Genomic DNA, 54,864 nt, shown 5'->3' on the forward strand with positions numbered 1-54,864 from the left:
ACAGTAACTTATGGTTTAGCGGAAGAAGGAGTTGGCCTTGCTGATTCTCGTGGAGCTATTCCAGAAGATGTTCTAGCAAAAGTTAAAGAGTTCTCTGATAAAATTGCTTCAGGTGAAATCGTAGTACCTGAAACAGTAGAATAATTTTGTAACGCACATCATAAAGGCCGAGTTATCGGTCTTTATGATTCTTTAATTAGTAGATGAAAGATTTTAAATATTTAAAGTCTTCATTAGATTTTTGAGTCTAATTTAATAGATAGACATTTCAGGTTATAAGGGTTATTGATTATGAAACTATTTCCAATAATCTATAAGATGAAAATTTAAAGTCTTTCTTGTATTAATTTTGTACTAGTATAGTAGGGAGTGAATTCATTGGATTATGTAATAGAGATGCTTGGCATTCGTAAAGAGTTTGGATCGTTTGTTGCAAATGATAACATTACCCTTCAATTAAAGAAGGGAGAAATTCATGCTCTGCTAGGGGAGAATGGTGCTGGAAAGTCCACTCTCATGAATGTTTTATTTGGTCTATATCAACCAGAAGCTGGTGAAATAAAAGTTAACGGGAAATCAGTTAAGATAACTGATCCAAACGTTGCCAACGATCTTGGAATAGGTATGGTACATCAGCATTTTATGCTTGTAGAAAATTTTACGGTAACTGAAAACATTATTTTAGGTAATGAGTTAACGAAAAATGGAACTATCAATATTAAAGATGCTTCAAAAAAAATACAGAAATTATCCGAGATGTATGGTTTAGATGTAGATCCAAACGCAAAAATTGAAGATATTTCTGTAGGTATGCAACAACGTGTTGAAATCTTGAAAACACTTTATCGTGGAGCAGAAATTTTAATTTTTGATGAACCTACTGCTTCTTTAACACCTCAAGAAATTCATGAACTAATTCAAATTATGAAAAGACTTATCCAAGAAGGAAAATCTATTATTTTAATTACGCACAAATTAAAAGAAATAATGGACGTTTCTGATCGTGTTACAGTCATTCGTAAAGGTGTAGGAATTGGAACAGTTATTACTGCCGAGACAAATCCAAATGAACTTGCTTCTCTAATGGTAGGAAGACAAGTCGACTTTAAAACAATTAAGGAAGAGGCCCATCCTACTGATGACTCGCTTATTATTAAAGATTTAACTGTTACGGATTACAGAGGAATTGAAAAAGTTAAGGGATTAAACTTAACAGTTCGTAAAGGAGAAATACTAGGGATAGCTGGTATTGATGGGAATGGACAATCCGAATTAATAGAAGCTATTACTGGCCTTCGTAAAGTTAAGAAAGGTACTATTTCTATCAATGGACAAGATGTTACGAACAAAAAGCCTCGTCAAGTGACAGAAGCAGGAGTTGGGCATATCCCACAAGATCGTCATAAACATGGTTTAGTATTAGACTTTTCAATAGGGCATAATATTGCGTTACAAACATACTATTTGTCACCTATTTCGAATAAAGGAATTATGGATTATGGGAAAGTATCGGAGCTAGCAAAAAAAGTAATTAGTGACTTTGATGTTCGTACTCAAGGTGAAGATACACTTGCGCGTTCCTTATCAGGAGGAAATCAACAAAAAGCAATTATTGGTCGTGAGATTATTCGAAATCCCGAACTTCTAATTGCTGCATTACCAACGAGAGGTCTTGATGTTGGTGCTATCGAGTTTATTCATCAACGCTTAATCGAACAACGTGATAATGGAAAAGCAGTACTACTTCTTTCATTTGAATTAGATGAAGTAATGAATGTTTCAGATCGTATCGCGGTTATTCATGATGGCCAAATTGTTGATACTGTGTATCCGAAAGATACAACTGAGCAAGAGCTTGGCTTGTTAATGGCAGGTCAAAGCATAAGAGAAGAAATTGAAGTGAACCAGGGGGATAAACAGCATGTCGAATAGAGTAGTAAATATTCTTGTCCCTGTTATATCGGTTATTTTAGGGTTGCTTGTCGGAGCTATCGTCATGCTAGTTAGTGGATATGATCCAGTACAAGGTTATATTGCATTATGGAATGGTATTTTTGGAGATTCATATGCAATCGGAGAGACAATCCGTCAAATAACACCATACCTTTTATCTGGTCTAGCAGTGGCTTTTGCGTTCCGAACAGGATTGTTTAATATTGGGGTAGAAGGACAACTTTTAGTTGGCTGGTTCGCAGCTGCATATGTTGGTGTAGCTTTCGATTTACCAATGTATATACATCTTCCATTTGCTATTATTGCTGCTGCATTAGCAGGTGCTATATGGGCATTTATTCCTGGATTATTAAAAGCGAAGTTGCAAGTTCATGAAGTAATTGTAACGATTATGATGAACTACATTGCACTTCATACAACAAATGCCCTTATCCGGATTATTTCGGATGGAGGAGATAACACAGGTACTATTAAAGAGACCGCTTCATTAAAGTCGGCATTTTTTGAAAGTATGACTGACTTTTCACGCTTACATTATGGTATTTTCATTGCTCTTGCGATGGTTTTATTAATGTGGTTTATCTTAGAAAAAACTACGACTGGTTACGAGCTAAAAGCAGTTGGTTTTAACAAAAATGCTTCTCAATATGCTGGTATGAATGTAAATAAAAATATTATTTTATCTATGGTTATTTCTGGGGCTTTTGCTGGTCTAGCTGGAGCTATGGAGGCACTTGGTACATTCCAATACGCGAATGTAAAAGGTGGATTTACTGGAATAGGTTTTGACGGTATCGCCGTAGCCCTTTTAGGTGCGAATACTCCACTTGGAGTGGTTTTCGGAGCAACTTTATTTGGGGCTTTAAAATATGGGGCTTTAAATATGCCGAACGCAGCAGGAATACCTGTTGAAATTGTATCGATTGTTATTGCAATCATTATTTTCTTTGTAGCTTGTGGTTACGTTATTCGCTATTTCCTTGAAAAAATGAACAAGAAAAAGGAGGCGAAATAATATGAGCTTTTTAGATGTTCTATATTTCATTATTCCATCGGCTATTTTCTATGCTGCTCCATTAATCTTTACTGCCATTGGTGGGGTGTTTTCTGAACGTTCAGGTGTTATTAATATTGGACTTGAAGGTTTGATGGTAATGGGAGCATTTATTGGTATATTATTTAACTTAATGTTCGTAGATACTTTTGGAGCCTTTACTCCTTGGGTTTCATTACTTGCAGCTATGGTTGTCTCAGCAATTTTTTCTTTAATGCATGCAGTTGCAGCAATATCTTTCCGTGCTGACCAGACCATTTCTGGGGTTGCGATCAATATGCTTGGTGTCGCAATTGCATTATTCTCAGTGAAAATGATTTATGGTAAAGGTCAAACAGATTATATTCAAGAACGTTTTATACGATTTGACATACCATTTTTAAGTGATATACCGGTGATAGGACCAATGTTCTTTAAGGATGTTTATTCAACGTCGATTTTAGCTGTAGCAATAGCGATTCTAGCTTGGTTTGTTATTTATAAAACTCCATTTGGATTGAGATTACGTGCTGTTGGTGAACATCCGATGGCAGCAGACACGATGGGTGTAAATGTTACAAAAATGCGCTATATAGCGGTTGTATTATCTGGAGCTCTAGCTGGTATAGGGGGAGCGGTTTATTCGCAATCTATCTCAGGAGAGTTTAGCCATACTACTATAAATGGACAAGGATTTATGGCACTTGCAGCAATGATTTTTGGTAAATGGCATCCACTTGGTGCTCTAGGAGCGGCTTTATTCTTTGGTTTTGCTCAAGCGCTAAGTATTGTGGGAGGGCAAATTCCTTACATTGACCAAATACCAAGTTATTTCTTACATGTACTACCTTATGTCTTGACGATCTTGGCGGTTGCTGGATTTATAGGTAAAGCATATGCACCGAAAGCAAGTGGAATTCCATATATAAAAGGTAAACGATAAGTTTTTAAACGTTTATTTTGATCGTCTTAAGAGACACGTTAGATGTATACTATTGTTAAATCTGTAGGGACCAAATTTATTTGGTCCCTTTTATTTGGCATAGTTTAAAAGGAAGATGTATAGTGAATAGAAGATAGAGTAAACTATATAGAAAAAGGGGGATAACAACATGTTTCAGAAGTATGAACTTGCACATGGTGTTAAGCTTTATGTTAGACCGACAGAACAATTTAAAACAATTAATATTTCATTTAAATGGAAACAGCCAATTAATGTTCAAGATGCCTCAATTCGTGCAGTACTTGCCAATATACTTCAATATAGTAATGAAATATATCCTACGAATTCCGAATTTCGTAAACGTGTAGATGAATTATATGGGGCAGTTATATATTTCGATACGATAAAAAAAGGTAATAATCATATCTTTTCGTTGAATGCTGAAACTGTAAATGATGCTTATTTGTCTAATGAAAAGGTAGTAGACGAAGTAATTTCCTTGCTTTCTACAGTAATTTATAAACCCCTTTTAGTAAATGGTAAATTTGTTGATTCCATCGTAAAACGTGAGAAGGAACAAGTTATCGAACGAATTCAATCCATGTATGATGATAAAACTAGATATGCTCAACAACGTTTGCTCGAAAACATTCGTCCAGATCACCCTGCTTCCATATCTTCAAATGGAACGGTACCTGCAGTTCAAGCAGTAACAAATGATCAATTAGTTGAAATGCACAGAAAAATAATAAACGATGATGAATTATCTATTTACATAGTTGGTGACGTAGATGTTAATGACATCAAAGGGAAAATAGAAAGTCACTTCCCATTTACAGCTCGCAAAGATAAAGTATCATCCAAACACGATACACAAAAAGTAGGTCATAAAAACGAATTTTTACATGAAATACAAGAGATGAAACAAGGTAAATTACATATTGCCTATCAAACACCAATTACTTTCTTCTCTGAAGAATTTCCAATTATGCAGATGACAAACGGGATTTTTGGTGGATTTGCTCATTCAAAAATATTTATGAATGTTCGGGAAAAAGAAAGTATGGCTTATTACGCATCTAGTAGTTATTCATCGATGTATGGTTTAATATTCGTGTTAGCTGGAATAGATTCGAACTTACAAGAAAAAGCAGTACAGCTGATTGATGAACAACTGAAGGTAATGCAAGCTGGTGAGATTTCTGATTTAGAAATAAATCAAACGAGATCGATGTTAAAGAACCAGCTAAAGGAAGCGTTAGATTCTGCTCGTGCACAAATTGAAATTTATGATCAATATAAAGAATTGAATGAAGAATTTACAGTAGAAGATTGGTTTGAAAAATGGTCTAATGTGACAAAAGACCAAATTCAACAAATGGCTTCTAAGATAGAGAAGGAATTCGTCTATTTCCTATCTGGTAAGGATGGTGCGGAGAATGAATAAAACTTATTTTCAACAATTAGATGAGACTTTATACAATGAACAACTACCGAATGGTTTAAATGTATATATTTTACCGAAAAAGGGTTTTTCCAAAACCTATGTAACATTTACAACTAATTATGGCTCAATTGATCGTGAGTTTATCCCTCTTGGCAAAGAGGAACCGGTTATCGTTCCAGACGGGATTGCTCATTTTTTAGAGCATAAAATGTTCGAAAAAGAAGAAGGCGATGTTTTTCAACAGTTTAGTGAAAAAGGTGCTTCGGCTAATGCTTTTACCTCGTTTACGAGAACTTCTTATTTATTTTCGTCCACAGATCATGTGTTAGATAATACAAAAACTTTGCTTGATTTTGTTCAACAACCTTACTTTACAGAACAAACAGTAGAAAAAGAAAAAGGTATTATTGCCCAGGAAATTACCATGTATGACGACCAACCAGATTGGCGATTGTATTTTGGTACGATTGAAAATATGTATAAAGAACATCCTGTGAAAATTGATATTGCAGGAACAATTGAATCTATCAATAAAATAACTGCAGATCATTTATATGAATGTTACAACACTTTTTATCATCCATCTAACATGATGGTATTTGTGGTCGGTGCAGTGGATCCAGAGATAATGATGAATTTTATAAAAGAGGATCAAGCGTCAAAATCATTTGAAAAACCGCAGGAAATAAAAAGATTTTTCCCAAATGAGCAATTATCTGTTGATATTCAAGAACGTACTCTTCAAATGGATGTACAAAAACCTAAAGTAATGTTCGGAATTAAATCAAATAATACAAATATCTTTGGAAATGAAATGTTGAATTATGAACTTTCCATGCAGGTGGCAGTCGAATTAATTTTTGGTAGAACTTCAGTCTTTTATCAAGATGTATACGAAAAAGGATATATTGATGAATCATACTCTGCGGATTTTTCAATGGAACATGGCTATGGATTTACTATGATTGGTTCAGATTCCACTAATCCTGAAGCACTTGTTGCTTCCATTAAACAAACAATCGCAGATACTCAGAATGAATGGAAATACACGGAAGATGACTTAAAGCGTGTTACACGTAAAAAGATTGGCTTTTTCTTACGTGCTTTAAATTCTATTGAATATATCGCGAATCAATTTACTCGATATTCGTTTAACAAGATGAATTTATTTGATGTAGTCCCTGCTTTGGAAAACTTAACGATGGAACAAGTAAAACATGCGTTTAAATCATTAACTAACAGTGAAATGCATACAGTATTTACCGTTCTTCCAAACGAGAAGAAGCAAAATGACTAACAAATTTGCTCTAGTTGTAGGTGCATCAGGTGAGATTGGTCATGCAATCAGTTATAAACTTGCTGAAGCTGGTTGGTCATTGTACTTACATTTTGCTAGTAATGAAGAACTTGTAAAAAGCTTGTTAGCAAAACTAGAGTCTTCTTATCCAGAACAAGATTTTTTGCTCGTTCAAGCGGATATGAGGAGTTCTGAGTCTGTAGAATCTTTAGTATCCTCGATATTTTCGCTTCAGTCCATTATATTTGCTCAAGGGCATAGTTTGTATAAAGGGTTAGAAGAGACGACATTAGTTGAAATACGAGATCTTTTCCAAGTGCATGTTGAACATCCAATTTATTTAGCTGGAAAACTTACACCCAAACTTCGAAAAAATGTGAATGCCTCCATTGTTTTTGTAGGTTCTATATGGGGAGACACCGGGGCTTCTTATGAGGTAGCATATTCCGCTGCAAAAGGTGCTCAGCATGCGTTTGTGAAAGCATATGCAAAAGAAGTGGCTTTGCAGAAAATTACAGTCAATGCTGTTGCACCAGGATTTATTGATACTAAAATGAATCATCATTTAGATATGGAAGCACGAGATCTGTTATTAGAAGAAATACCTGCTGGTGTATTTGGTACTACGGATGATGTGGCAAATGCTGTCGAATTTTTAGTAAGTGAGAAAGCAAATTATATAACTGGTCAAATTATCCGAGTAAATGGTGGATGGTATATTTGATGTAAAAAGAAAAGAGAGGGATCCTGTAGCTCTTTTCTTTTTTTCTTTTATTCATCTCAAAAATCATATATGATAGAACTTATAATGAAATGAAACGTCATCTAAATAGAGGGGACAGATAACTATGGCAAGTGAATGGTTTTTTGAATATGACATTCAAATAAATCGTCCTGGACTTTTGGGAGATATCGCTTCTTTACTTGGTATGCTACGAGTTAATATCGTCACAATTAATGGTGTTGACGAAGGCCGTCGAGGAATGTTGATTAAAGCCGAAAAAAAAGAAAATATTGAACGCTTTGAGCATATTGCTTCTACGATGGAAATGATTCAATTAACCAAATTTAGGGAACCTAAGTTGAGAGACCGTTTAGCTGTTAGACATGGAAGGTATATACAACGTGATGCAGATGATAAAAAGACCTTTCGATTTGTAAGAGATGAGCTAGGTTTGCTAGTTGATTTCATGGCAGAAATATTTAAGCAGGAAGGCCACAAACTAATTGGTATTAGAGGTATGCCACGTGTCGGTAAAACGGAATCAGTTGTTGCTGCTAGTGTCTGTGCTAACAAGAAGTGGATTTTTCTATCCTCTACAATGATTAAGCAAACAATCAGAAGTCAGCTTGCAGGGGACGAGTTTAGTGATCGTAACATTTTTATTTTAGATGGTATAGTAACAAGAAAGTCAAATGATGAGAAACATCAAATGTTAGTAAGAGAAATGATGCGGATGCCTACTATTAAAGTAGTAGAACACCCGGACATGTTTATCCAACATTCGGAGTACTCTATTGATGATTTCGACTATATTATTGAACTTCGTCATAACCCAGACGAGGAAATTACGTACGAAATGATGGAGAAAAACCACGGAATGTCCGACAAAGGGATGAGTGGGTTTGGCGGATTTGGTGGATTTAATTTTTAAACGGGCAGGTGTTTTAAGTGACAGAACTAGGTGCTCGCTTAAAAGAGGCGAGAATTGCAAAAGGATTTAGTATTGATGATTTACAAGAAATCACAAAAATACAAAAGAGATATTTGGCTGGAATAGAAGAAGGAAATTATGCGACTATGCCTGGTTCATTCTATGTGCGTGCTTTTATTAAGCAATATGCAGAAGCCGTTGGTTTAAACGGGGATGAACTATTAGATACTTATAAATCGGAGATTCCAACACCGATGAATGAAGAAGTATCAAAGAATATAACTACAACGCCTTCTCGAAGATCATTAGGCGGTCGTTCAACGGGCAAGTTTATGGAAGTTTTTCCGATGCTAGTAGTTGCACTTTTTGCTATCGCTATTATAGTGATTTTATGGTTTTTATTTCAAAATTCACCTAAGAATGATGAAACGGATCCAGCTGAAACTGATAACGCTTTAACTCTGGAAACAAAACCACCTACAGAGGAAAAGAATCCAGTTACACCAACTGAGGAAGAAAAACCAGACGAAGAAGTACAAGAAGAAGTTGTTGAAGAAACTAAGCCGGAACAACAGTTAACATTTGTAGAAACGCAAGGTGAAACAACAACATATGATTTAACTGGTGCAGAGTCTTATTTAGTTAAAATTGTTGCAACAAATAAAACCTGGCTGAATATTAGAGACCAGGACAACAAAATTTTAGTTGATCAAGCAGTTAATGCAGGTGAAACATTCGAGTATGATGCAAGTGCATTAACACGAGTGCGAATCCGTTTAGGTCATACACCTGGAAATACAGTATCTATAAACGATCAAGCAGTTGAATTTAAATCAGATAGTACTACTCAAAATTTAGTGATACAGTTCAACAAATAGCCATCTATTTAGATGGCTTTTTGGTCTTATAAGAAAGGAGTTTGTCGTAAATGAAAATGAATATTCCAAATCAAATTTCCATGTTTCGCATTTTTTTAATTCCAGTATTTATGTTTTTTATGCTTGTAGATTTTAACTGGGGGGATGTTAGCTTCCTCGGAGCTACAATTCCTTTAGGTCATTTAATTGGAGCGATTATTTTTATCATTGCATCCATTACGGATTTTATTGATGGTTATTACGCGAGAAAATATAATCTCGTAACTAATATGGGGAAATTTTTAGATCCATTAGCAGATAAATTATTAGTTTCTGCAGCTCTTATTATATTAGTTCAGTTTGGAATGGCTCCTGCTTGGGTAGTAATATTAATTATTAGTCGTGAATTTGCAGTAACAGGACTACGTTTAATACTTGCAAACGAAGGAGAAGTAGTTGCTGCGAACCAGTTAGGTAAAATTAAAATGTGGACACAAATCATTGCAATATCTTCATTGTTATTAGGGAATGTCTTTTTTGAAATGTTCTCTATCCCATTTGATATGATTATGTTGTATGTATGTCTCATTTTCACCTTATGGTCTGGGTTTGATTACTTCTATTTAAATCGTAGAGTGTTACTTGATTCTAAGTGATAGGAAGGAAGTATTGTTAGATGAAAGCAGAGATAATTGCTGTAGGCTCAGAGTTATTGTTAGGGCAGATTTCAAATACGAATGCCCGATTTATTTCTTCCCAACTTGCTGAATTAGGAATCGATGTTTATTTTCACACGGTAGTGGGAGATAATCCGAAACGCTTACTCGATTCGATTAAAATCGCGGAAGAACGTGCAGATTTAATTATTTTCACAGGTGGTTTAGGACCTACAAAAGACGACCTAACAAAAGAAACTATTTCCGCTCATTTAAACAAAAAATTGGTACTTGATCAACAAGCGTTACTTTATATCGAAGACTTTTTCAAAAGAATGAACCGTGAAATGACCGAAAATAATAAAAAACAAGCATTAGTACTTGAAGGCTGTACAGTATTGCCGAATAAGAATGGGATGGCTCCCGGGATGCTACTTACATCAGAGAATCTCTCGTATATCCTTTTACCTGGACCACCAAAAGAAATGGAGCCTATGTTCCAATTTGAAGCAAAACCATTACTGCTAAAATTACTCAATGAAGAAACGGTTATTTTGTCTCATGTAATGCGTTTTTATGGTATTGGTGAAGCAGAACTGGAAACGCGGGTACAGGACTTATTAGATAACCAAACAAACCCTACATTGGCTCCACTCGCTTCAGATGGGGAAGTTACGTTACGCTTGACAGCTAAAAGTGATTCAGAAGCTGCAGCATGGGAAAAGATTGAGGTTCTTCAAAAAGAGATTTTTGACCGTGTAGGTGAATATGTATATGGGTACAATGACGACTCTTTAGCCTCTAAGCTTCAAGAGATACTAGTTGAAAATCAATTAACTATTTCTGCCGCAGAAAGCATGACTGCAGGATTATTTCAATCCGAAATTGCTGCAGTTAAAGGAATGGGTGCAGTATTAGTTGGAGGTATGATTACATATACCGAGTCTATCAAAGTCGATCAACTTGGAGTAGATCAGCAAATAATAGACTCATTTGGGGTAGTATCTAGAGAATGTGCTGAGGCTATGGCTAATTGTATTAAAGAAAAATTTAATACAAATATTGGTGTTGGCATAACAGGGGCAGCTGGACCAGATGCTCATGGTGGCCAGCCGGCTGGCACTGTCTGGATAGGTATTGCTTTAAATGATATGGCACCAGTGTCGTATAAGTTAAGTCTTTCGGGTATGAGAAACACTAATAGACTGAGAGCTGTGAAATTTACTATTCATTACTTAATTCGATTACTTCGCGAACAAGGTTTTAAAACAATTTAATTTTATTTTCATTATGAAAAACGACCCAAAATTCAATTTTGAGTCGTTTTTAAGTCCAAAAATTAAATTGTTGTTAAAAATAAACGAATAAACGTTCGCTTTTTTCTTGAATATTTCTCAAACACCTAGTATAGTAGAGATAGAAATAAAAACAGACTTTCTTTTGAGGAGGAAAACAATTGGCTAATGATCGTAAAGCAGCTTTAGAAATGGCTTTAAAACAAATAGAGAAACAATTTGGTAAAGGTTCAATTATGAAACTTGGTGAAAAAACAGATAGAGAAATTTCAACATCCTCTAGTGGCTCTTTAGCACTTGATGCAGCTTTAGGAATAGGTGGATACCCAAGAGGTCGTATAATTGAGACATACGGTCCAGAAAGTTCTGGTAAAACTACAGTTGCACTACATGCAATTGCTGAAGTTCAAAAAACTGGAGGCCAAGCGGCTTTTATTGACGCAGAGCATGCGCTAGATCCTGTCTATGCTCAAAAACTAGGTGTAAATATCGATGAACTCCTTTTATCTCAACCGGATACGGGAGAACAAGCACTAGAAATAGCTGAGGCATTAGTACGTAGTGGAGCAGTTGAAATTTTAGTTATTGACTCTGTTGCTGCTCTAGTTCCTAAAGCTGAAATTGAGGGTGAAATGGGAGATTCTCATATTGGTCTTCAAGCTCGTTTAATGTCACAAGCATTACGTAAGCTTTCTGGAGCTATTAATAAATCAAATACTATTGCAATCTTCATCAACCAAGTTCGTGAAAAAGTAGGCGTGATGTTTGGTAATCCAGAAGTTACACCAGGTGGACGTGCACTTAAATTTTATAGCTCCGTACGTTTGGAAGTTAGACGTGCAGAAGCGATAAAACAAGGTACAGATATTGTAGGTAACAAAACGAAGATTAAAGTTGTAAAAAACAAAGTAGCTCCACCATTCAGAACAGCAGAAGTGGATATTATGTATGGGGAAGGAATTTCTCAAGAAGGAGAAATTGTGGACCTTGGTTCCGAAATGGACATTATTCAAAAAAGCGGTTCTTGGTATGCTTACAATGAAGAACGTATAGGACAGGGTAGAGAAAACGCAAAACAATTCCTTAAAGAAAATCCTGCTATTAAAAATGAAATTTCACAAAAAATCCGCGAATCTCTTGGAATGACTGCAGCTTCATATACTATTGCAGGACATGAGCCAGAAGAAGAAGAGGAAGAATTTGAATTATTATTAGATGAAGAATAAAAAAGAAGTCTCTCATTTTATGGGAGACTTTTTTCTTTTTTCAATTAATCAACAAACAAGAGTCATAGAATAACTTCAACGTAGAAAACTTATGAAGCGAACATAATGATTCCACTTCTCTAGTATCCAATTTACTAAAGTTAATGATTAGAGACTATATTTACAAAATTACTGATAAAAAAGAGGGGGATAGTGAGGTACCCCCCTCCTAATAATCTGCCGAATGAGAAAGCAACCATTATATCCAAAGAATTACGATAACGATTAATAACAGATATTCCTTCTAAGGGACGAGATTAGCGCTTTTCTTTCATAATTATCCTTCCGATTCCTTGACAGAGTATTTCTACATCTATACAATTAAAATTGTATAATTTCTTTACTAATACTATGATGAAATAGGCAATATGCATTTGCATATTTGTGCCGACTGAAACTTAAAAAGAATAGCAAATAGGGGGTGTTCGAATGCCATTATTATTGGAAATTATCATCTCCGCTTTGCTTGGTCTGTTCGTCGGTGCCGTTGTTGGTTATATTTATCTGAAAAAAGTGAACGATTCAAAAGTGACTGGTGCAAAACAATCTTCTGCACTCATCTTAGATGAAGCAAAGCGAGAAGCGGAAGCATTAAAAAAAGAAGCACTATTAGAAGCCAAAGATGAAACTCACCAATTACGAATTGAAGCAGAATCTGACATCCGTGAACGCCGAATGGAACTGCAAAAACAGGAAAATCGGTTATTACAAAGAGAAGAGAATCTTGATCGTAAGGATGATGCTCTAAACAAGAGAGAAGTAGGTCTTGAGCGTAAAGAAGATGCTCTAACCGAAAGACAACAGCATATCGAACAGAAAGAAAGTAAAGTGGACGAGCTAGTGAATAAGCAACAAAGCGAACTCGAAAGAATCTCTACTTTAACACGTGAAGAAGCGAAAGCGATAATTCTTCAAGAAGTAGAAAATGAGCTTGCTACGGATATTGCTGTAATGACGAAGGAATCTGAAACACGAGCAAAAGAAGAAGCAGATAAAAAATCTCGTGAAATTCTTTCTTTAGCATTACAACGTTTTGCAGCCGATCATGTTGCAGAAACAACCGTTTCTGTAGTTAATTTACCAAACGATGAAATGAAAGGTCGTATCATTGGTCGTGAAGGTAGAAACATTCGTACGCTCGAAACTTTAACTGGTATTGATTTGATTATTGATGATACGCCAGAAGCTGTTATTCTATCAGGATTTGATCCAATACGTAGAGAAACTGCCCGCTTGGCACTTGAAAAATTAGTACAAGATGGTCGTATTCATCCGGCACGTATTGAGGAAATGGTAGAAAAATCAAGAAGAGAAGTGGATGAACAAATCCGTGAAATCGGTGAGCAGACTACATTTGATGTAGGTGTTCATAATTTACATCCAGATTTAATGAAAATTTTAGGTCGACTTCGCTATCGTACAAGTTATGGGCAAAACGTATTAAAGCATTCAACCGAAGTAGCATTTTTAGCTGGTTTACTTGCAGCAGAACTTGGTGAAGATGTAACTCTAGCGAGACGAGCAGGCTTACTTCACGACATCGGAAAAGCTATTGACCATGAAGTTGAAGGAAGTCATGTTGAAATCGGTGTCGAACTTGCAACGAAATATAAAGAGCATCCAGTAGTTATTAATAGTATTGCTTCTCATCATGGAGATACGGAGGCAACATCTGTTATAGCGGTATTGGTTGCAGCTGCAGATGCATTATCCGCAGCACGACCTGGTGCTAGAAGCGAGACATTAGAAAACTATATTCGTCGTTTAGAAAAACTAGAAGAAATTTCAGAGTCTTACGATGGCGTTGAAAAATCATTTGCTATTCAAGCTGGAAGAGAGATTCGTATTATCGTTCGTCCAGATCAAATAGATGACATTTCTGCTCATCGTTTGGCAAGAGATATCCGTAAACGAATCGAAGAAGAACTAGATTACCCTGGACATATTAAAGTAACTGTCATCAGAGAAACTAGAGCAGTAGAATACGCAAAATAGTACAAATTGTTGACAAACGCTCTCATTCAGTTTGATAATAGAGTTTTACTACGAATACAAAAAGGCTTCTAAAAGAAGCCTTTTTTTCGTGAGAGAGGATGGAAGTAGAAGTTGAAAATATTATTTATTGGTGACATTGTTGGATCTATAGGAAGAGATACATTAGAAAGTTATTTACCAAGACTTAAAAGAAAATATAATCCCGACGTAGTAATTGCAAACGGTGAAAATGCTGCAGCGGGTCGAGGGATCACAAGAAATATATTCCAAGGCTTATTGCACATGGGTGTTGATGTCGTAACAATGGGTAATCATACATGGGATCAGAAAGAAATCATGGACTTTATCGATGATACTGACTATTTAATTCGACCTGCAAACTTTTCAGAGGAAGCACCAGGTAAAGGGATGACATCTATCACTAAAAATGGGCAAACTATTTCAGTTATAAATATACATGGTAGAACTTTCTTACCTCCTCATGATGATCCATTTAAAAAAGCGACGGAGTTAGTAGAAGAAGCAAAAAAATTATCTCCGATTATCTTCGTGGATTTCCACGCGGAGGCAACTAGTGAAAAAATTGCATTTGGTTGGCATTTAGATGGAAAAGCATCAGTTGTCGTAGGCACACATACACATGTGCAAACCGCTGATTCGCGTATTCTGCCTGGAGGTACTGCTTATATTACAGATGTAGGTATGACTGGACCATACGATGAAGTACTAGGTATGAAAAAAGAAGATGTATTGTATCGATTTCAAACGAATATGCCAACTCGTTTTGAAGTTCCAAAAAGTGGGCGTTCTGTATTAAGTGGCTTTTTTGTAGAGGTAGATAGTGCTACAGGGAAAGCAATTTATCAAGAGCGTGTTTATATAAACGATGACTATCCGTTTAAAGGCTAAAGCGTCTAAAAAAATACTCCGATGCATACGTTAGATTATGGACGAAAGCAAGTTCATAATCTAGCGATAAAAGGAGAAATGATAGTGGATTCTTTAAAAGTATCTTCTCGTTCAAACCCAAATTCCGTTGCAGGTGCTTTAGTAGCAGTAATAAGAGAACAAGGGTATGCAGAAATGCAAGCAGTAGGAGCTGGTGCATTAAATCAGGCAATTAAAGCTATTGCCATAGCAAGAGGATTTGTCGCACCGAGTGGTACTGATTTAACTTGTTCGCCTGCTTTCACGGATATTATTATTTCAGGTGAAGATCGAACTGCTTTGAAGTTATTGGTAGAAAAAAAGACAAAATAAATTCAAAGTGTTGATTAACTGATAAGCGTTCATAATTTGCTTGAGGTGCTTTCTTTGAATATAGATATTGTCAAATACCACAAAGTCGCTACATAATTTGTAGCGGCTTTACTTATGAGCAAATGTTATACATAAGTGATTTTCTGAATAAATTGTGACGGTGAAATTCCGTCAAAGGTCTGAATTTCACTAAAAATACACTGAATACATAGTGAATATGACTACTTCATGATAAACTAATGAAGGAAAAAAGCATTCAACCAGATAGTAAGGAGATGTTTATATGTTGCAACAACTTTCTTGGAAAGTAGGCGGGCAGCAAGGAGAGGGTATTGAAAGTACTGGTGAAATTTTCTCAATGGCGATGAATCGCCTTGGATATTACCTTTACGGATATCGTCATTTCTCTTCTCGTATTAAAGGTGGACATACGAATAATAAAATCTGTGTACGTCCTAAGCAAGTTCGTACAATACCAGATGATTTAGATATACTAGTAGCATTCGATCAAGAAACAATTGATGTTAATTACAAAGAACTTACAGAGAAAAGTATTATTTTAGCAGATTCTAAGTTTTCTCCAGTATCTCCTGAAGATTGTTTGGCACCTATGTATATAGTTCCATTTACAGAGATTGCAGCTGAACTTGGTACTTCCCTGATGAAAAACATGGTGGCAATTGGGGCAACATCCGCTCTATTAAATTTAGATAAAGCAGTGTTCCAAGGGGTAGTAGATGAGATTTTCGGTAAAAAAGGAACAGAAGTAGTAGAAAAAAATATGCAAGCTATTCAACAAGGCTTTGATATAATGGCAGAGCAATTAGGGGACCGATTAGGGGAATGGGAACTAGTTGCAGCTGATGGGAAACATCGTATGTTTATGATTGGAAATGATGCTATTGCACTTGGAGCATTAGCAGCAGGAGTACGCTTCATGGCGGCTTATCCAATTACACCAGCTTCTGAAATTATGGAATATATGATTAAAAAGCTACCACTATTTGGTGGAGCAGTTATTCAAACAGAAGACGAAATTGCCGCAGCAACAATGGCTATAGGTTCTAACTATGGAGGTGTACGTGCATTTACCGCATCAGCAGGACCAGGGCTATCTTTAATGATGGAGGCAATCGGGCTATCTGGTATGACAGAGCAACCACTTGTTATTGTAGATACTCAGCGTGGAGGACCTTCTACAGGACTTCCAACAAAACAAGAACAGTCTGACTTAATGCAAATGATTTATGGTACACATGGGGAAATACCAAAAGTGGTTATAGCACCAAGTACAGGGGAAGAAGCATTTTTTGATACAATTCAAGCGTTTAATATTGCAGAAGAACTTCAATGCCCTGTCATAATCTTATCCGATTTACAACTTTCACTTGGTAAACAAACTGTTGAGCCATTTGATTATTCTAAAATTGAGATCCGTCGTGGTAAATTAGTTCAAAATGAAGAAATTCCTGTGGCGGAGGATAAAGCTTACTTCAAACGTTTTGAAGTTACAGAGGATGGTATTTCACCACGAGTTCTACCAGGTACAGAACATGCTATTCACCATGTAACAGGCGTAGAACATGATGAAACAGGAAAACCTTCCGAAGCTGCTACAAATCGTAAAGCACAAATGGACAAACGTCTTGGAAAGTTAAAAAATATTAACTTTAATGAACCTGTCTATGTAAGTGCTCCTTATGAAGAGGCAGATATTTTATTTGTTGGATTTAACTCAACAAGAGGTGTGCTAGAAGAATTACAGCAAACATTTATTGCGCAAGGGTTAAAAGTGAATCATGCCCATATTCGGTTAATTCACCCGTTCCCAGTTGATGAAGTACAGCCACTTGTTGCGAATGCAAAGAAAGTAATTGTAGTTGAAAATAATGCTACCGGCCAATTAGCAAACATCTTAAAAATGAATGTTGGTGGGCATGATAAAGTCATCCCTGTAACGAAGTATGATGGAACACCTTTCTTACCTCTACAGCTTGAAAAACAAGTAAAGGAGTTGCTTAACTGATGGTGACATTTAAAGATTTTCGTAATAATGTAAAACCAAACTGGTGCCCAGGATGTGGTGACTTTTCTGTTCAAGCAGCTATTCAACGTGCAGCAGCAAATGTAGGCATTCAACCCCATGATTTAGCCGTAATATCAGGTATTGGCTGTTCTGGACGAATTTCAGGATATATACACTCTTATGGTTTTCATGGTATTCATGGGAGAGCACTTCCTATTGCTCAAGGTTTAAAAATGGCGAACAAGGATCTTCACGTCATTGCTTCTGGTGGAGACGGTGATGGTTTTGCTATCGGAATCGGCCATACTATTCACTCGATTCGACGTAATATTGATTTAACATATGTAGTAATGGATAACCAAATTTACGGTCTCACAAAAGGGCAAACTTCTCCACGTTCTGCGGAAGGATTTAAAACTAAGTCAACACCTGGTGGAGCAATTGAACCTTCACTAAAACCGCTTGAATTAGCTTTAACTTCTGGGGCTACATTTGTTGCTCAAGGTTTTTCGTCAGATATTAAAGAGTTAACTGCAATCATTGAAGCTGGTATTAACCATAAAGGTTTCTCTTTTATTAACGTATTTAGCCCTTGTGTAACATACAATAAAGTAAATACGTATGATTGGTTCAAAGAACATTTAACAAAGCTTTCTAACGTTGAAGGTTATGATCATACTAGTAGAGAAGATGCACTAAAAGTCGTAATGGAAACGGAAGGGCTAGTCACAGGAATCATTTATCAAAATGAGAATGCTCCATCTTATCAAGAGCAAGCACCTGGATACGCACAAACTCCACTTGTTGATCAAAACTTGAAAATGAGTGAACAAGAATTTAACGCATTGTTACAAGATTTTATGTGATATGGAAGACTGCCGATATAAATCGGTAGTCTTTTTATCTGTTTTCATCAGATTATACTGGATTTCGTGAAACCGAACCGATACCGGTCAAGTATAACTAAGACGTATGTGCTATTGGTGTGTCTAATTTACAACTTTTAAGCTTTATACCTTGTAGCAATGGAGTGCTATTAAGTATAATAATAGGATGGATATTCGTGCTATTTACGAATGAAAGAAAGGAGCGTTCTCATGAACGAAGAATCACGATTACTAAGTAGTCAAGTCAAAGAACCTAATTCTCCGGACAAAAAATCCGAGAAGGATTATAGTAAATATTTTCAAACTGTATATACACCACCTTCCTTAAAAGAAGCAAAAAAAAGAGGTAAGGAAGAAGTTGCTTACCATAACGATTTTGCCATAGCTGAAGAATTTAGAGGGATGGGTCAAAATCGCAAATTTTATATTCGCACTTATGGTTGTCAAATGAACGAACATGATACTGAAGTAATGGCTGGTATATTCCTGCAATTAGGCTATGAACCAACTGATTCTGTGGACGATGCAAATGTAATCTTACTTAATACATGTGCGATTCGTGAAAATGCAGAAAATAAAGTATTTGGTGAACTAGGTCACTTAAAACATTTGAAGCAGAACAATCCTGATGTATTGATCGGTGTCTGTGGATGTATGTCTCAAGAAGAATCAGTAGTCAACAAAATATTGAAAACCTACCATCAAGTAGATATGATTTTCGGTACACATAATATTCATCGTTTACCTAACATTTTAAACGAGGCTTATCTATCAAAGGAAATGGTAGTAGAAGTTTGGTCAAAAGAAGGCGATGTAATTGAAAACCTGCCAAGAGTAAGAAAAGGTTCTATTAAAGCGTGGGTAAATATTATGTATGGCTGTGATAAATTCTGTACATATTGTATCGTGCCTTATACACGAGGAAAAGAGCGTAGTCGACGTCCAGAAGATATTATTCAAGAAATTAGACACCTTGCAGCACAAGGATATAAAGAAGTAACATTATTAGGTCAAAACGTAAATGCCTATGGAAAGGACTTTGAAGATTTAGATTACCGTTTTGGTGATTTAATGGATGATCTGCGTAAAATCGATGTAGCGCGTATTCGATTCATGACGAGCCATCCAAGAGATTTTGATGACCATTTAATAGAAGTACTTGCTAAAGGCGGAAACTTAGTAGAACATATTCATTTACCAGTTCAATCTGGTTCTTCTGATATATTAAAAATTATGGCTCGTAAATATTCAAGAGAGCATTATTTAGAACTTGTTCAAAAAATTAAAGCTGCGATTCCAAATGCATCTTTATCAACAGATATTATTGTAGGGTTCCCGAATGAGACAGATGAGCAATTTGAAGAGACCATGTCTTTATATAAAGAAGTAGGATTTGAAATTGCTTATACGTATATTTATTCTCCTCGAGAAGGAACTCCAGCTGCAAAAATGGTTGATAATGTACCGATGGAAGTGAAAAAAGAACGATTGCAGCGTTTAAATAAACTAGTAAATGACATGTCTGCGGAAGCTATGAAAAAGCATGAAGGACAAATTGTAGAAGTGTTAGTAGAAGGAGAAAGTAAAAACAATCCTGATGTACTAGCAGGTTATACAAGAAAAAGTAAACTCGTTAACTTTAAAGGACCAAAAGAAATTATTGGTAAGTTAGTACAAGTTAAAATTACGGAAGCAAAAACATGGTCACTTACTGGAGAATTAGTTGAAGTACCAAATGAACTAAAGGTGGGAATTTAATGACTACAAAGTATTCAAGAGACGAAATCATTGAAAAAGCAAAAGAAATAGCTAACATGATTGCCAACACAGAAGAAGTAGATTTCTTCAAAAGAGCGGAAGCACAAATCAATGAAAACCAGCAAGTTCGTGAAAAAATTGCCAGTCTTAAAAGTTTACAAAAACAAGCAGTAAACTTTCAACATTTAGGAAAAGAAAAGGCTCTAAAAATGATTGAAGGAAAAATTGAAGCAATTGAAGCTGAAATTGATGAAATTCCTATTGTTCAAGAGTTTAAGCAATCACAAGGAGATGTTAACAGTCTTCTTCAGTTAGTAGCTAACTCAATCTCTAACAATGTTACAAATCAAATTATTGAAGCAACCGAAGGCGACTTACTAAGAGGGGAAACGGGATCTCAAGTAAGAAACTCAACACCAGGTAGCTGCTCATAAAATATACTATAAAAGGACATACATGAATCTTTATAAGATTTATGTATGTTTTTTTTGTGGAAAAATGAATATATATTAATATATTTGGCTGGAATTTCTATAAAAAAACAAAAAAANTTTTTATAGAATTTAACATAACTTAGTATTTATATTAGGGTGATAATAGTGAATAAATATAATAGGTTGGCAATTCGAATAATTATGGTAAAATTATAATGTACTTGGGGAATAATATATAGAAAAGGGAGGAATTGAATTGATGAAAAAGCAATTCAAATGGGTAGCAATCTTAAGTATTATAGCATTATTTATATTATCAGCTTGTGGCTCAACTGAAAATGGTTCTGAAAGCGGGTCTGGAGAAGAATCTGGTAAAACAAAAGAAGATGTTAAATTTTTGAGTCTATTAACTGGCGGAACACAAGGGACGTATTATCCTCTTGGTGGTACATTTGCTGAGTTAATTTCTACAGAAACAGATATTAAAACAACGGCAGAAGTTTCTCAAGCATCCGCTGCAAACATGACAGCGTTACAAAATGGTGAAGGTGATATTGCTTTTGTTCAAACGGACATTGCATTCTACGGAACCGAAGGTACATTAATGTTTGAAGGTAAAAAAACAGATAGTGTTTCTGCACTAGGTGCACTTTACCCTGAAACAATTCAACTAGTAACTTTGGCTGATTCAGGTATTACTTCATACGATGACTTAAAAGGTAAAAAAGTTTCTGTTGGTGCTCCAGGTTCTGGTACTTATGCAAACGCAGAACAATTGTTAGAAATTCATGGTTTAACAATGGATGACATCGAAGCACAAAACTTAGATTTCGGTGAGTCAACAGATGGTATTCAATCTGGACAAATTGACGCTGCATTTATTACAGCAGGTTATCCAACTGGTGCTGTTGAAGCGTTAAACGCAACTAATAAAGTAACAATCATTCCAGTAAGTGAAGAAAAGGCCGATGCATTGATCAAGAAATATCCATATTATGCAAAAGATAAGATTCCAGCGGGAACTTATGGATTAGAAGCAGAAGTTCCAGCAGTTTCTGTACTTGCGATGCTAGCTGTTAAAAAAGAACTTCCAGAAGATTTAGTATATGAAATTACAAAAGCAATTTACGATAACACAGAAAAAATAAGTCATGCAAAAGGGGAATTTATAAAAGCTGAAACTGGCTTAGATGGTATTGGTATTGAAATTCACCCAGGCGCGCAAAAATATTTTGATGAAGTAAACAAGTAATAATCAGGAGAAAGAGGCTCTGTTGCGAATAGCTTCGTGCCTCTTTACTCATTAAATGGGGTTCGCTTCATGAAAAAAATAATAGCAACTTGTTTAATCATAATGCTTATAAGTTTATTATTTATTCCAATGTGGACCGTGTTTGTCTTTACGGAAACAAGAAACGAGAACCCTGTTCTCCATTACATACCAATAAGTGAAGAGAAAGACTTTCAAATTATTTTTACTCATTCTATTCATCTGACTGATGTTATTGAGAGTTATAGAGTAGAAGATACAAACAAAATTCGTTTAATGTCAATGAAATATAGTGACGTTGCGATTGGTATGCCCAGTTATGCAGAGGAAGGCCAAAAGTTAAACTATCAGGATGGAATTTATACGCTTCAATATGATGATGCAGACTTACAAAACTTCACCTTATATATTGGTGATGTTGACTACCCATTAAGTTTTAAATATGAAAATAAGATGTTTGATTTAAAAACGAATCTCGTTAGAGGAAAGTCATATTTATTTGAAGTGAAAAAAATATCATTAGTTGAAAAAATGAAAGGAGTCAGACTGAATGGACGATAAGAAGAACCCAAAATCTCCAAACAACCAGTTTGAAGAGTTGTCTGTCGAAGATCAGCAGGCCATTTTAGAAAAATACGATTTAGAATCTAATACCCGTACTTTAAGTGGAATATTAAAATATGTCATTTATTTTGGTTTAATGGCATTTTCTTTATTTCAGCTATACACGGCTATTTTCGGTCAGTTCCCAGCACAAATTCAACGAACAGTCCATTTAGGATTTGGTTTATTATTTGTATTCTTACTGTTTCCTGCACGTCGTAAATTATCGAAAACTAAAATTCCATTTTACGATTTTATACTTGGAGCAGGTGCTATTTTAGTAGGAAGTTACTGGACGATTCATTATAACCGCCTCGTTCAGAGTTTAGGACAATTTGAAGGGATTGACTTTTACGTTGGACTTCTTGCAATAGTCCTAGTATTAGAAGCAGCAAGACGTGCAGTAGGTTTACCTATCACAATTATCGCAGGATTGTTTCTAGTGTATGCATATTTAGGTCCTTATTTCCCTGCATTTATGGCACATCGTGGGCAAAGTATTGAGAACATTGTAAATTTAATGTTCTTTACGACGGATGGGATATTAGGTACGCCACTAGCAGTTTCTTCTACCTATATTTTCGCATTCTTATTATTTGGTGCGTTTTTAGTGAAAACTGGAGTAGGACAATACTTTAATGATTTATCCGTTGCTGTAGCCGGAAAGTTAATCGGTGGTCCAGCAAAAGTAGCAATTTTCTCTTCTGCTTTGCAAGGAATGATATCTGGTAGCTCTGTAGCAAACGTAGTTACTTCAGGAGCTTATACAATTCCAATGATGAAATCGCTTGGTTATAAAAAGGATTTTGCAGGGGCAGTAGAAGCATCCTCTTCAACTGGTGGACAGCTAATGCCTCCAATTATGGGTGCTGCCGCGTTCTTGATGGTTGAATTTATCGGACGTGGTATAACATATTGGGATATTGCAAAAGCTGCTGCTATTCCTGCAATACTGTATTTTACTGGAATTTGGATAATGACACATTTTGAAGCAAAAAGATTAGGTCTTAAAGGTTTAACAGATGAACAAATGCCGGATCGGAAAGAGATATTAAAAAAGATCTATTTAATTTCACCGATTTTCCTAATCATTATTCTTATGATGGTAGGAGTTCCAGTTATCCACTCTGCTTTATATGGAATTTTGGCCTGCATCATAGTTGGTTTAATCAACAAGGATACTCGTCTTGGACCGCTTGAAATCTTGGATGCTTTAGTAGATGGAGCACGAACTGCTCTAGGTGTAGTTGCTGCAACTGCATGTGCAGGAATTATAGTAGGAGTTGTAGTGAAGACTGGTTTAGGTTTAAGCTTAGCAACGAGCCTAGTTAAACTTGCAGGCGGAAGTATTATGTTAACTTTGTTCTTTGTAATGATCGCTTCCCTTATTCTGGGAATGGGTGCTCCTACAACGGCAAACTATGTCATTACATCAACTATTGCTGCACCAGCAATAATCGCATTATTAGCACCAGACGTACCACAGAGTGCAGTACCAATTGTTGTCTTATTATCAGCACATTTTTTCGTTTTCTATTTCGGAATTATCGCGGATATAACCCCTCCAGTAGCGCTTGCCGCCTTTGCTGCCTCAGGTATTTCGGGTGGAGATCCTATTAAAACGGGTGTGCAGGCCTCAAAACTTGCTATAGCTGCTTTTATTATTCCGTATATGATTGTATTTTCACCAACCTTATTAATGATTGATACAACATTTTGGGAAATAATTTGGGTATTCTTTACCGCAATAATTGGAATGATTGCAATTGGAGCAGGGATGATTGGTTATTGGTATCGAAAAGTGACTTGGATTGAGAGAATATTTGCAGTAGGCTCAGGTTTATTGTTAATATATCCAGAAAGTATTTCTGATATCGTAGGATTAGTTGTATTTGGGATTTTACTAGCAATACAATTAGTTACGCGTGAGAAAAATAAGGATAAACAAGCAATTGCATTATAAATATAAAACACGAACCTCTGAGGTTCGTGTTTTATTTTTAAATATTATAAAATACTTTTACTGGTATAATAAGAAAAAGATTCATAGAATAGAGGTTTTACAATGTCCCTTAACTTTTTACAAGCCGAGAAACAGATATATGATTCTGTTGTCTTTCCTGCATTTGATTTAACGACAGTTCCAGGTGAGGTTGTTGCATTATGTACGAGTGTGAACGTTCGTGAACAGCTTATTGATATTCTATTAAGAAAGACATTGTTATCTAATGGAGAAATTCAACATAATCCAAATGAAGCATTAGGATTTTTCTTTCTTATTGATGGAGTATACGAACGTCTAACTGTTAAAGAGTCATTAAAATTTTACAGACAGTTATACAAATCAGAAGTGATTATAGAAGATATAGTTCGTTTAGTTCAACTTGATTCGAAAATAAATAAAAAATTAAAACAACTTACATACTCTGAAAAAAAACGTGTGCAGTTAGCAAACCTACTTATTCAGGATCCTGAAATTTACATAATGGAAGAACTCGATCAAAATTTAGATGTGGAATCTAAGCGTATATTTACTAACGTTCTAAAACAACTAAGAACAGCTCAAAAAACTATATTAATTTTGACTGGTCAAATTGAAAGCGCCGTTACATTTGCCGATAAAATTTTTCGATTAGATGATAAAGGAATCCATCTATTACAAACCGAAGAAGAAAATCCAGATGAAGATTTTTCGGAGGTTAATGATAATGTAGAAGATAAAATTACCCAACCTATTCGGTTTGAAAAAATCCCGACGAAAGTAAATGAAAAAATTGTATTATTTGATCCTCCTGAAATTGATTATATTGAAAGTACAGAAGGGCAAACATTTTTACATATAAAAGGAGAAAATTTTCCTTGTAGTTTTACATTAAATGAATTAGAAGATCGACTACTTCCTTTTGGTTTTTTTAGATGTCATCGTTCCTATATAGTGAATCTACAAAAAGTTCGCGAAGTCATCACATGGACAAGAAATAGTTATAGCCTTGTACTAGAAGATCAGAATAAATCGTCTGTTCCATTATCAAAATCGAAAATGGCGGATTTAAAAGGAATGTTGGGCTTAAAATAAGCTCCATTCAACCCTAAAATGACTCCTTTCACCATAAATAAGATGTTTTCATACAGTAAATCTCTTAATCTAAGGGTGTACATACGAAATGTTCAGCCAACAATTAGGAGGATGATTATGGAAAATGCAATTGAAGTAAAAGGATTAGCAAAAATATTTTCTAATTTTAAAGCACTTGAAGATGTCAATTTTTATGTGAAAAAAGGAGAAATTTTTGGCTTTCTTGGACCAAGTGGATCAGGGAAAACGACGACGATCAAAATTTTAACTGGTCAGTTAGAGCCAACCGAAGGAAAAGCACTTGTTTTTGGGGAGAATGTATCTACTCTAAATACTCCGACTGCTCGGAAGCGTTTTGGGGTTCTAACTGATAATAGTGGGTTGTATGGTCGACTAACTATATATGAGAATTTAAAATTATATTGCCAACTTTACGATCTTCCAATCAGAAGAGTTGATGAGGCGCTTGCCTTTGTAAATCTAAAAGAGGAACGTAAAAAGAAAGTATCTTCCTTATCCAAAGGTATGGCACAACGTGTTATTTTAGCAAGAGCCATCCTTCATGAACCAGAGTTATTATTTTTAGACGAGCCGACGTCTGCTTTAGATCCAGTGAACACTCTCCATATTTACAATGGATTAAGGGAGTTAAATAAAAGAGGGACAACTATATTTTTAACAACACATGATATGCAAGAAGCAGACACATTGTGTAATCGTGTTGCTTTTCTAAATAAGGGACAAATCCAGCTAATGGATCAACCAAGCAAGTTAAAAAAACGATTTGCAGATGATACTTTAACATTGGAATTGACGAATGATGAGAAACTAGTTCTTCCAAAAAATGCAGCAGGTGCGGAAGAAATGTATCATTTAATGAGAGAAAACAGAGTGGTGACAGTTCATTCAAATGAACCTACTTTAGGGGATATATTTGTAAATGTAACAGGGGGAGAATTAGTATGATCTTTTCATGGAAACGTATAAATGCTATTTTTCAAAAGGATTTTAAAGATTTTTCAAGAAATTTGGCAGTATCAATTGTTATTTTCTTACCACTATTCATGGCCGCTATTTACGGCCGTATGGGATTAGACACAATTCAAGCACACTTTTTGAGTATTAACATGACATTTGCAATGGTTGGAACTTATGTGCAATGTTGTTTAATAGCAGAAGAGAAAGAAAAAAATACGCTACGCAGTTTAATGCTATCTCCTGCTAGCACATTAGAAATTCTTGGTGGTAAAAGTTTATTATCTTTTGTTTTAACGATCGTTATTATTTTCTTTAGTGCCTTTTTATCCGAATATAATCCGACAAATATTACACTTGTTGCATTAGCTATTATTATATCTGCTGTATTTTATATTGCGGTTGGCACACTTTTAGGACTTATTGCAAAATCAGTTATGGAATCTTCTGTTTTAGTACTTCCTGTCATTGGTATTTTTAGTTTGGGGTCCTTTGTTACGGTATGGGCTGAAAAATATCCAATATTAAAACTTGCAGAATACATGCCAAGCGTTCAACTTATTGAGCTAGCTACTTTGGTAGAAGAAGGAGCAAAATTTTCTGACGTACTTTCTAATTTAGGAATTATTAGCGTATGGGCAGTACTATTTATAGTGTTAACAGTAATTGTGTATAGAAAACGAATGGTAGATTAAAAAAATATAGAAGGAATTTATATATAAATTCCTTTTATATTCAGACTGTAGATAAACCGGAAATTATTTCTATATTGAATAGATCAGGTTTTCCGAAGCTTACCGATCGCGTGCGCCGAACCGCTTGGGCAAATAAGATTTTGGTCATGCAATCGTTGCGAATAAGAAAATCGTTGAAACGGCTCCCTTTCCGCGGGCGTTGCCTTAGCCTCCTAGCCCAACACGATGTTGATCATGCAATCGTTGCCGCAAAAGTTCTTTTGCGACGAGCATTGCGCAGGAGCAGGATGCGGCGAACTTATATTGCCTTCCCCTCAACTGTGGGGTCTTCGGCTAACGCTATTCCCGATGGAGTGTCGCCTTTTTCAACGATTTTCAAAAATAATAAATAATGTAAGTGATAAAAACTACCGGCGAAACGCGTCCGCCTTGAACGGAAATCAACAAGCCCAAAATAAATAAATTACTTTTATATTCTTTTTCTGTCATAATTCCCTCACAACTTTATAAACCTAAGGACTTGTTTGTACTCAACAGTTTCTTTTATGATGGTAAGGAACAGTGGAAGGGATGAATGACGTGTTAAAAGAAGCGAAAGATTTTATTAATACGTATTACGATGAAATAGGACAATCTAATGAAAAAAAACAAGCCCGTTTAAGAGAAATAGAGAAAGAAATATTGAAAAAAGGCTGCTATGAACAGACATTAGATGAGATTACATATGGTGCTAAAATGGCATGGCGTAATAGCAATAAATGTATAGGGCGTCTATTTTGGCAAAGCTTGAATGTAAAGGATAAGAGAGATTTACTAACAGAAGAAGAAATTTTCCAAGCATTATTAGAGCATATTCAGTTTGCATCAAATGAGGGAAGAATAAGACCTACCATTTCAGTTTTTTCTTCTGTAGATGTTCGTATTTGGAACCATCAGTTAATTCGATATGCTGGTTATGAGACCTCGGATGGAGTTGTTGGTGATCCCGATTCAATTCCATTTACAAAGGTATGTGAAAACCTAGGTTGGAAAGGTGATTACAGTCATTTTGATGTGTTACCTATAGTCATTCAAATAAAAAATAATCAACCAAAGTTATTTGAGATTCCTAAAGAATACATCTTAGAGGTTTCCATTCGTCATCCTGAATATAAATGGTTTGAAGAGCTTCGATTGAAGTGGTATGCAGTCCCTATAATCTCTAGTATGAAGTTGGAAGTTGGGGGAATTACCTATGCTGCAGCTCCTTTTAATGGATGGTATATGGGTACTGAGATTGGGGCACGAAATTTAGCAGATGATTATCGCTATAATATGCTTCCGGCCATTGCTGAACGGATGGGATTAAACACTAAATCTAATGCTTCCCTTTGGAAGGATCGTGCATTAGTTGAATTGAATGCAGCTGTATTATATTCCTATAAAGAGGATGGGATCAGTATAGTAGATCACCATACAGCAGCACAGCAATTCAAGCGCTTCGAGTCAAATGAAATGGATGCAGGCCGTGATGTAACGGGGAACTGGACTTGGTTAATTCCTCCTGTTTCACCAGCAACAACACATATTTTTCATAAAACCTTTTCTAATGATAAAAAGACCCCTAATTATTTTTATCAAAGCCCTCCTTACTAAATTAAACGTATGGTTAAAATTATTCTTTGCTTATTGTAATGCAATGCGAATCATCCTGCGGAGGCTGATGCGTAGCGTGTGTCAAGTGCACATTCGTAAACCTACTCATAAGTATCTGAAACATTTACTATAAAGCTTTTCAAAATTCCATCATTATAAATACTCAAGCCAACTAAAAAAGGAATCAGCATATGAAATTTGCTGATTCCTTTTTTTAATTTTCCGGAAATACATAACAATCTCTTCCGGCATGCATGCCAGAGATGAATAATAATATTGCCGTTACGATAAACAGAATGATAGGAGTATTCCAACTCAAGGTAACATCATGAATATAACCGAAGAATACAGGACCTACAGCTGCCAACAAATATCCAATTGATTGAGCAGTTCCAGAAAGATTTGCTGCTTCCATAGGTGTTCGAGTTCGAAGTGAGAAAAACATCATTACTAGACCAAACGAAGCCCCTCCAGCTAAACCGATGAAAATCATCCAAACAATAGCAAGTGTTTTAATTCCCATTAATAACCCAACGAATCCAATTAAATACAGAATCGTATATACTAATACAAGTATTCGCTGATCTTTTAGTCTTCCAGCTAAAATCGGAATTAGAAAGGTCATTGGCAGTTGTGCAAATTGCATGATGGATAGCATCCATCCCGATTGGTCTGCTTCCATCCCTTGAGATTGTAGTATTTCTGGAATCCATGCAGCAGTTGTATAAAATATTAGCGATTGTAGCCCCATACATAATGTAATAGTCCAAGTGAGAGGGGATTGCAATAAAGATTTTTCATTGTTGCTTGTGAATACATTTTTTGCCTCCAAACTCTCTTTCTTCCTAATTTGGGGAATCCAAATAATCGCAGCTATAATGGTTAAAATTGCCCAGCAACCAAGGGCACTTTGCCAACCGAATGAAGTACTAGCTGCTATTGGATAGCTTATTCCAGCCCCAATACCGGCAGATATATTCATCGATACTGTAAAAATTGCTGTCAATAACCCAACTTGTAAAGGAAATTTAAGTTTAATCAGGCTTGGCATCAATACATTACCAAAAGAAATAGCAATCCCTATAAGTGCTGTACCAATAAGTAAAAAAGTAGTGGATCCTATAGAACGTGAAATAATTCCAATAGCTAACAATAAGACAGAGAGAAACAGAGCCATTTCCATTCCGAATTTACGAGCGATTTTGGGTGCAAACGGTGAAACAATTGCAAATGCTAGAAGAGGGATAGTCGTTATAAAACCTGCTAAAACATTCGATATAGCTAGTCCATCTCGAATGTATGAAATAATCGGCCCTACCGATGTTAGGGGAGATCTTAATGTTGCTGATATAAAAATGATACCGAGTACGAGGAACGTAATACTCCTGGTATGTGCTGCTTGTTTCGTTGACAAAAGAATTCTCTCCTTACGTTGTGAGTAATAGATTGATTACTATGAAAGACTAACACTTTTTAATAGAGAACTTCAATAGAAAAAAGCAATAACAATTTTATTAGTCAGATTGCAACAGACTATAACATTATTAGTATTGTTTTACAAGTATAGAAGTATTATCCTTAATATAAGAATAGGGGGATATCAAATGAATAGTGATAAGGTATTATCATTGATAAAAGTATCTAAATCCTTTGGTAATAAAAAAGTACTGAATGAAGTTAACTTAGAAGTATATAAGGGGCAAATTATAGGTTATATCGGCCCGAATGGCGCAGGTAAAAGTACTACCGTTAAATTGATGCTCGGGTTAATAGAAGGATACAGTGGTAAAGTAGAGATTTTCGGTAATGATATTTCTTTGGGGGATGTGACGTATAAAAAGAGGATTGGGTATGTACCTGAAACCGCAGATTTATATGAAAATTTAAGTGCATGTGAATATTTAACTTTTTGTGGAGAGCTTTATAGTTTAAATAGGGAAACTGCCGAGAAGAAAGCATTCGAGTTAATGAAGCAATTCGATTTAGAAGCAGCATTTCATCAACGTCTTTCATCCTTTTCTAAAGGAATGAAGCAAAAAGTATTAATTATCTCTAGTTTGCTACATGATCCTGATTTATTGTTCTTAGATGAACCATTAAGTGGGCTAGATGCGAATAGTGTAATGATTATAAAAGAAATACTAGCAAAGCTAGCAGCAGAAGGAAAAACTATATTTTATTCTTCTCATATTATGGATGTTGTTGAAAAAATCAGTAACCGAATTGTATTACTAGTGAATGGTCAAGTAATTGCTGATGGCTCGTTTGAAGAATTAAAGGCTCAAAACAAAGAGGGAACATTAGAAGAAATTTTTAATCAATTAACTGGTTTTACAGAACATGAGGAAATTGCTGAGAAGTTTGTTGGCATAGTAAGAGAGGGTAGTATACATGAATGATTTTAAAATTCTTCATGTGCTTGATAACTTTAAAAGATTATTTCAAAAATTCGATATAGATTATGAAGTTATGCGAACGATTTTACAGCTGAAATTAATGATGGATAGCAGACGAATGCCAACGGTCTTTAGTGGATCTAAAGTAAAAAAAGAGGGAAATCAGTTCCTGAAGTCTTTATGGTTTTATGCATTAATTGGTCTTTTTTTATTGACACCATTTTTATTTTTAGGCAGCCAATATATTTTTTTAATGAGTATTATGTTTAGTTTAGTAATGTTTATATTAATGACATCCATGATATCTGATTTTTCAGGTGTATTACTCGATATCCGAGATAAGAATATTCTTCATACAAAACCGATTAGCTTGAAAACACTAAATGCTGCAAAAATAGTTCATATTATGATTTATATGTTTTTGCTTACGGGCTCTTTTGTAGGATTACCATTTTTAGTAAGCATTTTTAAACATGGAATCTGGTTTGGACTGATATTTTTAACTGAAATTATTCTAATTAGTTGCTTCGTGGTTGTTTTAACCGCTTTTGTTTATTTAATTATTTTACGTTTTTTTAGTGGTGAAAAGCTAAAAGATATTATCAACTATGTGCAAATCATTCTAACAATAGCCTTAACGATTAGCTATCAACTAGTTGCAAGGTCTTTTGAAATTATTAATATGAAAATTTCGTATACGTTTGAATGGTGGCATATTTTATTATTCCCAATTTGGTACGGGGCTCCATTTGAATTGTTTTTAAATAAGGACTTCTCATTTCACATTATTCTGATGTCTTTATTTGCATTGTTCACTCCTATTTTCTCAGTTTGGCTTTACGTTCGTCTAATGCCTGCTTTTGAAAGAAACTTAGGGAAACTACTAAGTGATTCTACTAGAAAGAGAAAAGCTTTTAAATTAGATAGAATATGGGCAAAGATTGTTTGTAGAACCGAGGAAGAACGTACTTTTTACCGATTTTCTTCCTTAATGATGAAACAAGAAAGAGAACTAAAACTAAAAATCTATCCACAATTAGGCTTTGGTTTCATTTTTCCTTTAATCTTTTTAGCAAATGATATCTCGATGAAATCTATTGAAGAAACAATGGAAGGAAATATTTTTTTGGTCATTTACTTTAGTGTGATGATAATACCTACTATCGTTCATATGCTCCAATTTTCAAGCAATGCAAAAGGTCATTGGATATACAGAGCAGCGCCATTGCAAAATGAATTATCTATCTATAGCGGTACGTTAAAAGCATGTATAGTTAATTACTTTCTTCCAATTTTTGTATCTTTAAGTGTTCTTTTTATAGTCCTGTTTTCTGTTAGAATTGTACCTGACTTGTTTGTTGTTTTACTTGTTGGGATAGCGATGACTCTTATCTCCTATCGTATGCTAAATGGGGAAGTATTTCCTTTTTCAAAATTACATGAGCATGCACAAGATGCAGGGACATTAAAAGTGTTTATTAGTTTAATATTTATCGGATTATTTGTTTTAGCACATGTAATTGTTTCTAAAATACCATACGGCTTGTTTGGCTACATGGTTGTTTTAATCGTTGGAATTATATTTGGATGGTCTGTAACTTTTTCAAAGCACACAAAAAAGAGGTAGAGATATGAAAATAACATATGAAAATGATATTACTAATCTTATAGCTGAAGATGAATGGATGATGGAAGTGTTACAAGCTGCCAAAACACTTAACCTTCCAGATTGGTGGATCTGTGCAGGTTTTGTTCGCTCTAAAATATGGGATACGATTCATAATTTTAAGGATAGAACACCTTTGACAGATATTGATGTCATTTATTTTGATAGTTCCAATACAAATGAAGAAACGGAAAAGACATTCGAAGCAACTCTTAAAAGAATCTTGCCTAATGTACCATGGTCTGTTAAAAATCAGTCTAGGATGCATGTGATAAATAATTTATCCCCGTATTCATCAGCAGTTGAAGGGATAGCAAATTTTCCAGAAACAGTTACAGCTTTAGGTGTGAAGCTAGATGAGGAAGATAACGTTATCTTAACTGCTCCTCATGGAATTAAAGATTTAATTCATTTAAAAATAAAACCGACTCCTCGTTTTTTGGAATCTCCTGATTTACTGGAAATTTATAGAGAGAGAATTTACAAAAAGAATTGGCCATCAACTTGGCCGTTGCTTGAAACTTATTATTAGAAAACTAGAGTCTAATTAGGATGAGAAACGGAATGAGCTCATTTTCAGCAGATTTTTATAATAATATTGAAAAAAATGTATCTGAAATGAAGGATTATGAAGTGTTGTATGTTCTAGAAGTAAGATTCATCCAATATGATAAAAAAAGTTGTCTTCTATATTTTAGAAAACAACTTTTTTATCGTTTAATATTTGTTATGAGGGTAACATGGGGATGTTTTTTCAAAACAGTGATTGGCCATTGTTCTGTTATGATATCTCCAAGTAATGCATCAATGGCAGCTCGTTTTTTTTCACCGAAAGCCAATAAAATTATTTTCTTTGCCTTCAAAATAGAAGCAATACCCATTGTAAAAGCTTGAGTAGGCATATTCTCGTTGGCTTCAAAATATTGACTATTTACATGAACAGTGGAATCGGACAATTCTGCAACATGCGTTAAAGCATCAAATGGAGTGCCAGGTTCATTAAATGCAATATGCCCATTTTCTCCTACCCCTAAAAGTTGAATATCTATTGGATGCTCGTCTAACTTTTTTTCATATCTTGCACATTCAAGCTTTTTATCTAACGAAAGTCCGTTTGGAATATTTGTTTCTTTAAAATGCTTTTTGGAAAATAAGTGTTCATGCATAAAAAAAGCGAAACTGTTTTTATGTGAGGAATCCAGTCCTACGTATTCATCTAAGTTAAAGGCGATAACTTGAGAAAAATCTAAATTTGTTTCAACAATACTTGTATAAAATGGAATCATCGTACTTCCAGTTGCCAAACCTAAAGAATTTAAATTTCCTAATTTTAATTCTTCTTCTAGGTTATCAACAACAAGGCTAGTAGCTTTTTCGACATTTTCAACATATATAATATTAAAAAATGGCATTCAATTACCTCTCTATCCTATATATGTAATCATTGTATATAGAATCGTTTAGCTGGTCAATGGAATAAAAAAACAGAAGAACCGATTGGGCATATTGCGCATATGATGTTATGACTTGAATACAAGGAGGAAAAAAATGAAACACTTGCGACAAATCGTGACGAAAGCCGTGATAGCTAAAGGAAAGAAAAGAACGGAGTCATGTGAAGTACTTTGCCCGCCAAATACACCGTCTAGTATTTTAGGATGCTGGGTTATCAATCATTCTTTTCAGTCAAAAAAACATGGAAAATATGTAGAAGTTGTTGGTAAATTTGATATCAACGTCTGGTACGCACACCATGACCATTCGAAAACATCCGTATTCACAGAAACAATAAACTACAAAGATCGTATTCGATTACATTATAGAGATAGTGATTCAACTGGTGAAGAAGTACACGTACGTGTAATCCAACAGCCTAATTGTACAGAGGCAATAATTATTGAGAATGGCACTAAATTTCAAGTAATGGTGGAACGCGAACTTCTTGCTGAAGTGGTAGGAGAAACAAAAGTTTGCATCCAAGTACATGAACAAGATTTTGAAGAAGAGTGGGCATTTAATGAAGAAAGCTCCTCAAGTTCGTCTAATTCATCTAGTTCATCTAGTTCTTCTAGTTCTCAAAATCATGGCCACGACCAATCTTCATCACTTTAAAAGCCGGTCAGTTATTCCGGCTTTTTTTTATTTACAACAAGTACCTTTCCTTCTATTAATGATAGGGGCATGCGCTTTTCTTCGTATCTTTTGCTATAATAATTATAGAGAAGTATAGAAAAGGGAATGACTAATGATGACAACACTTACTCCAATGATGCAACAATATTTAACTATTAAAGAAGACTACATAGATGCTTTTTTATTTTTTCGCTTAGGCGATTTTTATGAACTATTTTATGAGGATGCAATAAAAGCGTCAGCCATATTAGAAATAACATTAACAAGTAGAAAAGATAATGTCCCAATGTGTGGTGTACCTCATCATGCAGCGCAGAACTATATTGAAACGCTTGTTAGCAAAGGACATAAAGTAGCAATTTGCGAGCAAGTTGAAAATCCTAAAGAAGCAAAAGGTGTTGTAAAAAGGGAAGTGCTTCGTTTAATTACACCTGGAACAATTATAGAAGGTAAGGCGATGCAAACTAAATCTAATTTTTTTATTGCATCTGCTGACTTACTTTCAAACAATGAAGTGGCATTTGCTTATTTAGACGTATCTACTGGCGACGGTTTTACTACTATTATGACAGGCGATGAAAAAGAAATTGTACAGGAACTATTATCTTTACAGGCGAAAGAATTGATTGTTAGTGAACAACTGTATGTATTGATAAATGATTTATCTTCGATACATGACTTTACTTTATCTATAGAACAAGATGAGTTAAGTAACGATAGTGCAGAAAAATATGTTACTAATCATCCGGTCGAAACTCACCGAACAGTAAAGCGTTTATTGAAATATATTGAAAAAACACAGAAGCGTTCCTTATTACATATTCAGCCCTTCACATTTCAAAAAAGAGAAGCATTTCTAGCGATGGACTATCATTCGAAGAGAAATCTAGAGCTTATTTCTTCTATACGAAATGGAGAGCAAAAAGGGACACTATTATGGCTACTGGATGATACGGTAACTGCAATGGGCGGTCGAAAGCTTAAACAATGGATCCATCAGCCTCTAGCTGACAAAAAAGCGATTGAATCTCGTCTAGAAATTGTTACAAGCTTTTTAGAAGATTTTATGCTTAGAGAAGAAATAAAAGAAGCGTTTAAAGAGGTATATGATTTAGAAAGATTGGTTGGAAGAATTGGATTTGGCAGTGCTGGAGGTAGAGACCTTGCGCAACTTAGACAATCCCTTTCAAAAATTCCTATTATTAAGCAGCTATTAGTTGATTCTAATAGCCCGACATTAGTCACTTTAGGACAAGCTTTGGAGGATTGCCAAGATATTTGGAGTAAGCTAGATGAAGCGATCAGCGATAACCCTCCCATATCAGTTAAAGATGGTGGGGTCATAAAGGATGGTTTCAATGAACGTTTAGACCAGCTCCGTGATGCATCTGTAAACGGGAAAAAGTGGATAGCTGAGTTAGAACAAAAAGAACGAGAGCTGACTGGGGCAAAAAATTTAAAAATAGGGTATAACCGAGTGTTCGGCTATTTTATTGAGTTAACCAAATCAAATATTCACTTTGCTGACGAAACTAGATATGTTCGTAAACAGACACTCGCGAATGCAGAGCGATACATTACAGATGAATTGAAAGAAAAAGAATCCCTAATACTTTCAGCAGAAGATGAGAGCTTAGTATTAGAATATGAATTATTTACAAAGGTTAGAGATCAAATAAAAGGATACATACCTAAAGTCCAAAAATTAGCCAAGCAAATAAGTGAGCTAGATGTGTATATTTCATTTGCACAAGTATCTGAAAAGCATCGTTTAACAAAACCTGTTTTTCATGCATCTAATGCAATGGAAATTTTGGAAGGTAGACATCCAGTAGTCGAAAAAATGATGAACAATCAATTGTATGTTCCAAACGACTGCATATTGACAGAAGAAGAAAATATGCTCCTCATAACAGGGCCAAATATGTCCGGGAAAAGTACATTTATGCGACAAGTTGCGATAACAGTAATCATGGCTCAAATTGGTTGTTATGTGCCTGCTGAGTCTGCAAAGCTACCTATAGTCGATAAGATATTCACGCGCATTGGTGCTGCAGATGATTTAGCAGGTGGGCAAAGTACTTTTATGATTGAAATGATTGAGTCCCAGCATGCAATTGTGAATGCAACAAGTCAAAGCTTACTTCTATTTGATGAGATAGGACGAGGAACATCTACTTATGATGGAATGAGTTTAGCACAAGCAATGATGGAATATATACACGAACATATTGGGGCGAATACGCTATTTTCAACCCATTATCATGAGCTGACAGATTTGGAACAGACTTTGCCTAAACTGCGCAATGCTCATGTATCTGCTACAGAAAAGGATGGAAAAGTAGTATTTCTTCATAAATTAAAAGAAGGTCCAGCTGATAAGAGCTATGGAATACATGTAGCAGAACTTGCTCAACTTCCTCCAGAAATTATATTAAGAGCAAGAGATATTTTAGCTACTTTTGAACAAACAGAGAAAAAAGAAAAAGCAACTGCTATTCAAGAAATGCAGTTATCATTTTTTGATGAACAACCAAAACAGGTAGATGTAAAAACTACCGATAATACAACGGCAGAAAAAATAATGAAAAAACTAAAAAAAATCAATATTTCAGGAACAACACCATTAGAAGCATTACAGTTGTTGTATGAATTACAAAACGAAATAGAAAAGTGATAAAATAACTCTCTATTATTCTTATAAAAGCAGGTGAAAAAATGGGACAAATCATTGTCATGGAAGAGCTACTTTCCAATAAAATAGCAGCGGGAGAAGTGGTTGAACGTCCCGCCTCAGTTGTGAAAGAATTAGTGGAAAATGCTATAGATGCTGGTAGTAGTTCAATTGAAATAATGTTAGAGGAAGCAGGGTTAGCAAAAATACAAGTAACCGATAATGGAAGAGGGATGGACGAAGATGATGCTGTCCAATCCTTCTCCAGACATGCTACGTCGAAAATTACGACTGAGCATGATCTATTTAGAATTCGATCATTAGGATTTCGTGGAGAAGCACTTGCAAGTATAGCTTCCGTTTCAAAGATAAATTTATGGACTTCTGACGGTGAAAATGTTGGAACTAAAGTAGATTTAGAAGGGGGCCGTGTTCTTTCATGTAAACCTGCCCCGATACGAAGAGGAACGGATATCGTAGTAAAACAATTATTTTTTAATACTCCTGCAAGATTGAAGTATTTAAAAACGATTCAAACGGAACTTGGCCATTCAATTGATTTAATTAACCGTTTAGCCCTTAGTTTTCCATCAATAGCTTTTAGACTCGCGCATAACAATCAAACAATTGTTCAAACGAGTGGAAGAGGAGATTTAAGGCAGGTACTTGCCTCTATATACGGAGTTTCAAATGTGAAGAAAATGGTCAGTTTTTCTGGAGAATCTTCGGATTTTCGTATTTCAGGTTATGCATCACTACCAGAGATAACAAGAGCATCTAAAAACTATATTACAATACTTGTTAACGGCAGATGGGTGAAGCATTACGGTTTAAATAATGCAATTGTTGATGCATACCACACGTTATTGCCAATTGGAAGATTCCCAATTGTAGTATTAAATATTGAAACTGACCCTATGCTTACTGATGTGAATGTACACCCAGCTAAGCATCAAATACGTTTAAGTAAGGAGAAAGAACTAATGGAGCTAGTTAGACAATCCATTCGTTCTATTATACACCGTGTTCAACAACCGCCTAAAATTATAGAAAAGCCTGAAGTAAAAAAACAGCCAAGTGTACAATTTGATTTCTTTAAACAAACATATAAAGAACCGGAACAGCCGATTCAACAACACCCTATCCAAAACCAAAATGAAAAAGAACAAGCTTCTATTGTCTACGAGGAAATTGAACCATTACAGGAAGAAATCCTAGTAGATGATCCAATCGAAGTAAAAGAGGCATTTCCAGACCTACATGTTGTTGGCCAAATTCACGGGACATATATAGTGGCGCAAAGTGAAGATGGTTTTTATTTAATAGATCAGCATGCTGCTCAGGAGCGTATCAAATATGAGTTTTATAAAGAGAAAGTAGGGGAAGTAAATGCAAGTGAACGTCAAGCGTTACTGTTGCCCCTTACTTTTCACTACACTTTAGATGAAGCATATCGTATTAAAGAATCTATTGATGAACTAAATACTGTTGGCATATTTTTAGAAGAGTTTGGTTCATCAAGTTTTGTTGTAAGAGAGCACCCTGCTTGGTTTCCAAAGGGTCATGAAACAAAAATTATTGAAGGATTAATCGAACAGGTTTTAACAAACCGAAGAACAGATATTAAAAAATTGAGAGAAGAAGCTGCAATTATGATGAGCTGTAAACTCTCCATAAAGGCGAATCATTATTTAACGATAAAAGATATGGAACAGCTGCTTGAAAGTTTGAAGAATGCCAAGCATCCGTTGACATGCCCACATGGGAGACCAGTAATCATTCATTTTTCAACATATGAAGTGGAAAAAATGTTCAAACGAGTAATGTAGGAGGGGAATTTGTGGGTAAATACATTTTATCAATTGATCAAGGGACCACCAGCTCTAGAGCTATATTATTTGATAAGCAAGGTAATATAGTACATTCTTCGCAGAAAGAATTCACTCAATTTTTTCCTAAATCCGGATGGGTAGAGCACGACGCCCAGGAAATTTGGGGTTCTGTCTTGTCTGTAATTGCGTCCGTTTTAACAGAAAGTGGCAATCAACCAGAAGACGTACATGCAATAGGAATTACAAATCAACGTGAAACGACGGTTGTTTGGAATAAAAATACTGGAAAGCCTGTCTATCATGCAATTGTATGGCAGTCTAGACAAACGCAAACAATCATTGATGAATTGAAAAGGGAGAAGTTAGATAGCTTTTTTAAGGAAAAAACAGGTCTAATGCTTGATCCATATTTCTCTGCGACAAAAGTAAAATGGATACTCGACCATGTAGATGGAGCAAGGGAGCAAGCTAAAAACGGAGAACTTCTTTTCGGCACAATAGATACATGGCTAATTTGGAAGTTATCCAATGGGAAGAAACATGTAACGGACTATTCTAATGCCTCTAGGACGATGCTTTATAATATATTTGAACAGTGCTGGGACAAAGAAATATGTGAAAAACTAAATATACCAATGGAGATATTGCCAGATGTTGCTTCCTCCTCTGAAGTGTATGCCCAAACAGACCCCTCCGTTTTTTTTGGTAAGCAAATTGATATTGCTGGAGTAGCGGGGGATCAACAAGCGGCTCTATTTGGTCAATGTTGTTTTGATAAAGGTATGGCTAAAAATACGTATGGAACTGGCTGCTTCATGCTACTTAATACGGGAGAAGAAGCAATTTCCTCGTCATCTGGATTACTGACAACAATTGCATGGGGGTTAAATGGAAAAGTAACTTATGCTTTAGAAGGTAGTGTTTTTGTTGCTGGTTCTGCGATTCAATGGTTGCGAGATGGTTTGCGCATGTTTAAAAATGCTGCGGAATCAGAAAGTTACGCTAATAGAGTAGAGTCAACAGAAGGTGTTTATGTGGTTCCTGCTTTTGTTGGATTGGGCACTCCTTATTGGGATTCAGATGCAAGAGGGTCTATTTTTGGATTATCCCGTGGAACTACAAAAGAGCATTTTATACGTGCGACACTTGAATCCCTTGCTTATCAAACAAAAGATGTATTAGATACGATGGAAAACGATTCAATGGTTGACGTAGAAGTACTCCGTGTAGACGGAGGGGCTGTGAGTAATGAATTTCTTATGCAATTCCAGAGTGATTTGTTAAATGTGCCGGTGGAACTGGCTAAGTTGAATGAAACAACAGCATTAGGTGCGGCATTTTTAGCTGGACTTTCTACAGGATTTTGGAAAAATGAGCAAGAGCTTTCAGCAATGCGGGAAAGCCAAAGATTATATGAACCAAAAATGGATGAAACTAAACGAAGTCAACTTTATAGAGGTTGGAAAAAAGCAGTTGAGGCAACAAGAATATTTAAACTGGATGATGAGGTGTAAGGATGAAATCTTCTGTCGAACGTGAACAAATATTAAATACATTAAATTTTTATGAATTTGATGTACTAGTTATTGGTGGTGGAATTACCGGAGCAGGTATCGCTTTAGATGCTGTTACAAGAGGAATGTCCGTGGCACTTGTAGAAATGCAAGACTTTTCAGCAGGTACTTCTAGCAGATCCACCAAATTAGTGCACGGTGGATTACGTTATTTAAAACAATTTGAAGTCAAGATGGTAGCAGATGTTGGAAAAGAAAGAGAAATTGTATATGAAAACGCTGTTCACGTGACGGAGCCAGAATGGATGCTACTTCCATTCCACAAAAAAGGAACGTTTGGTCCGAAAACAACTTCCCTTGGCTTGAAGGTATATGACTTTTTAGCTGGAGTAAAAAAGGAAGAAAAGAGACATATGCTTTCAGCAGAAGAAACCCTTCAAAAAGAACCATTATTAAAAAGTAACGGTCTTCGAGGAGGTGGATATTACGTAGAGTATCGGACGGATGATGCAAGGTTGACAATCGAAGTAATTAAAAAAGCGATTGAAAAAGGAGCAGTTTGTCTAAACTATGCAAAAGTAAAATCATTTGTCTATAACGACCAATATAAGGCTATCGGTGCAGAAGTAATAGACCAAGTGAATAATAAGAAGATCACAATTCATGCAAAAAAAATTATTAATGCAACTGGTCCTTGGGTGGATACTGTCCGAGCTCTAGATTCTATGGATAATAATAAAAAATTGAGACTCACTAAAGGCGTTCATGTTGTTATCGATCAAGCATACTTTCCACTCAGACAACCAATCTATTTTGATACACCCGATAAGCGAATGATTTTTGCTATCCCACGGGAAGGTAAAACATATGTAGGAACAACAGATACTTTTTTTGAAGGAGATATACTAAATCCTGTAGCGACAAAAGAGGATGTACAATATCTTTTAAAAGCAATACAGTATATGTTCCCAGATGTTCGAATTTCGGAAGAAAGTGTTGAGTCTACCTGGGCCGGGGTCCGTCCACTCATTTATGAAGATGGAAAAAATCCTTCCGAGATTTCCCGAAAAGATGAGGTTTGGCAATCCGATTCAGGCTTATTCACGATTGCAGGTGGAAAACTGACGGGATATCGGAAAATGGCTGAGTCCATTGTAGATACTATTTCAAAACAACTGGGAGATTATAATTATGGCCCATGTGTAACAAAACATCTAGTTCTCTCTGGAGGAGACGTAGGTGGCTCAGAAAACTTTAGGGCATTTATTGCTTCGAAAGAAAGACTTGCGCAATCATATGGACTTACTATAGAAGAAGGAAGACAACTCGCTAAATTTTATGGCTCGAATGTAGATAAACTTTTTCAGTATGCGCATTTATTGAAAGCATCCAATAACTCAAAATTACCATTAAGTGTTTTAGCACAAGTTTATTATGCGATACATGAAGAGATGGCTTACTCTCCTACTGACTTTTTAGTCCGTAGAACAGGTATGCTATATTTTCAGGTAAATCAGTACAAAGCTTATAAAAATGAAATATTACAAGTGATGAAACAATTATTAAACTACACAGAAAAAGAAACAGATAATTTCCAAAAACAACTAGACAAACTTCTGATGCAAGCGACTTTAGGGGGAAGTAGGGAAGCTTAATGAAATCCATTATTGAAGCTCAAATGTCTGACGGGCATTTGATCCATGTTGTTAAATATTTACCAGAACAAAATCCGATTGGTCATGTCCATATACTACATGGAATGGCTGAGCATATTGGTCGTTATGAGGAATTCGCCAATTTTTTCGTAAACAAAGGATATATAGTTAGTGGTCATGATCATAGAGGACACGGTAGAACAGTTGCTAAAAATGGACAACAGGGATATTTTGCTGAGGCTAATGGATTTGAACTTGTTACAGAGGACGTTCGCGAAGTGTTGCTGAAGGTTCGAGAAGACTTGGTAGAAATACCGCTAATATTATTTGGACATAGCATGGGCTCCTTTGTTGCACGTAGATATATACAGAAGTATAGTGACTCTTTATCAAAAGTAATTCTTTGCGGAACTACTTTTAATCCAGGAGTAATGGGAGACGTTGGTTTAATCATTGGTAAAATGGCTTCTAAATTTAAATCACCAAAAACCGAAAGTAAGATCCTTAACAATTTATCCTTTGGTGGATTTAATAATAAAATAAAGGAAGCTCAAACTCCTTTCGATTGGTTAAGTACGGATACAGAAGAAGTGAAAAAATATGTAGATGACCCGATGTGTGGATTTATTCCTACAAACCAGTTTTTTATCGATTTGTTTGATGGTCTAAAGACGATTCATAATAACAAAGAGGTTGTCCACATACGCCAGGATTTACCAGTTCTCTTGATTAGTGGAGCAGTGGATCCGGTGGGGAAAGATGGGAAGGACATTTTTAAAGTTGCGAAAGGTTTGTCAAATGCAGGGATGAAAAATATAACCGTACATTTAGTGGAAAATGCAAGGCACGAAATATTATTAGAAAAAAATAAATTAGATACTTTCAATGTTATTGAAAAATGGATGATGAATAATGACTGAAAAACCTTTTGTAGTGGCAATTGTAGGTCCTACAGCTGTCGGTAAGACTGCACTCAGTATAGAGCTTGCAAAAGCATGCAATGGAGAAATCATTAACGGCGATTCTATGCAAGTATATCGTGGATTAACTATTGGAACTGCTAAAATCACTATAGAAGAAATGGAAGGGGTTCCTCATCATTTATTGGATATCAAAGAACCTACTGACACTTTTTCTGTTGCTGAATATCAACGAATAGTCCGTGAAAAAATAGAAGAGATTGCGCTACGTGGTCGTGTTCCTATAATAGTGGGAGGAACAGGGCTATACATTCAATCTGTATTATATGATTTTCGTTTTACGGAAGAGCATAAAACGGATAGTAACTTGATGAAAGAATTAGAGCAGTTATCTTCAAACGATTTATATACCCGATTAATTGAACTTGATCCAATCGCTGCTAACGAAATCCACCCGAATAATGTTCAACGAATTATGAGAGCTATTGAACGAGTGGAATTAAGCGGTAAAAGAAAAAATGAAATTGAACAAAATCAAGGGAATGAAAAAATATACCCTCATTATATTATCGGACTTACCATCGACCGAGCACTTCTTTATGAAAGAATCAATAAAAGAGTGGATATTATGATGGATAAAGGATTACTGGATGAAGTAAAAGGCCTTCACAGAAAAGGTATTCGAGATGTCCAATCAATTCAAGCAATTGGTTATAAAGAAATCTACGAATATTTGGATGGGAAAATTTCTTTAGAAGAAGCTATTGATAACTTAAAGCAAAATTCACGTAGATATGCAAAACGCCAACTAACTTACTTTCGAAACAAAATGGAAATACACTGGTATGATCCATTCACTGAATCAGGAAGAATAATAAAAGAAATTCAAGCTATTTTGCAGGAAAATGAGTAATTAAAGCGAATAGTAATGAGTGGAAGAGTCTATTTGATGTAAAATGCATACTTTGGGGGTATTGGAATGAAACCTATGAATATTCAGGACAATTATTTAAATCAATTAAGAAAGAACAATATTTATGTCACCGTATTTTTGTTAAATGGTTTTCAATTGAAAGGTGTTATTAAATCTTATGATAATTTTACTGTTTTACTTGAATCCGAGGGTAAACAGCAATTAATCTATAAGCATGCAATTTCTACTTTCTCACCATCCAAATCTGTAGATATCAACACTGAAGAAGTTTGATAAATTGACTTTTAGAAATACTCCTATTATTATTTGTAGGAATCTATACAGAAAGTGGCGAGTAAAATGAACTTTATAACAGCAGAAGAGCTTCTACAAAAAATAGATGCTGGAGAACAATTTAGCATAATAGATGTCCGTGAAAAGGAAGAAGTTGCAAACGGAATTATTCCCGGTGCCAAGCATATTCCTTTAGGACAAATTGAAACTAGTTTTGATCAAATCGATCAAACAGTTCCTCAATACATTGTTTGTAAAGCTGGTGGACGCAGTGCAATGGCGTGTGAAATTCTAGAAGAGAATGGATATACAGTAACAAATATTGTTGGTGGCATGCAAGAATGGGAAGGCGAATTACAGTTCTAATGGTGAGGACTAATTTCATTTTATGAGATTAGTCTTTTCTCATGGTGTTTTTCAAGAAAAATTAGGAGAGAATAACATGAACTTTCATACAACATTGTCAGACGAAATATTGACTATAGCGGATAAGGCTGAAGAAAAAATTACATCCTTTCATAAGGAGGTAGAAAAAATAGCATTTCTTAACCAACAAAAAGTGATTAGTGCTTTTAAGTCCCATCATGTAAGTGACCATCATTTCCATCCATCAACTGGTTATGGGTACGATGACGAAGGTCGTGATACCCTAGAAAAGGTATATGCGACAACATTTGGAGCAGAGGCGGCACTCGTTCGTCCACAAATTATTTCAGGTACACATGCTATATCGATAAGTTTGTTTGGTGTATTACGTCCAGGAGACGAACTTCTATACATAACAGGTAAACCATATGATACGCTCCAATCTATTGTTAGCGGTCAAGGAGAGGATACTGGTTCACTTGTTGACTTTGGAATCTCCTATCAACATGTGGATCTCTTAGAGACAGGAAAAGTGGATTGGAAAAGCGTTGAAAATAAAGTCACAGAAAATACGAAAGTGATCGCAATCCAACGTTCAAAGGGATATGCAGTACGTCCTTCTTTTACTATTAGTGAAATCGAAGAAATGGTTCAAAAAATAAGATCAATTAAAAAAGACAGTATTATTTTTGTTGATAATTGTTACGGAGAATTTGTGGAAAAATTAGAGCCAACTAACATCGGTGTAGATTTAATGGCAGGTTCACTCATAAAAAATCCTGGCGGGGGTATAGCTAAAACGGGTGGATATATTGCTGGTAAAAGTGACTTAGTAAAAAAATGTGCTTATCGAATGACGTCACCTGGAATAGGAGCGGAAGCAGGTGCTTCTCTAAATACGTTATTAGATATGTATCAAGGGTTTTTCCTTGCTCCTCATATTGTCTCACAAGCTGTAAAAGGGGCTATTTTTACTTCTGCAGTATTAGAAGATGCTGGCATGACAACTGAACCACACTTTTCTGAAAAGAGAACGGATCTTATTCAATCCGTTTCATTCCAAACAGCAGAGCAAATGATTCAATTTTGCAAAGCAATTCAATTACATTCCCCTGTAAATGCTCAATTTGCACCTGAGCCTGCTTATATGCCTGGTTATGAAGATGATGTTATCATGGCCGCTGGAACATTTATTCAAGGATCAAGTATGGAGTTAACAGCTGACGGACCAATCCGTCCTCCTTTTACTGCGTTTATACAAGGTGGTTTAACGTATGAGCATGTGAAATATGCAATATTAGGAGCCTTACAAACATTAAAAAAATAGGCAGTAAGCAAAACAGTATGTGATATTTATTAAGATAAAAATAAATGTAAGTTTTTCTGACATGATGTTGACATGTAAGCTAACATCACATATACTATTTTTATAACCTACTAGGAGGTGCAGCGATGGAAAAGGAATGGAGACGTTCTATGCCACTGCTATCCATGAATATAGTCATGCAGTTAACAGGATTAACAGCAAGACAAATTAGATATTATGAAGAGCAGGAACTTGTTCACCCTGCACGTACAGAAGGTAAGCAGCGAATGTTTTCGTTAGATGACATTGATGTATTATTAGAAATTAAAGATTTGCTCAAAACAGGAGTGAATATTGCTGGCATTAAGCAAATTTTTGAAATGAAAAAGAATCCAGCTGCTTCGAAAGAAGTACGACAAGTAATTTCGGACAAAGAATTACGTGCAATTGTTAAAGAAGAGATGCAGCTTGCTCAAAGGCAACAACGTGCATCATTAAGACAAGGGGACCTATCTCGTTTCTTTCGATAGAACGAGGTTCATATATATTAACTTTTTAGGAGAGTGAAAAAATGGGCAAGTATACAAAAGAGGATATTAAAAAGTTCGTTCAAGAACACGAGGTGAATTTTATTCGTCTTCAGTTTACAGACATACTAGGTACGATTAAAAATGTTGAAATTCCAGTGAGTCAGCTCGATAAAGCTCTCGATAATAAAATGATGTTTGACGGATCTTCTATTGAAGGATTTGTTCGAATTGAAGAATCTGATATGTATTTAGTTCCAGATTTAGATACATGGGTAGTATTCCCTTGGATTACTGGGAAAGGGAAAGTTGCTCGTCTAATCTGTGATGTTAATAAAGCGGATGGTACACCATTTGCCGGCGATCCACGTAGTAATTTGAAACGCGTATTGAAAGAAATGGAAGAATTAGGATTCACAAGCTTCAACTTAGGACCTGAGCCAGAATTCTTCTTATTTAAACTTGACGCTCAAGGGGAGCCAACTCTTGAACTTAATGACCATGGTGGTTATTTTGACTTAGCACCAGTTGATCTTGGAGAAAACTGCCGTCGTGATATCGTGTTAGAACTTGAAGAAATGGGCTTTGAAATTGAAGCATCTCACCATGAAGTAGCTCCAGGACAACATGAAATCGATTTTAAATATGCTGATGCAGTTACAGCTTGCGACAATATTCAAACATTTAAATTAGTAGTTAAAACGATTGCTCGTAAACATGGTTTGCATGCGACATTCATGCCAAAACCACTTTTCGGTGTTAATGGTTCAGGAATGCACTTTAACGTTTCTTTATTTAAAGGAAAAGAAAATGCATTCTTCGATGATTCAGCAGAATTGAAAATGAGTGAAACGTCCATGCAATTTATGGCAGGCGTATTAAAACATGTTCAAAGCTTTACTGCTATTACGAATCCTACTGTAAACTCATATAAACGTCTAGTACCTGGATACGAAGCACCATGTTACGTAGCGTGGTCTGGTCAAAATCGTAGCCCGTTGATTCGAATTCCATCATCTAGAGGATTGAGCACTCGTATCGAAGTTCGTTCAGTAGATCCTGCAGCAAATCCATATTTAGCAATGGCAGTTATTCTTCAAGCTGGTTTAGATGGTATCAAAAACAAAATGACACCACCACCTGCAGTAGATCGTAATATTTATGTTATGACAGAAGAAGAACGCATAGAAAATGGTATTCACAACTTACCACCTACTCTTCACGCTGCTATTCAAGAGCTTGGTAAAAACGAAATAATCCGCGGAGCACTTGGCGAACATATTTACGCTAACTTCGTAGAAGCAAAAGAAATCGAGTGGGATATGTTCCGTACAACTGTTCACCCATGGGAACGCGAACAATATCTGAAAATGTATTAAGCTTGATTTAGCGGGGTTTATGGACTTGATTTATGGGGTGTTTTAAAAAGGAACACCCCAATTTCACCCCAATAAAAAGCTATAAAAATATTATTTGAAAACATCGTTCAGTCGTGAGTCGACTCGTTCGGTGTTTTTCTTTTTTGTTTTATTAGAAATATAAGCGTATACATCAACGGTTATTAGAAATCTAACATGTCCCAGTTGTTTTTGAATATACTTAATATCCGCTTCGGCTTCCATTAGTAAAACTACAAGTGGGTTGGTAAAGGTTTTATGTCTGCTCTTTTAAAATTCGTTAGTAGGACTTAAACTGAAAAGTCTTTGGCATGGTTGACTATCTTTTGGACAAAGTCTCTCCATTTTTAAGAAGCATCTTCACCTTTACTAATACGGCTTTCAATTAATGGTTTGAAAAATATCCCCAAAAAATTCATACCTTAAAACGTTGACGGTTCGTAAATACCTTTCAGAGAATCCGGTAGGTGTAGTGAAGGTGGGGTGGAATAAATAATGAAAAGACAGGTAAAAGAAACCTGTCTCTAATGAATGATTTTTATAAGGATGTTGTTAGCAATCGTCGCCACCATATCTACCATGGTTTACGAAACTTGCGCCAATGATAATCAATAGAATAAATAAAACAACAATTAAAGCGAATCCTGAACCATAAGGTCTATTATACTCAGGTCCATACCCGTACCCGTAACATGGATAACAATCATAACCCATTTCAAACACCTCCCGTTTGTTAGATAGTTCATCCTATGTAATTCATTTTTCACCGACTGGTTCTTTTGCTTAGTTAGAAGAACTAATTTTTCTGAACTAACTGGAGGGTGACTGAAGGGGCTTCCTTCGAGATGGCACAAGATTGTGCCCAAATTAAAATGGATATCTTAATAAAGTTCTTAGAATTGGTTGAATATAAAAATCTAAAAATTTGCTATGAAAGATAACTAAGAGTAATTTGATGAAGTGTAATCCATTTTCGAACTAATACTTACATCCTTTCTAAATAGGTTTATCAGTGCTTTAAGCGCATTTTTTTAGTATATGTCTGTTCTTATTTTTGGTTTAAGTTATTTGTGTTTGGATTTTTAGTCTTTCAATATAAGATTCTTTTGATTATCTATGAAAGGTATTTCATAATGTCATAGAGAATATTTTATAAAATGAATATTTTAATGGGGGATAGGAATGTATGACAAAAACATCTATTCAAAGTAATAGTATAAATGGAAATGTAGTTATATGGCATTTTGTAGAGGATTTACTTAGTGCGATTGAATGGTATTCAGACCTTTTAGGGACTAAACCAACTAGCAATATTGATGTCGCTTACTTCTTTTCTCTAAATGAACACACTAAACTTGCAATCAGTAATCGTTTTAAAGCAAGTGAGAAGAATAAGTTGCCCAAAAGCGCTGCACTGGACTTACAAAGCGATGATATATTTGAGACCTATCGGATTTTTAAGGAAAAAGGAGTGCGGGTAGAAGAGATTCAAAATCCTATTTTTAACTACCATGAATTTTATTTAAGTGATTTAGAGAATAATTTAATTAGAGTACATGGTTTTGTAAAAGAATAAAAACTTATTACGACATTCCAATGAAATAAAAAATTGTATATCATAATAAAAACCAACTTGGCATTATTAATAACAAGTTGGTTTTCTATTATTAGAATAATATTTATGCGTAAGTAGTTACTTTTTTCACTTCAAGAAACTGCAATTGATGTCCTTCTTTTTCATAAATTGAAAAATTGTATCCACCATGCTCGATGTGTTTATCTTCTACTAAATCCACGTCTTGTGTGTAATACCATCCACCAATTGTATCAACATCAGGGTTTTCTATTTCAATTTTTAATAGTTTCGCAATATCATCTAGCAATACCTTAGAATGGATTATATAGTGGCCATCCTTTAATTTTCGGATATCTGCTATTTCATCTCCATCAAATTCGTCACGAATTTCTCCAACGATTTCTTCTAAAATATCTTCTACTGTAACAAGACCGGATGTTCCGCCATATTCATCTAATAGAATAGCCATATGTGTCCGTTCCTTTTGCATTTTTAATAGTAGATTATTTATAGGGGTAGTCTCGATGGTGTTAATAACAGGATTCGTAAACTTTTCCATATCAAACGTTTCAGATGTAATTCGGTTACTCATACCTTGAGTCAACAAGTCTTTAATATTGATAAAACCAATTATATTATCTCGGTCTATTTCATAGACGGGATAACGTGTATAGCGTTCTTCTGAAATAAGTGTGATTACATCATGGAACGTTGCACTTTTTTCAAATCCTACGATTTCAGTCCGTGGAACCATAATTTCACGAGCTATACGATCATCAAATTCAAAAACATTATTTACATATTTCAGCTCGTTTTGATTAATCTCGCCACTTTTATAACTTTCAGCTAGTAAAAGACGAAGTTCTTCTTCGGTGTGGGATAATTCATGTTCAGAAGCTGGCTTCATACCAAACAAGCCTACTAAAATACGAGCAGAACCGTTCAAGAACCAAATAAAAGGATACAGAATTTTATAGAAAATCATAATCGGCCTAGCAAAAACAAGTGTGACTGCTTCAGCTTTTTGAATTGCAACCGTTTTTGGAGCCAATTCTCCAACAACCACATGTAAAAATGTCGCTATAGCAAATGCGGCACCAATCGTGAAATAGTGAATATAATCTGTGCTAATACCGATGCTGTCAAATAAAGGATGTAAAATGAATTCGAACGTCGATTCACCTACCATACCTATACCAAGAGCAGTAACAGTAATTCCTAATTGACAAGCAGATAAATATTCATCAAGATGTGTAGTGACATGCTTTGCTGCTAGTGAACCTTTACGACCTTCAGCAACAAGCTGATCAATTCGTGATTGTCGCACTTTTACGATGGCAAATTCTGTTGCGACGAAAAATCCTGTTAATGCTAATAAAATGATAAATATCGTTAAATTTAATGCGGTCAATAAGTTGTCTTACTATATAAGTAAGACTTCACCTCCTATGTGATAAGCAATAGTAAAGATTGCATCAATGCAACACTTTCTGATGATACTTTTTGTTTTATAGAGTGTTGTGTTACCTCTTCCTCGTTATTAATCTGTTGAAGCAAATGTGAAACTTCTTTTTCTAAATACCGCATCTGTAATCGAATTTCTTGTATATCGATTTCTTCTATCTGTTCTATTTGTAATTCGTGTTTAATTTTATCTAAAGACATACCTGCAGCTTTTTTTTCTTCGATCATTCGTAATCTATCAATCGTTTCTAGTGAATAATAACGATAATTCGAAGTAGAACGTTCAGCTTCTAATAACCCAATAGTTGTATAATAATCAATTGTACGTCTTGTTACTCCTGTTTTCTCCGCTAATTCTCCAATTTTTAATTTCTCTTTCCCAATTAGAACACTCCTAACCATAACGTTATAGTTTAGTATAAACGTACTTTAGTGTATTAGCAATTATGAACCTAATTTGCTGTTAAATTGAAGAAGGTTTTTTTGATTCAGAATAGAATTAAAAGAGAATAACGTTTGCAGGGGACATGAAGGATTTTACTACCAGGTTCAGGATACACGGTAAATAGTCCAGTTTTTCATTATATAAGTGGAATTATTTTTAATAACAATAAAGATATTTTAGAAGTCAATTATTCTTATAACACAGATTTTTATAGTGACTTTAACAAAGAAGAGATAATTAAAGCAGTAAAAATGGATTCAAGGTTAGTTATAGATACTGTTTTACAAACTAACTCATACACAAATTTTTATTTTATTGGGAAATCCTTAGGAACAATAGCTATGAGCTCAGAATTACGAAGAGAAAAGTTTAAGGAAGCAAAAGCAATTTGGTTAACCCCGTTATTAAATTTAGACGAAGTCTTAGAAACTATAGTTAATATTGGAAACAAAAGGTTTTATATAATTGGGGATAAAGATCAAGTTTATAAGGAAGAGTTATATGATAGATTGATACAAAACAAAAATTTAACGTCACAATTAATTTCTGGTGTTAATCATAGCCTAGACTATAACGATGATATTATTAACTCGATAGATGTTCTAAAAAATATAATTATAGACATAGATAAATTTTTATCTGAAGACTTTTAAGTACTTTTTATTCTGCATTACAGAAAAGAGGTGCAAACAATTATTGCTTGCACTGCTTTTAAAGTTTATTAATTTTATTAAACTATTCCATATTATTGCCTTTGGATAAAAACTAGCTATTTACTGGAATTCTAATCGATACAGCATAGAAGATAAGCTTCCACTGAAGCGAGTGGAGAAGGTAGGGAGCTAGCTAATTATTAACTGGAACAGCAAAAAATTTAATAGTACACATTCATAGGATGGCGGTTCTTTTGGAAAGATGAAACTCTTATTTTTTTAGATTATTAAATTATTACAAACTCTTATGCATTTGCTATACTTGAGTACATAGCAATAATAAAGTAGGAGGAACGGAATGATTCGCAATAAATTATTATATGACTTTCTTCGTGAAAGAACATGGTTAATAACAGAGCGTTGGTATGCAACACTTAATAAAGATCAAAAAGGAATATACGGTACCTTAAATCCAGAAGAAATAGATAAGCTTAAAAAACAGAATCATAGATTTCAAGAAAAGTTTGTTTATTTATTTAATGAGCCAAGTGAAGAATTCTTAGAAATCTTTGATGATTTTGTGGAAACTGTCGTAGAAGATGAAGGGCATCAGAAGACTCCTTTAACTGAGATAATCGGGGAATTCTTTCGTCAGCAATACTTATATTTAGAATTAATAGAAGAATTTGTTGAACAGTATCCAGAAGAACTTACAATTAAACAAATTTTTGCATGTCATAGTGCAATTATCGAAACGATTAATGGAGTCATACTAAAATTTAGTAATGAATTTATAAGACAAACAGAAAGTCGTTTAATTGCTCATCAAGAAATGATTATGGAACTAAGTGCACCAATTATCGAATTGGTTAATAAGACAGCAGTATTGCCGTTAGTAGGAGAGATTGATACGAACAGGGCAAAGGTGATGCTAGAGCAGGTGTTAAAGCAATGTGCTGATTCTCACATCCGCCATTTGTATATTGATTTATCTGGTGTTCCAGTAGTGGATACAATGGTTGCACAGCAACTATTTCATATGATTGATGCATTAAAGTTGATTGGAGTTACATCAAGCCTATCTGGGTTACGTCCAAGTATTGCTCAAACAACTGTACAACTCGGGATAGACTTTTCTAATATAGACACACATTCTACGATAGAACAAGCTATGAGAAAACATAAATAAATATAAAAGAGCTCTATTGGAGAGCTCTTTTTTTGTTTTAAATAAAATGTTAAATAACAATTCTTTATAACTATTTTGTAGAAAGATTTTCACCTAACACTTTAAATAGAAAAGAGATGTATGTGATTTACTGCATAAATGCATATACAGCGAAGTTGGATATTAGAGGATTAAAATTATCTATAAAAAAAACTCTGAGTTATTTGTGAGGAAAGATATGGAGCATTATTTAATCAAAGATGCTAAGGTTGTATTGATTTTAATAAGTTATTATTACAAATTTATAGATAGGAATCTTGTTCATTTTGTTGTAAAATAGCCAAAGCTTCTTTTAAAAGATTAATATCTTGTAGTATTAGTTCTTTAATAGAAGAATTTTCACAATTCCTATAATCCTCTAACAAATAATTTAGCTCATTCTTGATGAAAACCATAAGACATTTCTCCTTTTAAAGCTTCTTTTACACTCATTATGAACTATTTTTAAGGAAGAAGAAATAGTAAATATTAAAGTTATGTGCCCTACATAATGTAGGGCGTAGTACTATGGTTTTAATCGCTGTTCTTCAATCCACCAATCAATATGTTCTAGATTAAAAACAAGCATAGTGGAAAGAGGTTTTTGATGAGGTATCTCTTTTTTTAATATTAAATCATTAATTTTTGATTCAGACATTGGAAAATTCACTGAATCAAGATACTCTACTAAGCTTTTAATACCATAGACTTTTTTCAATTAATCACCTCCCACCAAGCTCTCTTTTCTGTAAAGAAATCTTAGAGTTAGGTATTAAGTGAAATATGAACTAACTTAAATGTACCCTATATTTTTAATTTTACTCCTTTTATTTTTTGAAAATTACATTTAGAAAAAATCTAGTTTTATCTTTTTAAATTGGGGTATATAAATATAGAGAAACAAATGTGAT

Annotated in this window: 51 protein-coding genes (1 of these 51 running past the window's edge); 44 read left to right on the forward strand and 7 right to left on the reverse strand. The window is 35.0% G+C overall.

The window, feature by feature from the left end; genetic code table 11:
• The 26 genes from AN959_RS06590 to AN959_RS06715 all read left to right on the forward strand — a co-directional run.
• Positions 1-144 carry the end of a BMP family protein gene (locus AN959_RS06590; protein WP_056829330.1) on the forward strand. It extends 939 nt beyond the left edge of the window, so 144 of the gene's 1,083 nt are visible here — the last part of the coding sequence; its start codon lies beyond the left edge, outside the window; its stop codon occupies positions 142-144.
• A 234-nt stretch (positions 145-378) separates the two neighbouring features.
• Positions 379-1,932, forward strand: coding sequence for an ABC transporter ATP-binding protein (locus AN959_RS06595; RefSeq protein WP_056829333.1), 1,554 nt, complete (start codon positions 379-381; stop codon positions 1,930-1,932).
• Complete coding sequence (locus AN959_RS06600; RefSeq protein ID WP_056829335.1) at positions 1,922-2,968, forward strand: ABC transporter permease; 1,047 nt, start codon at positions 1,922-1,924, stop codon at positions 2,966-2,968. Before AN959_RS06595 ends, AN959_RS06600 begins: the two co-directional genes overlap by 11 nt.
• Before the next feature lies 1 nt (position 2,969).
• Positions 2,970-3,929: an ABC transporter permease gene (locus AN959_RS06605; protein ID WP_056829337.1), complete on the forward strand. Its 960-nt coding sequence runs from the start codon at positions 2,970-2,972 to the stop codon at positions 3,927-3,929.
• A 169-nt stretch (positions 3,930-4,098) separates the two neighbouring features.
• Entirely contained in the window at positions 4,099-5,376 is a 1,278-nt protein-coding gene (gene yfmF, locus AN959_RS06610) for an EF-P 5-aminopentanol modification-associated protein YfmF (RefSeq protein ID WP_056829338.1), read from the forward strand.
• A complete protein-coding gene (gene yfmH, locus AN959_RS06615) occupies positions 5,369-6,673 on the forward strand; it encodes an EF-P 5-aminopentanol modification-associated protein YfmH (protein WP_056829341.1) in 1,305 nt (434 codons plus the stop codon). Before yfmF ends, yfmH begins: the two co-directional genes overlap by 8 nt.
• Positions 6,666-7,397, forward strand: a complete 732-nt coding sequence (gene ymfI, locus AN959_RS06620) for an elongation factor P 5-aminopentanone reductase (RefSeq protein ID WP_056829342.1) — start codon at positions 6,666-6,668, stop codon at positions 7,395-7,397. The genes yfmH and ymfI overlap by 8 nt, the downstream gene beginning before the upstream one ends.
• A gap of 124 nt (positions 7,398-7,521) precedes the next feature.
• A complete protein-coding gene (locus AN959_RS06625) occupies positions 7,522-8,328 on the forward strand; it encodes a YmfK family protein (protein ID WP_056829344.1) in 807 nt (268 codons plus the stop codon).
• A 17-nt stretch (positions 8,329-8,345) separates the two neighbouring features.
• Entirely contained in the window at positions 8,346-9,206 is an 861-nt protein-coding gene (locus AN959_RS06630; protein WP_053589916.1) for a helix-turn-helix domain-containing protein, read from the forward strand.
• A gap of 56 nt (positions 9,207-9,262) precedes the next feature.
• Positions 9,263-9,841: a CDP-diacylglycerol--glycerol-3-phosphate 3-phosphatidyltransferase gene (gene pgsA, locus AN959_RS06635; protein WP_056830273.1), complete on the forward strand. Its 579-nt coding sequence runs from the start codon at positions 9,263-9,265 to the stop codon at positions 9,839-9,841.
• Between the two features lie 20 nt (positions 9,842-9,861).
• Positions 9,862-11,118 carry a competence/damage-inducible protein A gene (locus tag AN959_RS06640; RefSeq protein ID WP_056829346.1) on the forward strand — a complete coding sequence of 419 codons (1,257 nt, stop codon included), beginning with the start codon at positions 9,862-9,864 and terminating at the stop codon, positions 11,116-11,118.
• A gap of 179 nt (positions 11,119-11,297) precedes the next feature.
• A complete protein-coding gene (recA, locus tag AN959_RS06645) occupies positions 11,298-12,362 on the forward strand; it encodes a recombinase RecA (RefSeq protein WP_256363917.1) in 1,065 nt (354 codons plus the stop codon).
• Positions 12,363-12,830: 468 nt separating this feature from the next.
• Positions 12,831-14,396, forward strand: coding sequence for a ribonuclease Y (gene rny / locus AN959_RS06650; protein WP_156316784.1), 1,566 nt, complete (start codon positions 12,831-12,833; stop codon positions 14,394-14,396).
• A 111-nt stretch (positions 14,397-14,507) separates the two neighbouring features.
• Positions 14,508-15,305: a TIGR00282 family metallophosphoesterase gene (locus tag AN959_RS06655; protein WP_053589914.1), complete on the forward strand. Its 798-nt coding sequence runs from the start codon at positions 14,508-14,510 to the stop codon at positions 15,303-15,305.
• A gap of 84 nt (positions 15,306-15,389) precedes the next feature.
• Positions 15,390-15,656: a stage V sporulation protein S gene (locus tag AN959_RS06660; RefSeq protein WP_053589913.1), complete on the forward strand. Its 267-nt coding sequence runs from the start codon at positions 15,390-15,392 to the stop codon at positions 15,654-15,656.
• Between the two features lie 283 nt (positions 15,657-15,939).
• Entirely contained in the window at positions 15,940-17,682 is a 1,743-nt protein-coding gene (locus tag AN959_RS06665; RefSeq protein ID WP_056829347.1) for a 2-oxoacid:acceptor oxidoreductase subunit alpha, read from the forward strand.
• Positions 17,682-18,548, forward strand: coding sequence for a 2-oxoacid:ferredoxin oxidoreductase subunit beta (locus tag AN959_RS06670; protein ID WP_053589911.1), 867 nt, complete (start codon positions 17,682-17,684; stop codon positions 18,546-18,548). Before AN959_RS06665 ends, AN959_RS06670 begins: the two co-directional genes overlap by 1 nt.
• Before the next feature lie 231 nt (positions 18,549-18,779).
• Positions 18,780-20,327 (forward strand): tRNA (N6-isopentenyl adenosine(37)-C2)-methylthiotransferase MiaB, encoded by a 1,548-nt coding sequence (gene miaB / locus AN959_RS06675; RefSeq protein WP_056829349.1) that lies wholly within the window; start codon positions 18,780-18,782, stop codon positions 20,325-20,327.
• Positions 20,327-20,761, forward strand: a complete 435-nt coding sequence (locus AN959_RS06680; protein WP_053589909.1) for a RicAFT regulatory complex protein RicA family protein — start codon at positions 20,327-20,329, stop codon at positions 20,759-20,761. Before miaB ends, AN959_RS06680 begins: the two co-directional genes overlap by 1 nt.
• A gap of 259 nt (positions 20,762-21,020) precedes the next feature.
• Positions 21,021-22,013 carry a TAXI family TRAP transporter solute-binding subunit gene (locus tag AN959_RS06685; RefSeq protein WP_056829351.1) on the forward strand — a complete coding sequence of 331 codons (993 nt, stop codon included), beginning with the start codon at positions 21,021-21,023 and terminating at the stop codon, positions 22,011-22,013.
• A 69-nt stretch (positions 22,014-22,082) separates the two neighbouring features.
• Positions 22,083-22,592, forward strand: a complete 510-nt coding sequence (locus AN959_RS06690; RefSeq protein WP_056829353.1) for a DUF1850 domain-containing protein — start codon at positions 22,083-22,085, stop codon at positions 22,590-22,592.
• On the forward strand, positions 22,582-24,597 hold the full coding sequence (locus tag AN959_RS06695) for a TRAP transporter permease (RefSeq protein ID WP_056829354.1): 2,016 nt from the start codon (positions 22,582-22,584) through the stop codon (positions 24,595-24,597). Before AN959_RS06690 ends, AN959_RS06695 begins: the two co-directional genes overlap by 11 nt.
• A 102-nt stretch (positions 24,598-24,699) precedes the next feature.
• Complete coding sequence (locus AN959_RS06700; RefSeq protein WP_056829355.1) at positions 24,700-25,710, forward strand: LytTR family transcriptional regulator DNA-binding domain-containing protein; 1,011 nt, start codon at positions 24,700-24,702, stop codon at positions 25,708-25,710.
• Positions 25,711-25,827: 117 nt separating this feature from the next.
• The gene (locus tag AN959_RS06705) at positions 25,828-26,676 is read left to right on the forward strand and encodes an ABC transporter ATP-binding protein (protein WP_056829356.1); all 849 of its coding nucleotides are present in this window, start codon (positions 25,828-25,830) and stop codon (positions 26,674-26,676) included.
• Positions 26,673-27,380, forward strand: a complete 708-nt coding sequence (locus tag AN959_RS06710) for an ABC transporter permease (RefSeq protein ID WP_056829357.1) — start codon at positions 26,673-26,675, stop codon at positions 27,378-27,380. The genes AN959_RS06705 and AN959_RS06710 overlap by 4 nt, the downstream gene beginning before the upstream one ends.
• Before the next feature lie 570 nt (positions 27,381-27,950).
• Positions 27,951-29,015: a nitric oxide synthase oxygenase gene (locus AN959_RS06715; protein ID WP_056830276.1), complete on the forward strand. Its 1,065-nt coding sequence runs from the start codon at positions 27,951-27,953 to the stop codon at positions 29,013-29,015.
• A gap of 214 nt (positions 29,016-29,229) precedes the next feature.
• Here AN959_RS06715 and AN959_RS06720 read toward each other — a convergent pair whose 3' ends face one another.
• A complete protein-coding gene (locus AN959_RS06720) occupies positions 29,230-30,429 on the reverse strand; it encodes an MFS transporter (protein ID WP_253278887.1) in 1,200 nt (399 codons plus the stop codon).
• A gap of 190 nt (positions 30,430-30,619) precedes the next feature.
• On the opposite strand from AN959_RS06720, the gene AN959_RS06725 reads away from it, so the two are divergent.
• The 3 genes from AN959_RS06725 to AN959_RS06735 are packed head-to-tail and all read left to right on the forward strand — an operon-like array spanning position 30,620 to position 33,609.
• The gene (locus AN959_RS06725; RefSeq protein WP_056829359.1) at positions 30,620-31,414 is read left to right on the forward strand and encodes an ABC transporter ATP-binding protein; all 795 of its coding nucleotides are present in this window, start codon (positions 30,620-30,622) and stop codon (positions 31,412-31,414) included.
• Positions 31,407-33,038, forward strand: coding sequence for a hypothetical protein (locus AN959_RS06730; protein WP_056829361.1), 1,632 nt, complete (start codon positions 31,407-31,409; stop codon positions 33,036-33,038). The genes AN959_RS06725 and AN959_RS06730 overlap by 8 nt, the downstream gene beginning before the upstream one ends.
• A gap of 4 nt (positions 33,039-33,042) precedes the next feature.
• Positions 33,043-33,609: a nucleotidyltransferase family protein gene (locus tag AN959_RS06735; protein ID WP_056829363.1), complete on the forward strand. Its 567-nt coding sequence runs from the start codon at positions 33,043-33,045 to the stop codon at positions 33,607-33,609.
• A gap of 178 nt (positions 33,610-33,787) precedes the next feature.
• On the opposite strand, the gene AN959_RS06740 is transcribed toward AN959_RS06735, so the two are convergent.
• Positions 33,788-34,489 carry a glucosamine-6-phosphate deaminase gene (locus AN959_RS06740; RefSeq protein ID WP_056829365.1) on the reverse strand — a complete coding sequence of 234 codons (702 nt, stop codon included), beginning with the start codon at positions 34,487-34,489 and terminating at the stop codon, positions 33,788-33,790.
• Positions 34,490-34,625: 136 nt separating this feature from the next.
• On the opposite strand from AN959_RS06740, the gene cotE reads away from it, so the two are divergent.
• The 12 genes from cotE to glnA all read left to right on the forward strand — a co-directional run bounded on the left by cotE (position 34,626) and on the right by glnA (position 48,590).
• Complete coding sequence (gene cotE, locus AN959_RS06745) at positions 34,626-35,189, forward strand: outer spore coat protein CotE (protein ID WP_053589896.1); 564 nt, start codon at positions 34,626-34,628, stop codon at positions 35,187-35,189.
• 136 nt (positions 35,190-35,325) lie between these two features.
• Positions 35,326-37,887, forward strand: coding sequence for a DNA mismatch repair protein MutS (gene mutS, locus AN959_RS06750; RefSeq protein WP_056830278.1), 2,562 nt, complete (start codon positions 35,326-35,328; stop codon positions 37,885-37,887).
• A gap of 41 nt (positions 37,888-37,928) precedes the next feature.
• Positions 37,929-39,713, forward strand: coding sequence for a DNA mismatch repair endonuclease MutL (mutL, locus tag AN959_RS06755; protein ID WP_056829367.1), 1,785 nt, complete (start codon positions 37,929-37,931; stop codon positions 39,711-39,713).
• 11 nt (positions 39,714-39,724) lie between these two features.
• Positions 39,725-41,230, forward strand: coding sequence for a glycerol kinase GlpK (gene glpK / locus AN959_RS06760; protein ID WP_056829369.1), 1,506 nt, complete (start codon positions 39,725-39,727; stop codon positions 41,228-41,230).
• 2 nt (positions 41,231-41,232) lie between these two features.
• On the forward strand, positions 41,233-42,885 hold the full coding sequence (locus tag AN959_RS06765; RefSeq protein ID WP_056829371.1) for a glycerol-3-phosphate dehydrogenase/oxidase: 1,653 nt from the start codon (positions 41,233-41,235) through the stop codon (positions 42,883-42,885).
• Positions 42,885-43,805, forward strand: a complete 921-nt coding sequence (locus tag AN959_RS06770) for an alpha/beta hydrolase (protein WP_253278888.1) — start codon at positions 42,885-42,887, stop codon at positions 43,803-43,805. The genes AN959_RS06765 and AN959_RS06770 overlap by 1 nt, the downstream gene beginning before the upstream one ends.
• Positions 43,798-44,718 carry a tRNA (adenosine(37)-N6)-dimethylallyltransferase MiaA gene (miaA, locus tag AN959_RS06775; protein WP_056829373.1) on the forward strand — a complete coding sequence of 307 codons (921 nt, stop codon included), beginning with the start codon at positions 43,798-43,800 and terminating at the stop codon, positions 44,716-44,718. Before AN959_RS06770 ends, miaA begins: the two co-directional genes overlap by 8 nt.
• A 66-nt stretch (positions 44,719-44,784) precedes the next feature.
• A complete protein-coding gene (gene hfq / locus AN959_RS06780; protein WP_053589890.1) occupies positions 44,785-45,012 on the forward strand; it encodes an RNA chaperone Hfq in 228 nt (75 codons plus the stop codon).
• Between the two features lie 66 nt (positions 45,013-45,078).
• Positions 45,079-45,378 (forward strand): rhodanese-like domain-containing protein, encoded by a 300-nt coding sequence (locus AN959_RS06785; RefSeq protein WP_053589889.1) that lies wholly within the window; start codon positions 45,079-45,081, stop codon positions 45,376-45,378.
• Between the two features lie 76 nt (positions 45,379-45,454).
• On the forward strand, positions 45,455-46,705 hold the full coding sequence (locus AN959_RS06790; RefSeq protein ID WP_056829375.1) for a methionine gamma-lyase family protein: 1,251 nt from the start codon (positions 45,455-45,457) through the stop codon (positions 46,703-46,705).
• Between the two features lie 125 nt (positions 46,706-46,830).
• A complete protein-coding gene (locus tag AN959_RS06795; RefSeq protein ID WP_056829377.1) occupies positions 46,831-47,214 on the forward strand; it encodes a MerR family transcriptional regulator in 384 nt (127 codons plus the stop codon).
• A gap of 41 nt (positions 47,215-47,255) precedes the next feature.
• Positions 47,256-48,590 carry a type I glutamate--ammonia ligase gene (glnA, locus tag AN959_RS06800; RefSeq protein ID WP_053589886.1) on the forward strand — a complete coding sequence of 445 codons (1,335 nt, stop codon included), beginning with the start codon at positions 47,256-47,258 and terminating at the stop codon, positions 48,588-48,590.
• Between the two features lie 570 nt (positions 48,591-49,160).
• On the opposite strand, the gene AN959_RS20565 is transcribed toward glnA, so the two are convergent.
• On the reverse strand, positions 49,161-49,322 hold the full coding sequence (locus AN959_RS20565) for a YjcZ family sporulation protein (protein ID WP_082355217.1): 162 nt from the start codon (positions 49,320-49,322) through the stop codon (positions 49,161-49,163).
• 472 nt (positions 49,323-49,794) lie between these two features.
• Here AN959_RS20565 and AN959_RS06805 point away from each other — a divergent pair, with 472 nt between their 5' ends.
• Positions 49,795-50,184, forward strand: coding sequence for a VOC family protein (locus tag AN959_RS06805; protein WP_056829379.1), 390 nt, complete (start codon positions 49,795-49,797; stop codon positions 50,182-50,184).
• A gap of 103 nt (positions 50,185-50,287) precedes the next feature.
• Here AN959_RS06805 and AN959_RS06810 read toward each other — a convergent pair whose 3' ends face one another.
• Together AN959_RS06810 and AN959_RS06815 are read right to left on the reverse strand one after the other, a co-directional pair.
• Positions 50,288-51,595 carry a hemolysin family protein gene (locus AN959_RS06810; RefSeq protein WP_056829381.1) on the reverse strand — a complete coding sequence of 436 codons (1,308 nt, stop codon included), beginning with the start codon at positions 51,593-51,595 and terminating at the stop codon, positions 50,288-50,290.
• A 35-nt stretch (positions 51,596-51,630) separates the two neighbouring features.
• The gene (locus AN959_RS06815) at positions 51,631-52,050 is read right to left on the reverse strand and encodes a MerR family transcriptional regulator (protein WP_082460838.1); all 420 of its coding nucleotides are present in this window, start codon (positions 52,048-52,050) and stop codon (positions 51,631-51,633) included.
• A 384-nt stretch (positions 52,051-52,434) separates the two neighbouring features.
• Here AN959_RS06815 and AN959_RS06820 point away from each other — a divergent pair, with 384 nt between their 5' ends.
• Both AN959_RS06820 and AN959_RS06825 read left to right on the forward strand, forming a co-directional pair.
• Complete coding sequence (locus tag AN959_RS06820) at positions 52,435-52,746, forward strand: hypothetical protein (protein ID WP_156350741.1); 312 nt, start codon at positions 52,435-52,437, stop codon at positions 52,744-52,746.
• A 358-nt stretch (positions 52,747-53,104) separates the two neighbouring features.
• Positions 53,105-53,935, forward strand: a complete 831-nt coding sequence (locus tag AN959_RS06825) for an STAS domain-containing protein (protein ID WP_056829386.1) — start codon at positions 53,105-53,107, stop codon at positions 53,933-53,935.
• 281 nt (positions 53,936-54,216) lie between these two features.
• Here the strand turns inward: AN959_RS06825 and AN959_RS20980 are convergent, their stop codons facing one another.
• Positions 54,217-54,369 carry a hypothetical protein gene (locus AN959_RS20980; RefSeq protein ID WP_156350742.1) on the reverse strand — a complete coding sequence of 51 codons (153 nt, stop codon included), beginning with the start codon at positions 54,367-54,369 and terminating at the stop codon, positions 54,217-54,219.
• A gap of 110 nt (positions 54,370-54,479) precedes the next feature.
• Entirely contained in the window at positions 54,480-54,671 is a 192-nt protein-coding gene (locus AN959_RS06830) for a hypothetical protein (protein ID WP_056829388.1), read from the reverse strand.
• Positions 54,672-54,864: the final 193 nt, after the last annotated feature.

The sequence above is a fragment of the Psychrobacillus sp. FJAT-21963 genome (assembly GCF_001420585.1).
In the GTDB taxonomy this organism is placed as follows: domain Bacteria; phylum Bacillota; class Bacilli; order Bacillales_A; family Planococcaceae; genus Psychrobacillus.

Coding starts and splice junctions, on each gene's coding strand:
- mutS (WP_056830278.1), top strand. CDS start 35,326: ATGACAACACTTACTCCAATGATGCAACAATATTTAACTATTAAAGAA.
- AN959_RS06670 (WP_053589911.1), top strand. CDS start 17,682: ATGGTGACATTTAAAGATTTTCGTAATAATGTAAAACCAAACTGGTGC.
- AN959_RS06765 (WP_056829371.1), top strand. CDS start 41,233: ATGAAATCTTCTGTCGAACGTGAACAAATATTAAATACATTAAATTTT.
- AN959_RS06725 (WP_056829359.1), top strand. CDS start 30,620: ATGAATAGTGATAAGGTATTATCATTGATAAAAGTATCTAAATCCTTT.
- yfmF (WP_056829338.1), top strand. CDS start 4,099: ATGTTTCAGAAGTATGAACTTGCACATGGTGTTAAGCTTTATGTTAGA.
- cotE (WP_053589896.1), top strand. CDS start 34,626: ATGAAACACTTGCGACAAATCGTGACGAAAGCCGTGATAGCTAAAGGA.
- AN959_RS06605 (WP_056829337.1), top strand. CDS start 2,970: ATGAGCTTTTTAGATGTTCTATATTTCATTATTCCATCGGCTATTTTC.
- AN959_RS06695 (WP_056829354.1), top strand. CDS start 22,582: ATGGACGATAAGAAGAACCCAAAATCTCCAAACAACCAGTTTGAAGAG.
- AN959_RS06770 (WP_253278888.1), top strand. CDS start 42,885: ATGAAATCCATTATTGAAGCTCAAATGTCTGACGGGCATTTGATCCAT.
- pgsA (WP_056830273.1), top strand. CDS start 9,263: ATGAATATTCCAAATCAAATTTCCATGTTTCGCATTTTTTTAATTCCA.
- AN959_RS06735 (WP_056829363.1), top strand. CDS start 33,043: ATGAAAATAACATATGAAAATGATATTACTAATCTTATAGCTGAAGAT.
- AN959_RS06705 (WP_056829356.1), top strand. CDS start 25,828: ATGGAAAATGCAATTGAAGTAAAAGGATTAGCAAAAATATTTTCTAAT.
- AN959_RS20565 (WP_082355217.1), bottom strand. CDS start 49,322: ATGGGTTATGATTGTTATCCATGTTACGGGTACGGGTATGGACCTGAG.
- AN959_RS06690 (WP_056829353.1), top strand. CDS start 22,083: ATGAAAAAAATAATAGCAACTTGTTTAATCATAATGCTTATAAGTTTA.
- AN959_RS06685 (WP_056829351.1), top strand. CDS start 21,021: ATGAAAAAGCAATTCAAATGGGTAGCAATCTTAAGTATTATAGCATTA.
- rny (WP_156316784.1), top strand. CDS start 12,831: ATGCCATTATTATTGGAAATTATCATCTCCGCTTTGCTTGGTCTGTTC.
- AN959_RS06805 (WP_056829379.1), top strand. CDS start 49,795: ATGACAAAAACATCTATTCAAAGTAATAGTATAAATGGAAATGTAGTT.
- AN959_RS06625 (WP_056829344.1), top strand. CDS start 7,522: ATGGCAAGTGAATGGTTTTTTGAATATGACATTCAAATAAATCGTCCT.
- AN959_RS06730 (WP_056829361.1), top strand. CDS start 31,407: ATGAATGATTTTAAAATTCTTCATGTGCTTGATAACTTTAAAAGATTA.
- AN959_RS06715 (WP_056830276.1), top strand. CDS start 27,951: ATGAATGACGTGTTAAAAGAAGCGAAAGATTTTATTAATACGTATTAC.
- yfmH (WP_056829341.1), top strand. CDS start 5,369: ATGAATAAAACTTATTTTCAACAATTAGATGAGACTTTATACAATGAA.
- AN959_RS06740 (WP_056829365.1), bottom strand. CDS start 34,489: ATGCCATTTTTTAATATTATATATGTTGAAAATGTCGAAAAAGCTACT.
- ymfI (WP_056829342.1), top strand. CDS start 6,666: ATGACTAACAAATTTGCTCTAGTTGTAGGTGCATCAGGTGAGATTGGT.
- AN959_RS06815 (WP_082460838.1), bottom strand. CDS start 52,050: ATGGTTAGGAGTGTTCTAATTGGGAAAGAGAAATTAAAAATTGGAGAA.
- AN959_RS06825 (WP_056829386.1), top strand. CDS start 53,105: ATGATTCGCAATAAATTATTATATGACTTTCTTCGTGAAAGAACATGG.
- AN959_RS06790 (WP_056829375.1), top strand. CDS start 45,455: ATGAACTTTCATACAACATTGTCAGACGAAATATTGACTATAGCGGAT.
- hfq (WP_053589890.1), top strand. CDS start 44,785: ATGAAACCTATGAATATTCAGGACAATTATTTAAATCAATTAAGAAAG.
- AN959_RS06665 (WP_056829347.1), top strand. CDS start 15,940: ATGTTGCAACAACTTTCTTGGAAAGTAGGCGGGCAGCAAGGAGAGGGT.
- AN959_RS06710 (WP_056829357.1), top strand. CDS start 26,673: ATGATCTTTTCATGGAAACGTATAAATGCTATTTTTCAAAAGGATTTT.
- AN959_RS06640 (WP_056829346.1), top strand. CDS start 9,862: ATGAAAGCAGAGATAATTGCTGTAGGCTCAGAGTTATTGTTAGGGCAG.
- AN959_RS06700 (WP_056829355.1), top strand. CDS start 24,700: ATGTCCCTTAACTTTTTACAAGCCGAGAAACAGATATATGATTCTGTT.
- miaB (WP_056829349.1), top strand. CDS start 18,780: ATGAACGAAGAATCACGATTACTAAGTAGTCAAGTCAAAGAACCTAAT.
- AN959_RS06680 (WP_053589909.1), top strand. CDS start 20,327: ATGACTACAAAGTATTCAAGAGACGAAATCATTGAAAAAGCAAAAGAA.
- AN959_RS20980 (WP_156350742.1), bottom strand. CDS start 54,369: ATGGTTTTCATCAAGAATGAGCTAAATTATTTGTTAGAGGATTATAGG.
- miaA (WP_056829373.1), top strand. CDS start 43,798: ATGACTGAAAAACCTTTTGTAGTGGCAATTGTAGGTCCTACAGCTGTC.
- mutL (WP_056829367.1), top strand. CDS start 37,929: ATGGGACAAATCATTGTCATGGAAGAGCTACTTTCCAATAAAATAGCA.
- glnA (WP_053589886.1), top strand. CDS start 47,256: ATGGGCAAGTATACAAAAGAGGATATTAAAAAGTTCGTTCAAGAACAC.
- AN959_RS06600 (WP_056829335.1), top strand. CDS start 1,922: ATGTCGAATAGAGTAGTAAATATTCTTGTCCCTGTTATATCGGTTATT.
- AN959_RS06795 (WP_056829377.1), top strand. CDS start 46,831: ATGGAAAAGGAATGGAGACGTTCTATGCCACTGCTATCCATGAATATA.
- AN959_RS06820 (WP_156350741.1), top strand. CDS start 52,435: ATGAGCTCAGAATTACGAAGAGAAAAGTTTAAGGAAGCAAAAGCAATT.
- AN959_RS06785 (WP_053589889.1), top strand. CDS start 45,079: ATGAACTTTATAACAGCAGAAGAGCTTCTACAAAAAATAGATGCTGGA.